Genomic DNA, 56,881 nt, shown 5'->3' with positions numbered 1-56,881 from the left:
GCCGAGGACCGGGAACTGCGGCGGCGCTTGGAGTTGCGGGCCGCCGCTGCTCGTTCCGACCTCAGTGCGGTCGGGGAGCGGATTGTTGCGCTGGTGGATCCGCGGCCGTTCGCCCGGTACGGGTGCGTCGAGTACGCGGATGCCGCGGGGTATGCGCGGCAGGTGGCCGAGGCGGCGGACGCGCTGCGCGCCCTGACCGCCGACGGGCAGGCGGCGCAGGCGGTCGGTCTGGCCGAGGAGGCCCTCCGGGAACTCGGGGAGGCGTACCGGGAGATCGACGACTCCGACGGTGTGGTCGGGGAGGCCGCCGCCGCGGTGGCCGAGGCCCACTTGGAGGCATGCGGGGTCGCACGCCCCGATCCGGATCGGCTGGCCGAGTGGCTGGCCGGCCACGTGCTCGGCGACGACAGCGATGTGCCGGACCTGGACCCGCTCGACTACGCCGACGTGCTGGGACCGAGCGGGCTGGTCCGCATGCGGCAGCTGGCGGTCGAGGCGCGGCGGCGTAGGCCGTCCGGCTGGGCGGCCCGGTACCTGATGGAACGCCTGGTCAAGGCGGAGGGCGACGTCGACGCGCTGGTCGCCCTGTACGCGCAGGACCTCGACGCGTCCGGTGCCACACATCTGCGTATCGCCGAGGAACTGGAATCGGCGGGCCGCGCGGAGGAGGCGCTCGCCTGGGCGGAGCGCGGACTACGGGACCGCGCCGCCGAGACGCACATCGACGGCCGTCTGGTCGACTATGTGGTCGTCCGGTACGCGAAGGCAGGGCGGGCGGCCGACGCTGTCGCGGTGCGCCGGGACCGGTTCCGTGTCGAGCGGTCCCTGGCCGCCTACCGGCAGCTGCGCTCTGCCGCCCGGGCGGCAGACTGCTGGGAGGCTGACCGCAGGGCGGCGCTGGCCATCTTGAGGGAGGACGCCCGTCGTGAGCGCGGCGGCTGGTACGGCGGGCACGTGCTGATCGACGTGCTGCTCGACGACGGCGACCTGGACGCCGCCTGGCGGGAGGCGGCCGACCGGGCTGACGACCGGCAGTGGGAGCAACTCGCCGACCTGTCGCGTGAGGCCCGCCCGGCCGAGGCACTCGGTGTGTACCTGCGGCTGGTCGAGAGGTCGAAGGAACCGACCGGGGACCGCGCCTACGAGCGCCTGGCACGGCTGCTGCTGGGCGCCCGTGACTGCCATCGTGCGCTGGGGACCGAGGACGCGTTCACCGTGTATCTCGCCGGCCTGCGGACGGAGCTGAAACGCAGGCGGAAACTGATGAGCATCCTCGACCGATCCGGGTTGTGAAGGTGGGCGGTCCCGGTCCCGGTCCCGGTCCCGCTCACTGCCTGCTGGACGGCGTCTCTCCAGCGGTCCCAGCCGGGACACCAGTGCCGGCCGGGGCCGCGTAGGACCGCCCGCCCCTACGGGATCACGGGGTGGCGGGCGTGTTCGCGGTGCGCCCACCGCTCAGGGGCGCCGCCGTCGCCGACCGCGACCATCTCCTTCGAGCCGCCAAGGCGCACGCCGACCAGGTGCGGGCTTTGGCCACCTCCACACGGACGTTGGGGCGGAGGAACCGCTCCAGCGTCGGCACAGGTCGCGTCCGACATCCCGTGTGACGTCAGGCGGCGTGTGCCGACTGTCCGCGCGTCGCCCCGTGCCGGGTGTCGGCCGTCGACCGGTACCGCGGGTGAGCGCGTCGGCCGACGGGACCGCCGAGCCCAGGGAGACGCGGGAGAGCCTCAGTCCGGGGCGGTCTGTCTGTGCGCTTCTGCACAGTCCTCCCACCACTCCCCCTCATCACCGGGCGCTAGCCTCCACGTCCATGACAGACTTCGCACCCGAATTCCCTGGACCCCAGTCGGCTCGAAGACGGTGGCTCGTCGCGGTGTCGGCGGGGCTGGGCGTGCTGTGGCTGGTTGACGTGGTGATCGTCTGGTGCAGTCCAGGCGGTATGGCCGCCTGGCTGCCCGTGCTGAGCGGCCTGGCCGCCTTATCCCTGGTGCTCGGGCCGGAGCGGTGGCTCAGCACGGAGGCGCGCGCGGGGCTGGCCGCGGCAGGGTCGATGGTGCTGACCGCGAGCGTGCTCCTCATGGGTCGGCCGCTGCCCGACTGGGGTCTGCTTGAGACGGCGTGCCTGCTCGCCCTGCTGGCCCGCACCTGCTCCCGCGTCAGACGGCCCGGCGTTGCTGTCGCGCTGGCGGCCGCCCTCGGGGTCTGCGTGATCGACGAGCCGCTGCGCACCGAGGGATCCGGGATCACCCTGAGCTATCCCTTCCTGCTGACGTTCGCCGTGGGTGCCGCGATCGGCGTGGGGTGCTTCCTGCGCGCGGCGGAGGCACGCCGGGAGCGAGCGGCGGCCGCCGTACGACTGGCCGAGCGGCTGCGACTCGCCCAGGAGTTGCACGACTTCGTCTCCCACCACATCACCGGCATCATCGCGCAGGCGCACGCCGGCAGTGTGATCCACCGCAGCGCGCCGGAGAAGATCGGCCCCATCATGGACAACATCGCGGAGGCCGGTCAGCGGACCATGGACTCCATGCGCCGGCTGTTGCGCGTGCTGCGTGACGAAGTCCCGGCTGAGTACCGCGGTGAGCCGTGCCTGGCACTCGCCAAGCTGGTCTCGTCGTTCAACGGCCAGGGCGACGGGTCGGTCGCCCGACTGGAGATCACCGCGGCGGCACGTCGCTTGCCTTCGTCCGCCGAGGTGTGGACCGTGGTCCACCGGGTGGTGCAGGAGGGTCTGACCAACGTACGGCGGCACGCGCCGGGCACCCAGGCGACGGTGCGCCTCGACCTCACCCGCGATGGCCTGCTCAGGGTCGACGTGCACAACACCGCTCTCCGGCGGCAGGGAGTCACCCCGGTGGGTGGCCCGGGCGGTCACGGTCTGGCCGGCCTGCGCGAGCGGATGGAAGCGGTGGGCGGCACGCTGACGGCAGGCCCGACCGATGAGGGGGGCTGGCGGCTCGTCGCTCATGCCCCGACGCGTGCGGCAGGCACTCCGGGCGGTGAGCGGCCCGCCGGCGCACGACTGATCTTCCGCTCGGATCCGGGCCCGGCGGTGCGCGATCCGGGCCCCGGCCCGGGCGTGCCCGGCCTCGGGTGACGAGGCGGTTCCGCGCAGCGCGCCGACCGGGCACGACGGAGGGAGCCGACCGGTCCTGACCGTCGGGGGACCGATCCCGCCCATCGCGGAGGCGACATGAGCACGGCCGTACTGGCGGCGGACCCAACGGTCTCGCGGCCGCTGACCGCCTCGCCCAGGAGGGGCTGGACGCCACTGTCCCGGAGGCCGCCGACACGATCCGCGGCGGTACCCGCACCAGCGAACCGTCCCCTGGTCTGCCGCACGATCACTGCTCGGCCCGCCCGGACATCGACTGCGCCCGCCTCCGTACTCCGAGGAAGGCTGCGTCCTGCACCGGTCGGTACGTTGGCGGTGACGTCGCCGACGGGGCGAACACCGCTCGTCCGGCGGGGGAGGCGGTGGCGGTGGGCGGCTTCCCCGAGCGGAGGAAGGCGGCACAGGCCGGGTGGGACTCACGCGGCGGCCAGCGCCTGCTTCCAGCCGACCTTGGCTCCGATACGGAGGATGGAGTTGCTGTACACCCGTGCCCCCAGCCAGGCGCAGGCCGCCGTCGCCAGCACCGCCACGCCCACCGCCAGCAACTGCTGCCCATGAGTCGCCTGGCCGGTGAAGGTCATCAGGGGCATCAGGACGCCGGAGAAGGGCGGGATGTACCGCAGGACCTGTACCCACGAGGAGTCAAGCGTGCTGCCGGCGGTCGCGGCCACCACCATGGGCCCCATGGCGAGCAGCATGACGGGGGTGAGCACGGACTGCAGTTCCTCCGGCCGCGAGACCAGCGATCCGGCCGCCGCGAAGATGAAGGCGAACAGGGCGAACGTCAGCAGGAACCAACCGACGCCCGAGATGAGCGCCGCAGCCGGGGGCAGTGTGAAGCTTCGCTCCGGGGCGACATAGTGCATGCCGCCGACGGTGGCGGCCAGGACGGCCACCTGCGTCAGCGCCGCCGTCCCTATGCCCGCTACCTTGCCGACCATCAGGCGTATGGGCGTCAGCGTCGACAGCAGCACTTCGACGACGCGGGTCGACTTCTCCTCCACCACCCCCTGGGCGATGGACGCGCCCTGGCCGACGACCTGCGCGAACAGCACGATCACCATCCCGATGGCGGCGCCCAGGCCCTTGGTGTCATGGCCTTCGGTACCGCCTACTGTCGTCACGTGCGGGCCGGTCCGGGCGATGCTCTGCTGGAGGCGTGCGGTGTCCACATGCTGGTCGCGCAGCGCGGCCGTGGTCGCCCAGGCGCGTCCCATGGCGACGGCGGCGCTCTCGGCCTGTTGCGGGGTGTCGCCGCGCACCAGCACCGTGACCTTGTGATCCCTGACCATGACGGCGGCGGCGACCCTCTTGGTACGGGTCTCCTCGCGGGCGGTCGACGCGTCGGCGCAGTGCCGTGTGCGCACGCCCTGTGGTGCGGGACCGAAGGAGGACACCGGGGCTCCGCACAGGGCGACGGTGGGGGTGGTGGGCGCGCTGGACGAGGAGAAGCCCGCGACCATGGCGACCAGGATGACCGACGAGATCACCAGGCCGATGGCGTAGCCCTTGGTGAGCATGCGCGCCCTGATCTCACGCCGGTACACGAGGAGAACGTCCTCGAACCAGGCGTTGCGCCCATGGACATCGGCCATCACACAGCCACCCTCTCGTCGGTCGTGGTCGTCAGGTCGCGGAACATCTGCGTCAACGTCGGGCGCCGCCAGACCATCTGACGCACCGCTCCGTGCTCCATCGCCTCGCGCAGCAGGGCGTTCTCGTCGCAGCCGGGGCCGAGTTCGAGGACCACGCCGTCGTCAGCCGGCTCGAACCAGGTGACGGCGGGGATCCTGGCGGGCCAGTCCGCCCGGGCGCCTTCGACACTCAGGTACAGCAGGGGGCGCAGGGCACGGCGCAGCTCGTCGAGCGTGCCGCAGGCCACCGTCTTCCCGGCGTTCACCACCCCCACTCGATCACACAGGCGTTCGACCAGGTCGAGTTGGTGGCTGGAGAACAGAACGGCAGTGCCGTCGGACGCCTTCTCGCGCAGTACGTCGCTCATGTCCTCGACCGCCACCGGGTCGAGACCGGAGAACGGCTCGTCCAGGATCAGCATGTCGGGGTCGTGCACGAGCGCTGCGGCAAGTTGCACCCGCTGCTGGTTGCCCAGGCTGAGGGACTCCACCGGCCGGTCGCGGTGCTCGGCGATGCGCAACCGCTCCGTCCACCGCCGCATCGCCACGCGCGCCTCGGAGGCGGACATCCCGTGCAGGCGACCCAGGTACACGAGTTGCTTCGCGACGGTCATCTTCGGGTAGAGACCCCGTTCCTCGGGCATGTACCCGAAGCTGGCCGTGTCCCGTCCTGAGACCGGCTTACCGTCCCAGCGCACCGTTCCGCTGTCCGCGGAGAGGACCCCGACAGCGATGCGCATGGTCGTGGTCTTCCCTGCGCCGTTGCCGCCGACGAAACCGAATATCTCGCCGGCCGAAACGCTGAAGGACATGGAGTCCACGGCGACACGCTCGCCGTACCGTTTCGACACAGCGTCAATGTCCAGCCTCTTCACAAGAGTTCTGCTCCTCATCGCCTTCGGTGATGCTGTTGGGCCGTCGCGGTCGCCACTCCTGGCTTCCGCAGTAAGCACCGCGGCCCCCCGGGTGATCCGGGGGGCCTGCGCGGTGGTGTCGACACACTGTGACCGGGTGAACTTGTCGCCTGTCGTGTCTCCCCGGATGGATTCCGGCCGCTGTGCCGGCAGAACGCTCGACCGCACGCCGGCCCCGTCGGCGGGGCTCACGACGACAGGTTCGGGGAGAGACCGACGGGGCGCGGTTGGCGCCCCGTCGGCTTCTCTACTCGGAACGATGCCGTAACGCTGAATCAGCCGGCGTCAGCAGTCCCACCAGAGAGACGCCGCGGCGCCACCGGTGATGGCCGTGAAGCTGATGGTCATCGTAGGAGTCGAGGCGGGAGCCTCGCCGACCGAGGAGGCACCGCCGAATTCCTCGGAGGTGGTGTACGCGGTGTAACCGGCAATCAGCTGCTCGTTCATGATGATTGGTCCTTTCGGAAAGGTGTCATCCTGCCTTTGCAGGCGACGTGAACCACACTCTCAACCGGCCGGCCGGATCACGACCGGCTGGTCCGCCGCGATTTCCCGCAGCAGATGACCGGATTGGTCAGCAGTGGTTTTCCATCGTGGTCGGCGACATGGCCTGGGAAAGGAAGGGGCTGAGGAAGATGGTGCCCGGAACAGCGCCCGAAGCCGCAGCGCCGAACTCCTCGGAGGTGGTGTACGCGGTGTAACCGGCAATCAGCTGCTCGTTCATGATGATTGGTCCTTTCGAAAAGGTGTCATCCTGCCTTTGCAGGTGACGGTCACACACAAGGCGCCGGCCGGCTTCGGATCGTTCCTGCCCTGTGCGCTTGCATATGAGTTGACCATAGGCGGCACTTCGCAGTCGAGGGGATGTTCGGTTCAGCTTTGGGCTGCGGCTTTCTGACCATTGTTTATGTCGGAGGAAGGAAACTTTTCCACGATTCTTGGCTCTTGGTTTCGGCGGCCGTTCGCATGGCTGCCTGCCCTTCCGAACGGAACACCGATATCCGGATCTGCCGTGTTCGCCGATGCGGAAGAGTTCGGTTTCGGCTGCGGTGGCGAACGGCCGGCAGGACATCGGCGTGAGCATTTCCCGTGCGACTTCAAAAGGGGGGTGTGGCACACGTGCTCGGCCGGAATCAGCGTGGCGGCACCGGTGTGGCCGGCGAACGAAAAATCGTTTCTGCACCCTGCCTGGCAGGGCACCGGCTCGGCCAACACCCAGCGGGCGCCGGACAGGTCACGATGGGGAGAAGGTCGTGACCTGTCCGGTGCGGGAGGGCAGCGTGCTCACATCTCCGCTTGCTGCCCCAGGAACTGGACCTGGTCGATGAGGCCGTCGCGCACCCGGTAGAGGGCGAGCACCGTCGTGGTCGGCAGGCTCGGTGCCTCGACGCGTTCGTGGTCCACAACCCACTCGCCCTGGCGCAACCGGCCGAGGGACGTCGCCTTCACCGGCGTCTGCGCGAATTGCCGGGCGTAGATCTCCCGCAGCGCCTCCTTGCCGGAGGCGGCCGTCACACCGTCGACCAGCAGCTGGGCCGAGTCCGCGTAACAGGCGAGGAACTCCTCCAGCGCCTGTCTGTTGTAGGCGTCGAGCTGTCGCTCGACGGGATCCTTCGAAGATGTCGTCTCGGGTGATGTGCCGGATGACATGTATGACTCCTTCATACCGGTGTTCTGCGAGTCCTGGGCGGTTCTCGCCATGCTTGAAGGCAGGTTGTCCGGTTCTGGGGCATGAGCTTCGCCGCCGCTGCGGAGGAAGCCTGGAAGCTGGTCCGTCGCGTGACGCTAGGCGGTCTTGAGGGCGCCGCCGTCGATGACGTGGTCGGCGCCATGGATGTTGGCGGCACGTTCGGACAGCAGGAAGGCGACCAGGTCGGCCACCTCTTCGGGTTCGGTGAGGCGCCCCGACGAGGTGCCGCACAGCGCGGGCAGCTTCGCGAGAAGATCCTCATGGCTGAGGCCGGAGGCGGCGGCCAGCTTGCCGCCGATACCGTTCGGGTCGGTCCACAGCGAGCTGGCGACGACACCGGGGGAGACGGTGTTGACGCGGACACCGCGCGGGGCCAACTCCTCGCTGAGCCGCTTGCTGAGCTGGGTCAGCGCCGCCTTGGCCTCGGCATAGCCGACGGGGGAACCGGCGGGCACGCGGGCGCTGACCGACGAGATGTTCACGATCGCGCCCTTGCGCTCCAGGATGCTCGGCAGCGCCGCCCTGGTTGTCCAGACCGCGCTGAACAGGTTGAGCTCGAAGACCGCTTGCCACTGCTCGTCGCCGGAGTCGAGGAAGCCACCCAGGGACAGCTTGTCGGGATCGCATCCACCGACGTTGTTGACCAGGAAGTCGATCCCGCCGACCGCGGCGATCGCCTGCTCGACCACCGCCGCCGCCCCGTCACGCGTGCTCAGATCGACAGCCACGGTGGCGGCGGCGGCCTTCTCCAACTCAGGGGTGATGGTGCGGGAAGCGCCCACCACCCTGACACCTTCCGCGGCCAGGGCCTGGGTGATGGCCAGGCCGATGCCGCGGCCCGCACCGGTGACAACAGCGGTCTTCCCGCTGATTCCGAGGTCCATTGATTCCGTTCCCTTGAATATGAGTCAAAATTCATGGCGAAAAGAGCCCGTCGGGGCATCACGGGCCACAGGCCTGCCAGAGCGGTCTTGCCGGAAAGCTGGAGCGAATCGGCGGAACTCAGACCGCATGTCCGAGCCGCGGAAGAGGGGCGCCGGCCTTCGGCGTAGCCGCATGACGGGCGCCGCGGAGTGGACCGCGGCGCCCGGATGGGTCGCAGCCCGCCGACGCGCACCGGGCAGCGTTCGGCGGGAACGTTGCGCGAGCGGAGTGGTCAGGAGGGGCTCAGCACGTCCACGACGGGCGAGGACAGGTTGCGGGCCGGCTGGCTGGGGTCGATGCCGGCGTCGATGAACGCCTGGTACACGCGGTCGGCGACCGGGACCGACTCCTCCTCGGGCAGGGTGGCGTGCCTGACCAGCGCCTCGCCGAGCACCGTGGCACGGTGCTGACCGAAGCTCATGCCGCGATAGTTCGCGCGCTGGTCGTCCGGCTCGAAGGCACAGCTCACCGAACGGGTGATGGGGTGAGCGAACGCCGAGGTTCCCTCTCCCGTCAGACCCGTCGCCTCGAGCATCGCGGCGCAGGCCCTGGCCACGCGCCAGGACGGGCGCGGCAGGTACACCACGACCGCGTCGTTGCGGGGGTATCCGGACTTCGACGAGGAGATCTTCGCCTGCCACGGGACGCCGGCGTCCTCCAGGAAGTCGACGAGTTGCCGCCACACCGGGGCCGCCACGTCGGCTGAGTCGAGTCGGCCGTACAACCTCAGCACGTGGCCGGCGGAACGGTAGGGGACCTTGCCGGAGGTGGCGAGGAAGAACCCGACGGACACGCCGGGCCGTGCGCAGGGCAGCGTGACCGTGGCCATCTCACCGGAACGTTCGGCGATGGAGCTGGTGGGCACGCGCACCCGGAGTCCGTCCAGCACGACGATCGCCGTCTCCTCGTCGCCGGTGAGATACCGGGCCGGAGCCGTGGTGGTGCGGTTCGAGGTGGCGTCGAGCAGCACGGATTCGAAGGCGGGGTCCCGCAGGCTGCGTTGGATGCTGTCCGTGCGCTTGTCCCGTCCCGCGTGCACGATCTCGTACAGCGTGTCGCCGATCTGCTGGGCAAGGGAGGTGGGGTTGTCGGCCTCGATGACCTCGCCGGCCACTTCGGCCTTGAGCCCGTCCGCGGACACGGTGACGCTTTCGGCGACGGCGACGATCTGTGCTGCCACCCGCAGTTTCTGATCGAACATGGGTCAGGCCTCCAGTCCCAGGGACGAGGTGAAGTCGGCGGGGGAGAGCAGTACGGTGCGGCCGATTCCGGCCGCCGCTTTGCTGACCGGTGACAGACGGCTGGTGCCCATGCCCCCCGCCAGCATGCGGTCGATCATGTGCCACCCGGCGTAGGAGGCGGCCCGCACGAGGAGTTGTTCGTCGCTGGTGATCGCCGTCGGCGCCGCTTCCAGGTAAGTGCGCAGGAACCTGCGGACCTTGGGCCTGCGCCGCTCGAGTTCGGCGCTGCCGGTGGCGACGATCTCCTCGTGCGTGGCGATGTGACCCAGCTGTGAGGCGCCGGCCAGCGTGGACGGGGTGACGTGGATCGCTTGGAAGAGCCACTCCCCGGCGAACGCTCCGATGTCGCGCGCCGGGTCCCCGATCCGGCTCTCCTCGAAGTCGGTCAGGTAGAGCCTGCCGCCGGACAGGAGGAACTGGTCCAGCCTGAGGTCACCGTGGATGGGGCAGCGTGCCTTGAGGTCAGGTACCTCGGTCGCCCTCAGATCACGCAGGGCGCGCGCGATCTGCTCGTCGCCGTGCAGCAGCCGCCAGATCTCCAGCTGGCCGTGAGTGACGTTGAGGTACTGCGCCAGACTCAGAGCCTCGAAGTTCTCCACCGGGGGGAAGGGGTGCTCGCCGGCGTCGATACCGTCCGCTTCCAGACTGTGCAGCGCCGCCAACACGGTGGCGGCACGGTCGCAGACGTCATCGTCGAACGCATCGTCACTGGCGAGTTGTGCGCCGGATCGTGCCTCGGGGACAGCCTCGAAGACCAGCAGCCCGTTGTCCTGATCGGCGCCGAGCAGCCTGGGGAAGTCGAGACGGCCGTCGGCGGCGGCGTATATGGCCTGGGTTCTGGATATCCCGTCGGCAGCGTCCTTGTAGCGGAGCCGCTTGACGAACACCGCCGTGCCTTCGGTGGTGGTGCCGACCCAGTTGTCGTTGCGTCCCGCGTTGGACGTGATCGTCGTCCGGTCGAAGGGGCCCAGACCCAGACGGGCCAGGAACGCGTCGACTTCGGGTGCCTCGGCAAGGTCTTTCGGCTGGTATGTGACTGCCCTGTTCGGGGCACGATTAGGTGTCGCCATACGCCGGGATGGTAGGGATGGTCCCGGGCGACGGCAATGTCAAACCATGCGCGTTACTTGGCTCCCGGATTCCGTGATCCCAGGCGGAGTTGGGCGGCACACAGATACCCGGCAACAAATGGTTGCCCACCGGGTCCTCCTGCGTCCTAGTCTCCCGGCATGTCGGATGCCATTCGTCGAGTGACGCTCCACAACGGATTGCGCGTTGTCATTCAACGCGTTCCAGGAATTTACGGTGCGGGCGTGGCCGTGCACTATCGGGTCGGTTTCCGGACGGAGTCCCGAGGCCGGTCGGGATTTGCCCACTTGTTTGAGCACATGATGTTCCAGGGATCCCGGAACGTCGCCCCCGGCGAGCACTTCGCCACCGTACTGGCCGGCGGCGGAACCACCAACGGGAACACTTTCCCCGACTCGACCGACTACCACCAGGTCTTCCCGGTCGCCCTGCTCGACCGCGTCCTGGAACTCGAGGCCGACCGGATGACGTCCTTGGCCGTCACCCAGGACAACCTCGATGTCCAGCGGGATGTGGTCAAGGAGGAGATCCGCACCCAGGTCACCGGCAAGCCCTATGGAGGGTTTCCGTGGACGGTGCTGCCCTCGGCACTGTTCGACAAGTGGGAGAACGCCCACAACGGGTACGGCGAACTGGCCGACCTGGACGCGGCAACGATCGACGACTGCGTGGCGTTCTTCGACACCTATTACGCTCCCGGCAACGCCGTACTGGCCGTGTGCGGCGACATCGACCCGCACGAGACACTGGAGTTGGTGCGCCGGCACTTCGAACCGGTGCCTGCGCGCGCCGTGCCCGACCCACCGGACCTCGCGGAGCCGATCGCCGCCCGGACGCGGTACGGCACCCACCACGACGCCCTGGCACCGCGGCCGGCACTGGCCATCGGCTGCCGGCTGCCGGACGCGACAACCGATCTGCGGGGTTACGCCGCCCATCTCGTGCTGTCGCACCTGCTGACCAGCGGGAGCCAGGCCAGGCTGCGCACGCGCTTGACGCCGCTCGGCGTCCAGGTGGCCACTTCGCCCGGGCTGTTCGGCCCGCTGATGGTCAAGGACCCCGACACGTTCGTGATCGTCGTCCACCATCCGCCCGGGACGGCGCAGGAGATCACCGAACTCATCACCGAGGAGGCCGCAGAGGTGGCGGCCGGCAAGGCGACCGGTGCGGAGATCGAGCGGGCGGTCGCGACCGCGGTGACAGGGCTCTACCAGTCCATGGACTCGCTGGCCCACCGGGTGGGCTCCCTGGCCCGCGGGGAGCTGCTGTGGGACCGGCCGACGATGGCCGACGACTTCGCCCGCGCCACCACCGGCATCGACGCGGACGCTGTCGCCGCCGCCGCCGCCACCGTGGCCGGGCCGGGTGGCCGAGCGGTGATGTCGCTCCTGACGAAGGGACCCCAGGCATGAGGACGACCACGGGCGTACGGATGCCGCACCTCGCCACCCACCAGGGCGCGGGCGGGCTGACCATCACCGCATCCGTCCTGCCGACGGTGCCGATGGTGCAGGCACATCTCGCGGTTCCGCTCAGGCTGCGCGACCGGTCGGACCTGGCCGCGTGCGACGTGCTGACCGCCTGCTGGCCCGACCTGCCGGCCTGCGCCCGCTTCGAGCAGCGCGGCGGCATCGTGCACGTCCGCCGCAACCGGCAGTGGATGTACTTCTCCCTGGTCTGCGCGGCCGATCAGCTGCCGCTGCTCGCCCACACCCTGGCCGCTGCCGTGCACGCGGAGTACCCCGAGGACCTGGTGCGGCCGGCGGCGGCCAAGGCGGCGCAGCAGGCCGGGCTGGCAGTCGCGCAGCCCGCGGTGGAGGCCACACGCCGGTTGTGGGAAGCCGTATACGGACATCTTCCGCCGTTGGCCGACCCCGTTCCCGACCCGGGGGAGGTGCTGACCGTGTCCGCACGGCAGGTCACCGCCGCACACGCCCAGTCGGTCGATCCCGGCCCGTCGCACCTGGTCGTCGTCGGCGACCTCGACGTCGACCGCCTCTTCGCCCGGCTCGACGCGGCGCTGGGGTCCTGGCACGGGCCCGCGGACCCCGCACCACAGCTGCCGAGCCTGCGGCCGCTGTCGGATCGGAGCGTGCACAGACACGCGCGCCCCGGGTGGCAGCAGACGCTCATCCGCCTGGCCGCGCCGTCCTCCTCCCGCCAGGACATCGACGCCCTTCCCGCCGCACTGGCCGCCGCCCTGATCCTCGGCGGCAACTTCTCCTCCAAGGTCATGACCGTGCTGCGCGAGCAACTGGGCCTGGCCTACCGCGCCACCGCACAGATCACCGGCATCTGGGACAGCGACATGCTGGTGATCGAGGCCGACGTCGCCCCCGCCACCGTCGACCAGGCCATGTCCCAACTGGGGAAGCTGCTGGAGGAGTTCGCCACCACCGGACCCACCGAGCGGGAACTGGCGGCGGCGGTCGGCTACTCGCACGGGGCGTACAACCTGGCGCTGGGGTCGCAGAGCAGCCGTGCCTCATGCCTGCTGTCCTACCTGACCAACGGCCAGCCGCTGTCGCGCATCTCCGAAATCCCCGCGCGGACAGCAGAGCTGACCTGCCGTGATGTGCGGCAGGCAGCCGCTCTCTTCCACCCGCGGAACATGAGCGGTGTCATCTGCGAGGGCACGGCGCCATCGACCGACGACGAGGCCGGCAGCGTGCCGTCCATCACTCCAAGGTAAGAAATGCTCACGACAAGCGTCATCTATCCGGCACAACCCACCGATCTCGGCAGTGTGATCCCGTACGCCCGGCTGGCGGAGAACTCCTCCGGCAGACGCCTTTGGTGCGGTCAGTCGCTGCTCCTCGACTCCCACCAGCTTTTCGCCGCGCTCGCCGGCACGGGAATGGACCTCGGTTTCGGTACAGCGGTCTCGGTCATGCCGCTACGGCATCCGATGGCCGCGGCGCAGAGCGCCTTCTCGACGGCCATCCTGTCCGGGCACTCCTTCGTGGCCGGGACAGGGCCGGGCCCCGTGGACTTCCAGCGGGAGATCCTCGGCGCCGCCTACGACAAACCGGTCACCGCCACCCGACGCTACGTCGCCGGCATGCGAGCGATGCTGGACAGCACCGTCGTCACCGAGGCCACCATGCGGCCCACCCGGGCGCGGTCGCCGCTGTTGCCCGCGCCTCCGGTCGAGGTCGGCCTGGGGGTACTGCGTGAGCCGATGGCCCGGCTGGCCGGAGAATGCGCCGACTGGGCCATCACCTGGCTGACACCGCACACCTACATCCGCGACCGCCTCGCACCGGCGATCGCGGAGTCGGCGGCGCGGGCGGGGCGGACGGTGCCACGCCTGGCCGCCGTCGTGCACTGCGCGGTGGCCCGCCCCGGGCGTGACCTCGTCAACACGGCGCTCCAGCCGTCCCGCGCTCACCTGCAAGCGCCGCACTACTGCGACATGCTCAACCAGGCGGGCGTGCCGGTCGACCCGGCCGACCCGCGTGCCGGCGCGGAGCTCCTGCTGTCGCGCGGCGTGGTGGCCACCGGTACCCCCGAGGACATCGCGGACACCCTCGGTGCCTACCACGCCGCCGGGGTCGACGAGGTCATCGTCAACGTCGCAGGGGTGCACCTCGTCGACGGGCCGGGTGCCGCCCTGCGGGACCTGTCCGCGATCCTCACCGCAGTCGAGAAAAGAGGTGACCGATGACCGGCGCCCTGCCCCCCGCCGCCGCTGAGCCGCCCGCCTTCGGCGCCCGACGCCTTCTGTACGTGGTGACCGGCGGTTTGCAGGCCATGTTCATGCCCCAGTGGCTGTCCTGGCTGCGGACCTCCTATCCCGAAACGCAGATCCGCTACGCCGTCACCCCCTCCGCCCGCCGTTTCCTGGGCACCACCGCCGTGGCGGCCGCGGGAGGCGCCGGGCTGCCCCTCGTCGACACCTGGACCGAGGAGCCCGACCACGCCGAACACGTCGAACTGTCCATCTGGCCGGACGCCGTCCTGGTCCACCCGGCCACCATGCACTTCGTCGCCCGCCTGTCCCTCGGCCTGGCCGACACCCCGGTGTTGCTCGCCCTGCAGTGCACGACGGCGCCCATCGTGGTGTGCCCCTCCCTGCCGCCCAACGGTCACACCAACCCGGCATACCAGCGGCACATCGCCGAACTCGCCGGCCGCGACAACGTCACCGTCCTGCCCCCGGTACCCGGGGTGAGCATGACGACGGGCGAGGCGAACATCGGCACGTCGGTTCTGCTGCCGCAGGCCATCGCGGCGCTGGAGGACCTGCGCTCCTGGAGAGAGGCCACCTGATGACCACCGCGAGTGCGCCCGAGGTCCTGTCCTCGTTCGGTACCGGGCTGCAACACACCCGTGTTCTGGCTCTGCCCGACGGGGGCATCGGGTGGGAGCACACCCCGGGTCCCGACAACCCCGATCCCCGTCGATCGGTGCAGCCGGGCTTCGTCGGCAGAGCCCGTGAGGCGTCCGACACGTACACGTCCTTCGCCGTCCCGTGCGACGGTGCCGACGGGCGCTGGCTCTGGCGGACCACCGGTCGCCGCAGCGCCGCCCAACTGCTGCTGTCCGCGGACGACCTGGACGGCCGACTGGAACCGGTCTTCCGGCGCCTCGGCGAACGCCTGAAGGCGTTGCACGCCGTCAGTTCCCACGACGACCGGCCCGGCGACTACCCCCGGCCGGCGGGGGCGGCCAGGCTGATGGCGTGGCTCGACGGAGGTGGCGGGCCCCGGGCCGCCACCGGCTGGCGTCAGCTGCTGCGCATGAGGCTGGGTGCGCGACGCTGGGAGGAACTGCGCGAACTCACCCACGGAGTGCTGCACCCGGCGCCGGGCGCCCCGGTCACCGTGGTGCACGGCTGGCTCGGGCTCGGAATGATCGTCATCGCCGACAGCGTCGAAAGCACACCCGGCGCGGTGGTCCTGTCCGGTCCCCACGCCACATGGTCGAGCCCCGAGACGGACCTGGCCTGCACGGTCGGCGAGCTTCTCGAACTGACCCTGACCGCCGAACGGCTGGGCGACCCCCAGCCGATGTTCGGCAGGCTCAGGGACGCGCTGCTGGCGGGATACGGGCCCGGGTGGGACCAGGAGAGTGTCGCGACCGGCGCGGTCGTACGGATCGTCACCCACGCCCACGACTTCGGGGCCTACGTCGGCTGGAGCCCCGACATACACCACTACGTCCCGATGATCGCCGACCTGATCGACAGCCGCGGCGCCGCTGCCCTACCGCCGCGGTAACCCCCGGCCTCGCCTCCGTCGTACGTCGCGACGGAGGCGAGAGGCGGCGGCCGGTCGGTGTGCTGAGTCTGCCGACGCGCCATGTCGGGCGTGTTCCCGACCGGCCGGCCTCGCCGGGCACCGGTGGTGCCGTCACCGCGGTGACGGCCGTGCGCCCCGTCGTCTTCGGCCTGTGGTCGCCGTGGTGGCGACGGCACTCGACGCGGCGTACCCCCGGTCGGTTCCTTGCGGCTCTCCCCGTGGCACGAGGACCTGCCGGCCGACGAGCAGGGGTTCCGCGAGTCGGTGGAAGGACAGCGTCGGTGAAAGGCGGCGGCGCCGGTCAGTGTTCCCCCTGCACGGCCCCGTTCGCCCAGGCCCAGCCGGCCACCTCCACGCGGTTGCGCAGGCCCAACTTGGCCTGGACGTGAGCCAGGTGTGTCTTGACGGTGGACAGGGACAGGCGCAGCTGGTCGCTGATCTCCTGGTTGGTGCGGCCCACCGCGACCAGCCGGACGACGTCCATCTCCCTGGCGCTGAGCAGTGAATCCTCCGGAGCGCCGACGGGGCTGCCCGCCTGCGCCGACCTGTCCAGGCGCTTGAGCAGCCGTGATGTCACCGCGGGCGAGACGAGCGCGTCCCCGCGGGCCGCGGCCCGCACCGCCTCCACGAGCAACGCGGGAGTGGCGTCCTTCAGCAGAAACCCGCACGCCCCGTTGCGCAGCGCGGCATCGAGGTAGTCATCGCTGTCGAAGCTGGTGATCACCACGACGCGGATCGGGTCCGGCACGCCTGGGCCGGCCAGCAGCCGGGTCACCTCCAGCCCGTCCAGCTTCGGCATGCGTATGTCCACCAGACACACGTCCGGCCGCAGTGCACGCGCCAGCTCGACGCACACCGCCCCGTCGGCGGCCTCGCCGACCACCTCGACGTTCGGTGTGGCGTCGAGGATGAGCCGGAAACCACACCGGACCAGACCCTGGTCGTCGGCAATCAGCACGCGCGTTTTCGAGGCAGTCACGTGCCAATCTTGTCACCTCAGCCGAACGGCCGATGGCAGGTGAGCGGATATCGATCATGTGGCTGATGCCCCGTCGCCCGGTCATGGGAGAAGATCGATACATATCGTCACCGCAAAGTTCGGACGAGCGTGGGAGCGCACCCTTGAATGGATACGATCGGGCGCCGGAGCCTTCACTCCCGGTCCGAGCCGCGACGCGAACGCCGGTTATCAATCAGTTATGGGAACTCGCTCCGACGAACGGTTATCCATCGGGCCTACCTGAAATGGCGTGGGTGAATTGATGGTGATCAACAGGGGAACTTATCTCCGATTAATGTGAGTCGGATCACAGTGATTCGGGCGAAGGGTCTCAGGGTTGTGAACGAGGGCCTAATGGAGAGCCGATGAGGATTATTTAATCTGCTGATCGTTGACCAATGCACAAAATTCGTGATTCTATTCTGCCGCCCCCTCGTGGTGGTCTGTTTTTCGTACGTCATCGCTTCGGTCCACGGGTTACGTTCGGCCGTAGAGGGCTGGTTGTTCTGCCCTGGGTGAGAATCAGGCTCGCGCCGGCTCTCGGTGGTTCGGACGTTGGAACCAGAGGTAAGGAAAAGAGGCATCGTGGCACGTCCTCCGGCTATCTCTCCCCAAGCAAAAGCAGAACTCGTACTCGCGGTCCTGTCCAGTCGGGTCTCCGTCGCGGAAGCGGCCCGGAAAGCCGGTGTCTCGGGCCAGGCGGTAAGCAACTGGCGCCGCCAGTTCGTCGAAGCAGGCATCAAGGGACTTGAGGGCGGTGACCGGCAGAGCACCGAGCGGGAGCGTCAGCTCCGCGCTGAAGTGGTTGAGCTGAAAAAAGCTCTGGGTGAGGTTTACATTCAGTTGCGTGCCCAGCGTGCGCTGGTCGACGGCAAGAACGGCATTGCGAATTCCCGGCGTGGCTACGCGTCGTCGGCGAATATATCGCGCTATCGCTCCGTGGTGTCTTCCTGAGCGGCTGGGTCTGCTGGGTCTGCTGGGCCTGAATGCGCGGCATGCCCGCCGGGACGCATCGCCTTTTACCGCGGGACGCCTTCGCCACCGAACAAAGGGGCTGTCCCGGGACAGGAAGACGGCCGAGTGTCTGACCTCACCGCGAGCTGGGCGACGCTCGTGCGAGCAGCGTCGACCTGCCGGATGAGCGCCGCTGCTTGGTGTCTCATGGCCCGTTCGACCTGGGCTTGGACCCGCCGCGCGGGCGCTCACCGTGATCGAGTGGCGCGCGCGGCGGGTCGCGGGTGAGGTTGGGGCGTCGGCAGGGGTGGTTGTGGCGGCCTGGGCCAGGCGGGCGTGTAGCGCGTCGCCTGCTCGGCTGCGCTGTCGTCGGGCAGGGGGGTGGCGTTTTCCGTCGGTGCGGAGGATGTCGGCCCGCCCGGGGCCCGCCGCGTCGGACTTGGCCTCGACCGCGTGGACGGGTTTCGGCGTCCGTCGCCGCACATGCCCCACCAAGCGCCATGGCGGACCGGAGATGCCGCGACCGGCGGGTTGCCCGGAGGTCACTCGCAGACGATCTCGTCGCGAGGGTCGTAGTGCGTGCGGAACGGCTCCCGTTTCACCTCTTTGCCGTCGGCGTAGAAGACCCGCTCGACGGTGACGTCGAACCCTTCCAGCGGAGTCTGCGGCACGCACTTGTCGTCGGTGCGCACCTTCTTCTCCGGCTGCTCGACCTTCGTGCGTGGCCCGGTGACCGACTCGATCTCGTCGTACTTGCGGGTGCCGAGGAACGTGATGGTCACCGAGGTGTCCGTGGACTCGGCCTGGATGGAGATGGCGTTGCCGGAGTCGTTGCGGAACCGCAGGTCCAGGCTGCCCCAGGCGACCGTCGCCTCGCGGCCCTCCGGGTAGCGCTCGATGTAGAAGGAGTGCGCGCCGTACTCCACGGGCTTGACGCCGGCGAAGAACATCGCGTTGAACATGGTGGTGGCCACGGCGGAGACACCGCCGCCGGGCGCCTTCGTGTACTGGTCGTCGAGGATCATGATGCCCTCGACGAAGCCGTTCTCCTCCGTGCGCTCACCGACGGTCCGGTTGAAGCTCCACATGTCGCCCGGCATGACGACGGAGCCGTTGATCAGTTCCGCGGCGCGGCCGATGTTCTTCGTGCGGTACGGCGCCGGCTCGAAGTTGACCGTGAACGAGGACATCTTCTCCGTCAGGCCCAGCCGTTCGGCGTTCTCGGCGGTCACCTGTGGCCGTGTCATGCGCGCGGCGATCTCGCCGGTGCGGTCGGTGCCCGACCTGGTCAGCAGGGGCATGACGGCCTCGCCCAGCGCCTTGTCGGTGACCTGGACGCCGGCCCTGGCGTCGTCGGCCGCCACGACCCGGTCGCCGTCCAGGCGCAGCGAGGCGTTGCGGGGCTCGGCGGGCAGGTCGGCCAGGGGGCGGGCCACCGCGGGGTCGGCGCGCAGGCCCTTGGCGTCCAGCTTCGGGGTCAGCCTGCCGGAGTCGTCCGGCCGCATCGTCAGGTGCTCGCCCAGGACATCCGGGTCGATCGTGAACCGCCGGTCGGCCACGGTCAGCCTGATCGGCCAGGACATGGCCGGCTCGGCGAACTCGCGTACCGCCCGCCGTACCTCGCGCTCCGTGACCTTCGGCTTGGTCTCGCGGGCGGGCAGGGCCGTGACGGAGCCGGCCTCGCCGCGCAGGAAGGCGGCGCGCAGCGGCTCGACGGCGGCGTCCGTGTCCAGCGCGTGGCCGTCGCGCGGGGCGACCTGCCGGACCCGGCCGTCCTCGAAGGCGACGGCGCCGTCGCGCACCTTCCGGTCGAGCGACTTCGCCAGCCTGCCGAGGCCGGAGTGGGCCTTGTCCTCGTCGACGCGGACGACCGGTTCGACGGCGCCGCCCGAGCGGAACAGCCCGCCGATCACGGTGAACGGATCGGCGTCGTCGGTGCGCGCCGCGCGGTCCACCGTTCCCTCGTAGTCGAAGGTGATGCCGACCTGCCGCGGGTCGACCGTGCCCTTGCGGTCCCCGACCGTCACGGTCAGCTCCCGGGCGGCGGCCGGTCCGAGCCGGTCCTCCAGCTTGCGGACGGCCTCCGCGCGGCTCAGGCCGCCGATGTCCACGCCGCGCACCGTGGTGCCCGCCTCTATGTCGCCGCCCGCGAGCAGCAGCCCGGCGAGATACAGGCCACCCACGCCGAGGGTCAGCGCCCCGCCGGCCAGGGCGAGGGGCGGCAGGGACGTTATGCGGGGAGCCGAGGCTCCTCGCGGGACGGAGGGGATGCGCAGGCGCATGGGTCTCCCGGGCGGATCGGCGGGCGGTGCGTTCCGATGACACGACGCTGTGCGTGAGGCAAGCACATCCAGCTAGCCATAACCGGGCGAAATCGCCTATGTCGCAGACCACGTATGTCTCAGGTCACGCCAGTGCCGCAGCCGTCGCCCACACGGTCGCCCCCGACGAACGACGCGAGGGACGTGCCGGGCACGTCCCCCGTCACGCCCCGTCACGCCCCCGTCACGCCCCGGACGGCACCTCCGTCCCCTCGTCCGGCGTCACGTCCGGCGTCACGTCCTGCGCCTCGGACGCCGCCAGTGCCTTGTTGCGGCGGACGGAGGCGATGAAGGACGCGGCGATCAGGACGATTCCGATCAGGCCGGTGATGATCTCGCTGATCTGGTGCTGGATGGTGATCAGCAGGATCGCGGCGAGCGCGCCGATCGCGTAGTGGGCGCCGTGCTCCAGGTACACGTACTCGTCGAGGGTGCCCTGGCGGACCAGGTACACCGTCAGGGACCGGACGTACATGGCGCCGATGCCGAGGCCGAGCGCCATCCAGAAGATGTGGTTGGTGATGGCGAAGGCGCCGATCACCCCGTCGAAGGAGAAGGACGCGTCCAGCACCTCCAGGTACAGGAAGAGGAAGAACGCCGCCTTGCCGGCGAGGGCGACCACCGGGACCGGCCGGCCTTCCGCCCTGGCCTTCTCCTTCTCCTCGTGCTCGTGTTCCTCCTCCTTTTCGAGCTTGTCCTCGAAGTAGCCGGAGAGGCCGCCGACCACGAGGTAGGTGATCAGACCCGCGACGCCGGAGAGCAGCACGGTGGCGGTCTTGTCCGCGTGGCCCGTGCTGACGTGGGCGTGGCCGGCGAAGGTCATCGCGGTCGCCAGCAGGATGATCAGCGCGACGCAGACCGACAGCATGTCGATCCTGCCGAGCTTGGCCAGCGGGCGCTCCAGCCAGCCGAGCCACTTGATGTCCCGGTCCTCGAGGATGAAGTCCAGGAAGATCATCAGCAGGAACATGCCGCCGAAGGCCGCGATCGCCGGGTGCGCGTCGGTGACCAGGTTCTCGTAGCGCTCGGGTTCGTCCAGGGCGAGCTGGACCGCCTCCACCGGACCGACCTTGGCGCTGATCGCGACGATCACCACGGGGAAGATCAGCCGCATGGCGAACACCGCGATCAGGATGCCGACGGTGAGGAAGATCTTCTGCCAGAAGGCGTTCATCTTCTTCAGGATCCCGGCGTTGACGACCGCGTTGTCGAAGGACAGCGAGATCTCCAGGATCGACAGGATCAGGACCAGCCCGAAGGCCTCCCAGCCCCACTGCCACGCGGCGAAGGCGAGGCCGAGCGCCGTGACGGCGAACGACCAGCCGAAGGTCCGCAGCACCATCGTCAGCCCTCCGCCTTCACGGCGAGGACCGGACAGCCCACGCCCAGCAGGATCTGCTGGGCCGCCGAGCCCATGATCAGCTTGCCGACCGCGCTGCGCCGCCGCAGGCCGATCACCACCAGGGACGCCTCCCACTGCTCGGCGAGGTCGATGATCTCCTCGGCGGCGTCCCGGGCGCCGAGGACCTGGCGGACGTCGAAGTCGACGCCCAGGGCCGCGAGGTCCTCGCGTACGTGGGCCAGGTCGGGCTCCTGGGCGAAGCGGGGGTCCGCCAGGGAGTCGCCCCGGGTGGTGTTCACCACCAGGAGCTTCTCGCGGCGTCGGTGGGCCTCGTCGATCGCCGCGCGCAGGGCCGCCTCCCCCTCGGGGGAGGGGACGTAGCCGACCAGGATGGTCATCTCGATCTCCAGGAGTCTCAGGCGTCTCGGACGTAAGGGGTCAGGGATCTCAGGTGCCGCGGTGGCCCGGCTGTCTCAGGCGGCGCTTCGCGCGCGCAGCGGACGTACGACGAACCGGCCGATCAGCGGCCACATCAGGACCAGCGCGATCACCGCGTAGACCGTGTACGACACCGGGCCGCCCAGCAGGCCCGACAGCTCGCCGCCGGACAGCTGGAGTGAGCGCCGGCCCTGGAGCTCCGCGCGCGGGCCCAGGATCACGCCGACGATCAGCGGCAGGACCGGCAGCCCGAAGCGGCGCATGGCGAAGCCGAGGAGGCCCAGTGTGAGCAGGATGAACAGGTCGAGGGGCTGGGCGTTGACGGCGTAGGCGCCCATCGAGGCGAAGAAGAGGATGCCCGCGTAGAGGTACGGCCGCGGGATCTGGAGCAGCTTCGCCCACGCCGGGGCCAGGGGAAGGTTCAGGAGCAACAGCAGCAGGTTGCCGATGAACAGGCTGGCGATCAGGATCCAGACCAGGCTCGCCTCGCGCTCGAACAGGAGCGGGCCGGGCTGGATGCCGTACGACTGGAAGGCCGCCAGCATCACCGCCGCCGTGGCGTTCGTCGGCAGGCCGATCGCCAGCATCGGGACCAGTGTGCCCGCCGCCGACGCGTTGTTCGCGGCCTCCGGGCCGGCCACGCCCTCGATCGCGCCCTTGCCGAACTCCTCGGGGTGCTTGGTGAGCCGCTTCTCCGTGGCGTACGACAGGAACGTCGGGATCTCCGCGCCGCCGGCCGGCAGCGCGCCGAACGGGAAGCCGTACGCCGTGCCCCGCAGCCAGGGCTTCCAGGACCGCTTCCAGTCCTTCTTGCCCATCCACGGGCGGCCCACCGGGATCACCTCGGCCGGCTTGCGGCGCAGGTGCGCGGCCACCCACAGTGCCTCGCCGACGGCGAAGATGCCGACCGCCACCACGACGACGTCGATTCCGTCGGCCAGCTGCGGGACGCCCAGGGTCAGCCGCTGCTGGCCGGACACCGCGTCGATGCCGACCAGGCCGATCGTCAGGCCCAGGAGAAGGGAGATGAAGCCACGGATGCGGGACGAGCCCAGGACCGACGTCACCGCGATGAACGCCAGCAGCATCAGCGCGAAGTAGTCGGGAGCGCCCAGGCTGACCGCGAAGTCCACCACGAACGGGGTGACCAGGACCAGCAGCAGCGTGCCGATCGTGCCCGCCACGAAGGAGCCGATGGCCGCCGTGGCCAGGGCCTGGGCCGCCCGGCCCGCCTTCGCCATCTTGTTGCCCTCGATGGCCGTGACCACGGAGGAGGACTCGCCGGGGGTGTTGAGGAGGATCGATGTCGTCGAGCCGCCGTACATGCCGCCGTAGAAGATGCCGGCGAACATGATGAACGCCTGCACTGGCTCCATGCCGTAGGTGACGGGCAGCAGCAGGGCCACCGTCATCGCCGGGCCGATGCCCGGCAGGACGCCCACCGCGGTGCCGATCACGACGCCGATGAGGGCGAGCAGCAGGTTCATCGGGTCCATGACGTCCGCGAAGCCCCGCATGAGGTTGTTCAGGTTGTCCATGCGGGCCTCACAGGATTCCTTGCAGGACGCCGGCGGGGAGGTTCACGCCGAGGCCGATCGCGAACGCGTAGAACGTCGTCAGGGACAGCGTCACGGCGATGAGCAGATTGCGTATGTAGTGACGGTTGCCGAGGGCGAACGCCGTGCCCCAGAAAAGCAGGGCGCCGCTGATCACCCAGCCGAGGCGCTCGATGAGCAGCGCGTTCGCCAGGAACACCGCGATCAGCAGCACCACGGTGCGCCAGTCGCTGCCGCTCGACAGGTCGACGTCCTCGCCGGCCTCCGGTTCACCGCGGCCGCCCCGGGCCACGTCGACCGCGTACAGCACCGCGAGCAGGACGAGCAGGCCGCCCAGGATCAGGGGCACCGCGCGCGGGCCGACCGGGTCGGTGCCGCTGGTGACGTGCGCGATGCCGAGGGCGTCGACGATCACGGCGGTGCCCAGCAGGGCGAGGAACACGCAGACGCCGTACTGCGCGCGGTCCCCGCCCTCCCGGGACGGACGGGAGTCCTCCACGGTTCCTTCGTCCTTCACCTGGGAGCTCATGCCAGCCCGAGCTCGGCCAGCAGGTCGGCGACCGCCTTGTCCTGCTCGGTCAGATAGGTGCCGAACTCGTCACCCGTGGCGAAGGCGTCGACCCAGCCGTTCTTCTCCAGCTGCGCCTTCCACTCGTCGGAGTCGTGCATCTTGGTCAGCGAGTCGATCCAGGTCTGCTTCTGCTCCGCGGTGATGCCGGGAGGGGCGACGATGCCGCGCCAGTTGGTGAAGACCAGGTCGATGCCGGAGTCCTTGAGCGTGGGGGCGTCCTTCAGCGCGTCGATCGGCTTCTCGCTCGTCACCGCGAGGACCCGCACCTGGCCGGCCTCGATCTGGTCGAGGAACTCACCGAACCCGCTGGCCCCGAACGCGATCTTGTTGCCGAGGATGGCCGGCAGCAGTTCGCCGCCGCCGTCGTAGGAGACGAAGTTGACGTCCTTCGGCTTGATGCCGACGGCCTTCGCCAGCTGCATCGGCAGCAGGTGGTCGGGGCCGCCCGGCGACGAACCGCCGCCCACGGCAAGCTTCTTGGGGTTCTTCTTCCAGGCGGTGACGAGGTCGTCCATCGTCTTGTACGGGGAGTCCTTCGGCACGACGATCGCGCCGGCCTCCTCGATCAGCTTGGCGATCGGCGTGGTGTCGGTCAGCGTCGCCTTGGACTTGGAGGTGTACGAGGCCCCGACGACACCCAGGCCCATCTGCATGGCCAGCTTGCCGTTGCCCTTCTCGTTCACCAGGCGCTGCAGACCCACCGTGCCGCTGGCGCCGGGCAGGTTGAAGACCTGGATCCCGGAGGCGACCTTGGTGTCCTGCATGACCTGGGAGACGGTGCGGGCGGTGAGGTCGTAACCGCTGCCCGGGGTGTTGGGGACCATCAGGCGCAGGCCGGTCACGGGCTTCCCGTTCCCGCCGCCGCCCTCCTCCTTGTCGGCGGTGGCGCCACAGGCGCTGACCGCGATCAGCGACACCGTGGCAAGAGCTCCGACAAGTGCGGCTCGTCGAGTTCTCATGGCTCATCTCTTTCGCTCGGCCCGTTCCGGCGCCATGATTGTGCGGTTCCTGAGACACCCCGTCTCGGTTGTGTGACCATTGAAGGTTGAGTTCATAGTGGTCATAACGTCACGGTCGCAACGGCGTCAGACGCTCGCAGGTGAGCTGCTCGTATGGCAGCTCGCCATTGTCGTGATCGTGCTGGCCGCCGTCGCCGCGGTCTCGCTGGCCCAGTCGAAGGCGACCTTCGACCGGGTCGAGGGGCGCCGGGTGACCGCGCTCGCCGAGGAGATGGCCGGCAACCCCCTTGTGCGCACCCAGCTCGTGCGGCCCGCTCCCGCCGAGATGCTCGCGCCGCTGCTCCAGTCCACGCTCACCAGGTCCGGCGTCACCTCCGCCACGGTCTCCGACGCCGACGGCGAGATCGTCGCCTCGACCAATCCGACGTTGGTCGGCACGCGGCTGCCGTCCGACGGTCCGCAGGTCACCGAGGGCCGCGGCTGGTCCGGTGAGCTGCCGGTGAACGGCGTCACCGAGCTGGTGGCGCAGGCGCCGGTACTCCAGGCGGAGGACGAGGACGCCCGCCGCCTCAAGGCCGGGGACCACCTCGGCACCGTGATGATCGGCCGGGCCTCGCCGTCGGTCTGGCAACGGCTGGTCGGCGCCTCGTCCTACCTGCTCGTCTACCTCGGCGTCGCCAGCGTCCTCGGGGTCGCCGGTTCCTGGCTGCTGGCCCGGCGGATCAAACGGCAGACCTTCGGCATGGAGCCGCGCGAGATCGCCGGGCTCGCGGAACACCGCGAGGCGATGCTGTTCGGGATCGCCGAGGGCGTGGTCGCCCTCGACCCGCAGCAGCGGCTCACGCTGGTGAACGCGGTCGGCCGCAGCCTGCTGGACCTGCCCGAGAACTGCGTCGGGATGAGCCTGGCCGACCTGGGGATCGAGGGGCGGCTGTACGACGTCCTGGCCGGGACCGCGGCCGAGGGGGAGCCCGGCGACCTCGCGCGACGGGACGAGGTCGTCGTACGCCGGGGCCGGGTCCTGGTGATGAACCGGATGGACGTCACCAAGGACGGCCGCCGCCTCGGCTCGGTGACGACGCTGCGCGACCGCACCGAACTCGCCCAGCTGGAACGGGAGTTGGGGTCATTCCGCAGCACCACCGAGCTGCTGCGCGCCCAGGCCCACGAGTTCTCCAACCAGCTCCACACCATCTCCGGGCTGATCCAGATCGGCGAGCACGACGAGGTCGTACGGTACGTCCGCGCCCTGCGCAAGCACCGCGAGTCGCTGGACCTGCACCTCACCAGCCGGGTCCGCGACCGGGCCGTCGCCGCGCTGCTCATGGCCAAGTCGGCGCTCGCCGCGGAACGCAAGGTGCGGCTGAAGATCTCCGAGCGCACGGCGCTGGAGCGGCTGGAGCCGACGGACTCCGCGGACGTGGCGACCGTCCTCGGCAACCTCGTGGACAACGCGGTCGACGCGGCCGCGAGCGGCACCAGAGCCGCATCACCATCAGCGTCACCGTCACCGTCACCGTCGGCCGGGGACGACGACCACGACGCGTGGGTGGAGGTAGAACTGCGCCAGGACGCCTCCAGCGTGGAGATCGTCGTACGGGACTCGGGGCCGGGCGTGGCTCCCGAGCTGGCGCAGGAGGTGTTCTCGCACGGGTTCACCACCAAGGCCGCGCAGGGCGGCGACCGGGGGATCGGTCTGGCCCTGACCCGGCTGGTGTGCAAACGCCGGGGCGGTGAGGTGTCGGTGGCCAACACGCCGGCGGGCGCCATGTTCACCGCCCGGATGTCCGTCGGCCGTCCGGCCGACCGAGTGACGGAGGGAGTCCGATGATCGATGTGCTGATCGTGGAGGACGACTTCATGGTGGCCCGGATCCACCGCGGATTCGTCAACGACGTCGACGGGTTCCGGGTGATCGGCACGGCGAACTGCGGGGAGCAGGCGCTCACCGCCGTCGCCGAGCTGCAACCCGACCTGGTGCTGCTCGACCTTTACCTGCCCGACATGTTCGGCCTGGAGATCATCCCCCGGCTGCGCACCGCCGGGCACGACTGCGACGTCATGGTGATCAGCGCGGCACGCGAGTCCGAGGCGGTCCGGGGCGCCGTACGCCAGGGTGTCGTCGACTATCTGCTGAAGCCGTTCGACGCCGGGGATCTGAGGACGCGCCTGGAGCAGTACGCGGCACGGCGGAGCAACCTGTACGCGGCCGTCGTCAGTGGGCAGTCCGACGTGGACCGCGCGCTGGCGCGGGGCGCGACGCCGGCCACCACGGCGGCGGTCCTGCCCAAGGGCATGAGCGTGGAGACGGCCGAACTGATCGAGCGCGAGCTGCGCGCGGCCGAGGGCAGCCTGTCCGCCGCGGAGTGTGCGGCGCGGCTGGGGGTGTCGCGGGTCAGTGCGCGGCGGTACCTGGAGCACTTCAGTGGGACGGGGCGGGCGGAGGTGTCGCTGCGGTATGGGCAGGCGGGGCGGCCGGAGCGGCGGTACAGCTGGCTGGGGGAGTGAGGCCGGTCGCGACGGGGTCGTGCTGCGCAGCCGGCCGGCCGGTGCCTGGTCGGCCGGCCGACGCCTGCCGTGTCACCGGTCGGCGGGACCGGCCAGCTGCACGATGTCGTCGGACGCCATGTCGTGCAGCCTGATGGCCAGGTCCTCCAGGGCGCGGCTGGCGGCGAGTTCGTCGCCGATCTCCGGGATCGGCCGGTCGATCGGATTGCGGTGGGCCACGCCCCGGCCGGTGACGGTGGAGGTGTCCTGAGCGCTCAGCACGGCCTCGGCGCGGGTGTCGTCGCCGTCCTCGGTGATATGGATCCGGACGGTCCAGTGCTTGTCTTCCATCGAGATCACTTCCGTACTACTGGGACAACGGGCTTCCCCTACAGACGAGCGTGCGCCTGTTCCCGGGCCGGGTCCAGCGCGGATGTACCGGGCCCGGTGGGCCGGTGCGGTCGCGGCGACGGTCGCACGCGACCCGGCGCACGGTGCCGAATCCCGAGCTTGCGCGGAGGCATGACAAGTGCCTCCGTGGGCACGATGTGCCGAAAGGTTGCGGAGAGAAGGCTGGTCGCAACGGACCCGGCCAGCCACGAGGAGGGCGCCATGAACCCCCAGGCAAACGTCCGCGTTCGTGTCACCCGTCGGCCCGCCGCTCCCCGCGACACGCGGGGCGAGATCGACCGACGCACGCCCTCGGGACGGCTGCTGCCGTACTGACAGCGACCAACGAGTCCGGCTGGCTGGTTCGTGGTCCAGGCGGACTGCGGTCGCCATAGGGTCGGCAGCTGTGACGATCACCTCGGATGCGGCGCCGCTCTGGCGGGACCATCAGTTCGCCCTGCTCGCCTCGGCGCGGATCTTCTCGGTTCTGGGCAACGGCTTCGCGCGGGTGGCGCTCGGGTTCGCCGTGCTGGCCCTGCCCGATGCGAGTCCGGGGCGGCTGTCGCTGGTGCTGGCCTGCCAGGCGTTGCCTCAGCTGGTGTTCATCCTGGTCGGCGGGGTGATTGCGGACCGGATGTCCCGGGTTCGGCTGATGGTTCTTTCCGACTGGGTCGGGATGGCGGCGTACGGGGGCCTGGCGGTCATGGTCCTGACGGGCCGCGCTCCGCTCGTGGCGATGTGTGCCCTGGCTGCCGTCGCCGGCACCGCGACCGCCCTGTTCTCCCCCGCCATGGACGGTGTGCTGCCGCTCCTGGTCGCCAAGGACCGGCTCCAGCGGGGCAACGCGCTGCTACGGATCGGCACCAACATCTCCCTGCTCCTGGGCCTGGCGCTGTCGGGCGTGACAGTGGCGATGGTCGGAGCGGGCTGGGCGCTGGCGCTGAACGCGGTCTCCTTCGCGGTCAGCGCGGTCCTGGTACTCCGGCTGCGTGTGCCGGGGCGGCCGCCGAAGGCGTCGTCCGGCTGGGCGGATCTGCGAGAGGGCTGGCAGGAGTTCTCCTCCCGGCAGTGGCTGTGGCCTGTGGTCGCGCAGTACGCGATGGTGGTCGCCGCGTTGAATGCCAACGTCGGTGTCCTGGGTCCGCTGGTGGCCGAGGAGCACCTGGGCGGCGCGCGTGCGTGGTCGGCCATCGTGACGGCCCAGGCACTGGGCACCCTCGCGGGCGCGGGGCTGGCCGCAAGGATCCGGGTGAAACGCCCGGTGCTGGTGGCCGTTCTCGCCACCTTCCCCGCCGCCGTACCGATCGCCCTGCTGGCCTCGCAGGCGCCGGTGTGGCTGATCGCCACGGCCATGTTCTGCTCCGGAATCGCCTCGGACATCTTCGCCGTGCTGTGGGTGACCACCATCCAGCGCGAGATCCCCGAGGAAGCTCTCTCCAGAGTCAGCTCCTACGACTCGTTCGGCTCGCTGGCCTTCGCGCCTCTTGGCCTCCTTGTCGCCGGTCCCGCGGCCGATGCCGTCGGTACCGGCCCCGCCCTGGCCGGCTGCGCGCTCCTGATCGTGCTGGCCACCGCCGCGACCCTCCTGTCTTCCTCCGTACGCGATCTCCGGGCGCCGGAAAGCACGGAAGCCCGGACCGTGCACGGGTCACCGGAGGCTGCGGAGTCAGCGGGGTAGCAGGACAGGCTGCTACGCGTGAGGCGCCTGGCCATCATGGTCGTGATCAGTGCCCGGTTCCGGTGCGTTGCCGCGGGCGTCACCCGCTGAGCCGGCCGGGTCCAGTTCCAGCGGGGCGATCCTGCCCTCCAGCATGGTGCCCAGGCCCTGTACGGCGCAGACGTCGGGGCGTTCGGCGATGTGCACGGGCATCCGGGTGGCCTGCTTCAGCATCTGGTCGAACCCGGGGAGCAGCGCGCTGCCGCCGACCATCATGATCCCGCGGTCGGCGAGGTCGGCGACCAGGTCGGGCGGGCACTCGCGCAGCACCTTGCCGATGGCGTCGAGCACCGCGGTGAGCGGGGTCTGGATGGCCTCCCGTACGGCGGCGGTGTCGACCTGGACGCTGCGGGCCAGGCCGGTGCAGACGTCCCGGCCGTGGATCTCGGTGGAGGCCGGGCCGTGCGGCGTGAGCCCGTTGCCGGAGAGGGCGAGCTGGAGGGGCCGTACGTTCTGGGCGGGCAGCATCAGCTCGTGCTCGTGCCGCAGGTGCTGCACGATCGCGTGGTCGACGGCCTCGCCGCCCACCCGGATGCGTTCGGCGGTGACGATGGCGCCGAGGGAGAGCACGGCGACCTCGGTCGCGGCCGCCCCGCACACCATGATCATGCTGGCCTCGGGCTGCTCCACGGGCAGCCCGCAGCCCACGGCGGCGGCGATCAGCGTGTCCACCAGCTCCACGCGTCGCGCGCCGAGCCCGACCAGGGTCTCCATGGCGGCGCGTCGGGCGAGCGGGTCGGGGTTGTGCGGCGTGCAGACCGCGGCGCGCAGGAAGGGCTTGCGGCGCAGGGAGCGGCGCATCTTGTCCCCGAGGAGGTGCCGCAGCATCCGCTGCGCCATCTCGATGTCGACGACGGTGCCGCCGGAGACGGGCCGTACGACGCGGATGTAGTCCGGGGTGCGACCGGTCATCCTCTCCGCGAACTCGCCGACCGCGATGAGGGCGCCGGTACGGGTGTTGACGGCCGCGGCGGAGGGCTGGTCGACGACGAGCCCGGCGCCCTTCACATAGACGCGGGTCCTGGCCGCCCCCAGGTCGACGGCGAAATGACAGCGGCGCAGCTGCTCCAGAGTGGCGGTCATGGCGGGTCCTCCCGAGAGCGCAGACCGTGGGGGCCGCCGGGTGGGTGGCGGGCCTGACGCGTGGGGTCGTTTGGGGGGGTGTGCTTGCGGGGCCGCCCGGTGAGGGGCCTCTCTGGCATCGTGCGGGCGGCGGGGTGGGGGGCGCCTTTTGGAGGGGGCCGGGTGGGGTGCGGCCGAATGGGGGTTTGTTCGGCGTGTCTACGGCGCGTCGCCTGTGCGGGCCCGGTGGCTCACCGGGACCGGGCGGCGAAGAGGAGCGGACCGAGGCTGGGGACGAGGAGGACGTCGCCGTCCGTCTCGCGCAGCCGCCGCCGGATCTGTTCGTCCGGGCAGAGGCCGACGAACGGCATGCCGACGGCACGAGCGGCGAGCTGTTCGGCGACCGTGGAACCGATCAACACACAGTCGGAGGGGCGCGCACCGAGCCGGTCGAGAGCCCTATGGAGGACGTGCGGGTCCGGCATGAGGCGGGTGAGGTCCGCGCCGCGGCCGTGCACGCCGCCGGGCAGGTGGGAGGTCAGACCGCGCCGCTCCAGGTGTGCCACGGCCGCCGGCCTCGCCCGGTCGGTCACCACGGCCGGGCCGGCCCCGCCCGCGTGCAGGGCCTTGACCAACTGGCCGGACAGGGGAATGGGCCGTGCGGTGCCGGCCGCCCGCACGTCGTGCCGGTCGACCCGGCCGCGTACCTCCTCGGCCAGCTCGTGCCCGGCGAACGCCCGGAGCAGATCGACCGAGTTGGCGTGCCCTTCCAGCGGTGGGAGCGGACCTTCCGGCGACAGCAGCGGACGTCCGGAAAGGGCGTCTTCCGGATCCCGCTCCTCCAGGATCAGGCGGGCGACGTCCCGGAGGACCTGCCGTTCGGCGTCCGCCGTGTACAAGCGGGCCAGCACTCCGTCGAAGCCGAGAAGCACGCGGTCGGCGTGGACGATCAGGTCCGACGCGGAGGGTGCGACCGGGCGGGTCCAGTGCGCGAGCCTGCCGACGGCGGCGGTCCGGAAGACGGTCGGGAGAGACCAGCGGACGAGGTAGCCGGGCACGCGCCGACCGCTCAGGACTTCCCTGAGTTCGTTGCCGTACGACCCTCGCGCGGCGAGCAGGGCGCCGGTGAGCAGTCCGGGCAGGTCCAGGTCCGGACTGCCCGCGGCCGTCGCGGGGTCGCTGACGCGCCACCTCACCTCGACGCCGGGAACGTCCTCGGGCGCGAGGCGACGCTCCGTCAGGTCGACCTCGAAGTACCGCCATGTCGCACGGACGTGCTCGGGCGCGGAGCGGACGACCGTGTAGTCCGCGGGGACCAGCTCGCCGCCCGGCAGGCAGACGACGATCTCGGATTCGCTCCGGGGAAGGGGGAGCCGTCCGTCGGACGGCATGGGGAAGGGGCCGGCCACCGCTGTGCCGACCGACGGCGCGGGCGGGTCGGCGAAGGCCGGGCCGCGCAGCATGTCCGTCATGTCGACCAGCACGATCGCGGCGGGCGGGTCGGGCACGTCGGCGGAGTGGATCGTGCTGTACCAACCGGTGGAGTCTCTCAACGGCATGAACGGGTCCATGCCGGTGGAGCGCTCCGTGACGTCCACAGAGTGCCAGAACTCCGAGAGGGCGATGATCGCCTGGTGCCCGGACACGTCCAGCGCGACCGTGACCGCCTCGCCGCCGGGCCGGTCGCTGTGCTCCTCGGCCTCGTGCGGCCCGAAACGCGCCTGCCAGAACTCGACCCGGAGACGGCGGCCCGCCAGGCGCCCCAGGAGGTCCGGCAGCCCGGTCACCGTCACCCTGAAGAGGGGAGCCCCGTCCACGTACGGTCGCAGCAGGAGCGTGAAACCTCGGTCCGTGTGCCTGAGCTGGTACTCCTCCGGGACGAGACCGCTCGCCTCGACCAGGATCGCGACCAGGCGGCGAAGCCGGGCACGTGCCTCGTCGGCCGGTCGACCGTCCACGAACTCGAAGCCGACGCAGTCACGCGCGTCCCCGACCGCGAACAGGCCGGGCGCCTCCTCCTCCAGCGGTTCGGCGGGGGCGTTGGTGAAGCCGTATGCCGTATCGGTGTCGGTGGGCCTGTCGGGGGACTGTCCGGACGCGTCCTCCGGTGCCTCGTCGAACGCCTCCAACTCGTCCCGCAGTTCATGTCCCAGCGCCAGCAGCTCGGGACTGTCCCCGCCGGACAGCTCGTAGTCCTCGTACACCTCCAGCGCTTCCTCGTCGCGGCCCTGGCGGCGCAGGGCGGTGATGCACAGGCGGCGGAAGTCCTCTCGGGCGGGGTGGTCGCGGACGAGGCCGGCCAGGTCCTGGGCGGCGCGTTCGAACTCGCCCAGCTCCAGGTCGAGTTCGGCGCGGGTGCGCAGGAGGCCGAGGCGGAGCTGCTGGAGGCGGGTGCGGGCCATGCGGGCGGCGGGGCCGGGGACGCCGGCCAGGGGGGCGTCGCCGCTCCAGAGGTCCAGCGCCGCGGTCACCCGTGCGTGCGCGTCGGCGAAGGACCCGGCGAGGCGGGCTTCGTCGGCCTGCCGCACCAGTTCGTCGCAGTGCACGACGTCCACGTAGTCCACGCTGGTGTGCAGGGCGTAGCCGCTGCCGGAGTGCGAGGCCAGCGCGCCGGAGCCCAGCGAGATCCGCAGCCGGGACGCCATCCTGCTCAGCTCGGCCGCGGTGTCCGCCGGCCTGTCGTGCGCCTCCCACAGCCCGGCCGTGAGTTCGTCGTGGGTCACGGTGCGGCCGTGCTTGAACAGCAGCATGGCGAGCATGGCGGCGCAGTCCGGGGGCACATGGCGGGGGCGGTCCGGGAACTCGGCCCGAAGGGGGCCCAGGACGAAGTAGCGGCGCTGGTCGTGCCCCTCGTGGAGCGAGGGGGACCGGCTCAGCGTGCGGAGCCGGTCGAGGCCGTCCGTCGCGCGGTCCCGGGACAGCAGTTCGGTGAGCGCGTCCGCGAACGGCGACCGCAGGGCGGGCGGGACATGGACCAGCCTGTGCGGCTGCACCGGACGCGTCGGCCGGCTCGGACCCGCCGCCAACTGGAACAGCAGCCCGACGAGTGCCTTGCGGTCCTCGGCCTGCCCGTCCGCGGGCGCGGGCCGTCCCGTCGGGGCGAGCGTGAGCTTGACGGTTCCGTCGGGCAGCAGGACGACCCGCGGCATGATCAGGCCGCCGTGGGTGACCCCGGCGTCGTGGAGGGCGAGGACGGCCGCCGCGAGCTGGGCCGCGAGGGGCACCAGCAGCGGCGGGGGCAGCGCGTAACCACTGCCCGCCACCAGGGAGTTGAGATCGATGCCGTCCAGATGCTCCGTGACGAGGTACGCCGCGTCTCCGTCGAACCCGAAGTCGTGCACGGTCGTCACATGAGGGTTCTCGACGCCCCGCAGCAGCCGTGCGTCCCGCAGGAACGCCGATCGCCAGTCGGGGCTCGTGATCGGTTTGATCAGCCGCACGGTCACGATCCGGTCGGCGGCCGTGTCCGTGTCCGTGTCCGTGGCCGGGTCCGTCGCGGTGTCCTGGGCCCGCCACTGCTCCGAGTGCGGCTTGAGCCTGTCCAGCAGCCGGTAGCGGCCACCCACGAGCCCCGGCACCGGCTCCGGCTCCGGCGCGGGCGTCCGGTGGTCCGCGCCCAACTGGCCCACGCTCTGCGCGTCGACCGTCGCGAACGGCTCACCGTCCACCGCGGTCCGGGTGCCCGACGCGGCCGGCGTCGACGCCCGGAACTCGCCCGGTGCCGCCCCGGCCCGTTCGTCGATCAACCCGCCCACCCGGGCCAGCAGTTCGGTGGTACGCCCCCGTGCCGTCCGCGGCAGACCCAGGAGCAGCAGCTCCCGCACGCCGGGCCGGAACGCGTACGAACCGGGCGGGCCGGGCGTGCCCGCGAGCATGCCGCTGAGGATCACCTCGGCGAGGTGCTGCGGCCGTGGGTGAGGTTCGAGGGCGGCGTGGACCAGCCGCATGACCGGCAGGTCCGGACGGCCCACCGCGAGATGGCCGGCCAGCCGGACGGCCTCGGGGGACGCCGTGGCACGGAAGCGCAGGACCAGGTCCGCGGGGGACAGGTCGTCGGGGCGGTCCGCACCTGCGCCGGGGACGGCCGACGGCGGTCCGGTCAACCGGGCCGCGGCACCGGGGAACTCCTTCCCTCCCGGAGCCGCGATCAGCGCGGCCCAGTTCGCCAGCCAGTCCGGTCCCGGCTCCAGCACGGGCAGGGCGACGGCGTCCGCGGGCTCGTCCAGGACATCGTCGTACGGCACGAACCTGAGCGAGGCCGCGGGTGCCGCCGGATGCGGTGCCGACAGCCGGCCGGCGACGGCGGACAGGGCCGTGTCCCGCCACAGGTGTTCCGGGAGGGGCTGGACGACGGCCAGGGGCACCCGGTGCGCCCAGCGGCGCAGGGTGCCGTACCAGCGCGGGCCGGCGGGGCCCCGCCGCCACTGCGGTCCCATGCAGTCGCTGACCAGCAGGATGACCGTACGGCCGTCGGCGGGCGTGGCGGTGCCGGGGCGCACGGTGCCGTCGGGTTCCGCGCGGTGCAGGGTGACCGTGCGGAAGACTCCCGACTGGGCGAGCGCCGTGTGCAGTTCGCGGATCAGGGGCCGCCAGACCGGCATCGTCGGTCCCGCGTCGTACACCAGGTGCAGCCGCAGCCACCGCTCCCGCGCCGGGCGCAGCACCGGCAGCCACCCTTCCGGACCGGCGCCCAGGCGGGCGATGCGGTCGGCGGTGGCCCGCTCGTCCAGTTCGAGACGGTCGGGCGCGTCGGTGCGGCGCTTGAGCGGGCGCAGGGAGCGCTGGAGGGCCAGGGGGCGGCGCAGCATCGGGGGCGCGGGCGCCAGGAGCGGGGTGTGGCGTGCGGCCGGTGTGACCGGCGCGGCCGAGGGCCTTTCCGGGGCGGGCAGGTGGAGGGGGGCGCGCGGGGTTTCGGCGGGCGGGGGCGCGGTGCCGGTGTGCGGGCGCTCGCGCGGGGGCGGTGCAGGCGTGGTCGGGGTGGCGTCGGGGGGCCGCCGTACCTCTTCGGCCGGGGCCTGCGGTGCCGGGGCGGGCGGGGACGGTGCCGGGGGCTCCATGTGGCGGGCCAGCCAGAGCAGTTCGGCGAGTTCCAGCGGGGTCGGGCGCACACCGCCGGCCGCCCCGGCCACCACCTCGGCCAGGCGGACCAGCGGTGGGCGACGGCCCGCGCGCTCAGAAGGCATCGGTCGGTGGCGCGTCGCTCAGGTACGGCATCAGCTGTTCGGCCAGCTCGTCCAGCGACTCCCTGGCCAGGTCCGAGGAGCGGGCCAGGTAGATCGCGTTGAGGAGCTGGTCGGTGGCCAGGTCCCCGCCGCTCACCCGGGTCAGGAACCGGCTGATCAGGGTCTGCGCGTAGGCGTCGGGTTCCTCGTCGAAGTGGGCGCGCACGATCGCGGCGAGATGGCCGTCGTCGGGCTGCCGCAGCCGCAGGGTGACACAGCGACGCAGAAAGGCGGGCGGGAACTCGCGCTCGCCGTTGCTGGTGAGGACGACGAAGGGGAAGGCCCGGCAGCGGACCCGGCCACGCTCCACCGCCACCCGCTGGTCGGTACCGTCGATCATCACCTGGGCCGTGGGGATGTCGCGGGCGCTGCGGATCAGTTCGGGGATCTCGTACTGGCCCTCCTCCAACACGTTCAGCAGGTCGTTGGGCAGGTCGAGGTCGCTCTTGTCGATCTCGTCGATGAGCAGGGCGCGGGGGCGGGCGTAGGGGAGCAGGGCGGTGCCCAGGGGGCCGAGGCGCAGATGGTCCTCGATGCCGGTCTCCGCCACCGGGGCGTGCCGGGCCGCGTACAGCCGGGAGAGCGGGTCGTACTGGTACAGGCCGTCGTGGAGCGTGCTGCGGCTCGTGATGTTCCAGCGCAGCACCGGGCCGAGCCCCAGCTCGCGGGCGACCGCGTAGACCAGGGAGGACTTCCCGGTGCCGGGCGGGCCGGTGACCAGCAGCGGGCGGCGCAGATAGAGGGCCGCGTTGACCAGTTGGACCGTCTGCGCCGTGGCCTGGTACGTCTCGGCGCGATGGGTGCGGTCCGGGGAGACGGCGCAGGCGTCGGCGGTTCCGTCCGGCACCGCGAGCACCGGTCCGCCGTCGAAGGCCCGCCAGGGCGGGGGCGGCGGCAGCCGGTCGATTCCGTCGTGCGGCTCGTGGGTGCCGGTGTAGACGGGCCACAGGGGCATGGGGCCTCTCTCCGTGAGGTGTGCGGCTCAGGCGACGGGCGAGTGCAGGCGGGCGGTGGACTCGGGGAAGCAGCGCGGGTCGTCCCACAGGAGCTGGACGTCCTTCGCCCAGTGCCCTTCCGGGTCGTCGTCCGCGGCCGCGGTCTCGCGCAACTCCATGATGTGCCGCGGGAGTTCGCCGGGCGGCACCCGGGCGACGGACGCGGCGAGCTCGTCGAGGAACGTCGATCCGGTACAGGGCCCGTCGTGCCCGAGGTCGGCGCAGCCGGTGCGCGACCACAGCAGGACCGGTACCGGGGTGGTCAGGCCGACCTCGAAGTGCGGCCGTCCCGTGGCCGGCGGGAACGCGAAGCCGGCCAGGTCGGCGTGGTCGTCGCGCAGTCGCTTGCGCAGGCTCGGCGGCCGTTCCGGGGCCGTGCACTCGACGCGGTGCAGCCGCGCGCCGGAACGGGCGTCCAACTGCTGCCACTTCTTGGCCAGCTGGTGGCGCAGCCGGCCACTGCGGTGCCGGGAGCGGTCCACGACGACGAGCGGATAGGCACAGCCCAGCGGTGTGGAGTCGTCCTCGCCGCACTCCCAGTGCGCCACCGGCTCGTTCAGCCACTCGCGCGGCAGCACGAACGTGATCAACTCGTCCGCGTCCGGCGCGAGTTGCGTGAACGCCTCGTCGATGCGCTGCTGGACGTACGCCCGTACGGCGGTGCGTGGCAGCCTGCGCGAGCCCACGCGCCGTCGCCGCCCGTCGCGGTAGGCGGACACCGTGACGGTGACCTGATCGGGGCCGGCGCCGCTGTGGTCGATCTCCACCAGGATCGGCGACCAGGCGGGAGCCGCGGCGGACCGGACCGGCGGTGCCTCCAGCAGCTCCCGCAGCCGGTCGGTGAACCGGGTCAGCGCCTCGGCACCCGGCACCTCCCACTGCACGTACCCGGCGGCCGCGCCCAGCGAGGCGAAGCCGCCCTCCGGCAGCGGCGGGCCGAACGGGCCGACGGCGTCGACGTACAGGCGGTTCGCGTCGCACTCCAGCCCCCGCGCCACCGCCCGGCGCACCAGGGTGTACAGCCGTCGTACGGCGTCGGGGTGGTGGTCGGGGGTGGGCACCCGCTCGCCCAGTTCGGGCCAGTAGCGGGCGATGACCTGGGTGGGCAGCATCCGCCCGACCCGGATGTCCCGCCCGCTCGCGACGGTCGACACCATGCCGACCACCCGGCCGTCCGCCAGGGTCACCGCCGCGCCGCTGAACCCGGCTGCCAGGGGCTGCCCGTGAGCCGTCACGGCCTCCAGCTGGCGCCACTCGTCCGAGACCAGCGCGCCGGGCACGGCCTCGTACCGGGCGAGCATGCCCTCGTCGTACCCCTTGGGGAAGCCGTACGCCACCAAGGTGGGGGAGGGGTCGCCCAGCTCGGCGCCGGGCGGCGCGAACTCGGCGGGGGTCAGCGGCACGTCACGGTCCAGTTCCAGGACGGCCAGGTCACCGGGGTCGGCGGCGCCGCCCGACCAGCCGCCGTGGACGGCCACGGTGGCCGACAGCGGGCTGAGCCCCCTGCTGTTGGGGAACGTCACCGTCACCGCCGACGTGCCGCTGCGGCGCACGACATGGGCGCAGGTGACGACGCGGCGGGAGGAGACCAGGAAGCCCGCGCCCACCTCGTTGCCGCAGGTGATCCGGGCGTGCCAGGCAGCGCTGCTCATGACCGGTCGGCGGCCTCCGAGGAGGTCGGTGCCTGCCCCGGTGACCAGCTGAGCCTCACCACCAGATGGCTCTCCGCCGCACCCTTGGCGATCACCGCCCCGGCCTCGGCGCTGAGCTTCACCCCGAACTCGAGCTCCACCGCGTCCGGCCGCAGCGAGCCGTCCCGGAAGACCCGCAGCGCGGACTCGGCCGCGGCCCGGACGCCCTCCAGCGCGCCCTCGAACGTGCGCGCCGCCCGATCGGGTCCGTCGCCGCGCGAGACCATGCGGGCGCCCGGTTCGTCCTCGACGCCCTCCACGACCACCAGGGCGCCGCTCTCGGTCTTGAACTCCGTCAGCCCGTCCATGCCGCCGATCGCTCCCCCGTGCTGTGTGACCTGTACGAACTCCATTGTTACGGACGGTGCTCGATGGTGTCACCGGGGATGACAGGACACGACGGTCCCGTGGGTCCGCAGGCCCTAGGAGCGACGTTCGCCTGGCTCAGGGCGTGGGCGCCCTTGCTCCGCCGCCCGGATCACGCCCAGCTCCGCCAGGTCCTGCGGCCGGATCCGAAGCTGGTCGGCGGTCGTCTCCACCTCCTCCGGCGGCCGCTTCAGGATCGCCGCCGCCGACTCCGGCGCGATGACGGAGAAGTAACTGTCCGGCGTGGCCCAGGTGTTGCCGGGTGCCGCCAGGGCCAGCGCCCCGCCCGAGCCGCCCTCGCCGATCAGCAGCGTCGTGATCGGGACCCGGGCGGAGGCGACCGCGCCGAACAGGTCGGCGATCGCCGTGCCCACGCCCTGCCGTTCCGCCTCCGCGTCGTTCGCCGCGCCCGGCGTGTCCACCAGGGTCAGCACCGGGATGCCGAGCCGGTCCGCGAGGCGGATCAGACGGGTGGCGGTGCGGTAGCCGGCGGGGCGGGTGGCGGTGCCGGTCTGGGCGGCGTACGCGATGGTGCGGCCCTCGTGGTCGCCGAAGCCGCACAGCATGCCGTCGGGGTCGGTGCCGCCGCAGCGGTCGCCGCTGAGCGTGACACGGTCGGTGAAGTAGGCCGACAAGTACGCCTCCGCGCGCGGGCGTTCGGACGACCGGGCACGCCGGACCGCGTCCCAGCCGGTGGCGGGCAGATCACGGAGGCCGAGAGCCGCCGGAAGCGGCGCCGCCGCCGGGGCCGCGGTGCGGGACGCCTCCGGCGCTGCTCGGCCGGTCGTGTCCTGCGCTGTCGGTGCTTTGGGTGCTGTCGGCCCGGTTTCCGGGGTGGTCGTACCGGGCGTCTTGGGAGGCACTTGGCTGAGGGCGGCCTGTTCCGATCGGGCTGTGGGGCCGGGGGCCGTCTGTTCCGATCGGGCCGTGGGGCCGGGGGCCGCCCCTTCCGGCCGGGCCGTCCGGCCGGGGGCCGCCCCCTCCACCCCTCCGTCCGGCGGCCGCGACGCCTCGCGTGCCGTCGGCTCCGCCAGCAGCCGGAGCCATCGCCCCAGCACGCCCCGCAACTCCTCCGGTCGCACGATCGCGTCCACCGCCCCCGCCGCCACCTGCGCCTCCGCCGTGTACGCCGCCGGGTCGGCGTCCGCCGGGCGGACCCGGGAGCCCGCGAAGCCGACCTGGGCGCCGGGCAGGGCGAGGGTCACGTCGGCGCCCGCGCCGAGGGTGGCCCAGCCGCCGCCGGTCGTGGGGTCCCGCAGGACCGCGATCTGCGGCAGGCCGGCCTCCCGGGTGAGCGCCGACTGGCGGGCCACCCGCTGGAGTTGGGTCAGCGCGAGCATGCCCTCCTGCATGCGGCTGCCGCCCGTCGCCACCAGGGGGACGACCGGGAGGCGGTGGGCGCGTGCGTGCACGTACGCCGCCTCCAGCCGGTCACCGGTGCGTTCGCCGAGCGAGCCGCCCAGGAAGCCGAACTCGAAGGCGATCAGGACCGCGCGGGTGCCTTCGACGGTGGCGGTGCCGCAGATCACCGACTCCGCCTCGCCCGTGCGCTCGGCGGCGCGGGCGCGCGAGGCGTCGTAGCCGGGCCAGCCGAGCGGGCCGTCCGGTGCGGAGTCCCGCGCGGGGTAGGGGAGTTCGGTGAAGTCGTCGGCGATCAGGGCGACGGCTTCCCGGGCGGTCGCGCGCCGCTCAGTCACGGCTCAGCGCCCGCTTCATGATCTTCCCCATGTCGTTGCGGGGGAGCGCGGTGAGGTGGTGGACGGTGCGCGGTCGCTTGTGCGGGGCGAGGCGGCGGGCCACATGGTCGGCCAACTCCTCGTCGGAAGGCGGCGATTGGGGGTCCTCCGCGACGATCCACGCCACGATCCGCTCGCCCAGGTCCGCGTCCGGCTCCCCGGTGACGGCGGCCTCCCGCACCCCGGGGTGTTCGAGGAGCGCGTTCTCGATCTCGCCCGCCCCGATCTTGTAACCCCCGCTCTTGATCAGGTCGGTGGCCTTGCGGCCGACGATGCGGACGTACCCGTCGGGATCGCGCACCGCCATGTCGCCGGTGCGGAACCAGCCGTCCGCGGTGAAGGCGGCGGCCGTCGCGTCGGGGCGGTTGAGGTACTCGGTGAACAGGTTCGGGCCGCGCACCTGGATCTCGCCCACGGTCTCGCCGTCGTACGACGGGATCGGCGTCCCGTCCTCCTCCACGAGCCGCAGCTCCACGCCCGGCAGCGGCACCCCGACGGTTCCGGCCCGCGGCTCGCCGTCCGCCCGCACGCTCGTGTTCATCAGCGTCTCGGTCATGCCGTACCGCTCGACTACCCGCTGCCCGGTCGCCGCCGTGATCCGCTCGTGGTCGTGCACGGGCAGCGCGGCCGACCCGGAGACCAGGAGGCGGGCCCTGCCCAGCGCCTTCGCCAGCTCCGGCTCCCGCGGGAGTGCCTGGACGATGCGGTGGTACATCGTCGGCACGCCGAACAGCATGGTCGCCCCGCCGTTCAGCTCGCGCGTGACGCCCTGGGTGCCGAACCGGCCCAGGTGGCGTACGGATCCGCCGCGGCGCAGCGGGCCGAGGATGCCGAGGACCAGGCCGTGCACATGGAACAGGGGCAGGCCGTGGACGAGGACGTCGTCGGCGGTCCACTGCCAGGCGTCGGCGAGCGCGTCCAGGGTGGCGGCGACCGCCCGGCGCGGGATGACGGCACCCTTGGGCGGGCCGGTGGTGCCGGAGGTGTAGACGATCAGGGCGGGGTCCTCCGCGCCCGCCTGCCCGGCCGGACGGGGGCCGGAAGCCCGTACGTCGACGTCCACGCGCTCCAAGTCCCGTAGCGAGGAAGGGAGTTCGTCGCCCGGCGCGGCGAGTACGAGCGCCGGCGCGCTGTCCGTCAGGATGTGCCCCAGCTCCTTCTCCCCCGATCTGGGGTTGAGCGGTACGGCGGCGGTCCCGGCCTCCAGCGCCGCCACCACGGCCACCGCCGTCTCCAGCGCCGACGTCGCCCACACGGCGACCCGGCTCGTGCCCGCGATCCGGTCCGCGAGGGCACCGGCCGCGGCGGCGAGCTCCGCGTACGTCAGGGCCCGGTCGCCGAACCTCAGGGCGACACGGTCGGCCGCAGGAGCGGCCGTCAGGGCCGGGAAGAGAGAGGACACGCGTCGTACTCCTTAGCTGTCGCCGTCAGTCGTTGTGGCCCGGTGTCGCCCGTCGCGGGCGGGCCCACCCGAAGCCCGGCACGACCATCACCAGCCACACCACCGCGGGCACCACCGCCACCACGATTCCTCCGTACACCATCGGCCGCCGGAAGAAACGCTCACGGTCCACGTGAACGAGGACCGGTAGGGCACCTCGGCCGGCCGGCCGGTCGGTCAGGCCGCCGCCTCCACCACGTCCGCCACCACGCAGCTGACGTTGTCCGGGCCGCCGGCCTCGTTCGCCGCGTCGATCAGGGCGTGGACGGCGGTGTCGGCGGCCGGGGCGGAGGCGAGGAGGTGGCGGATGCGGGCGTCGGGGACGACACGGGAGAGGCCGTCGGAGCACAGCAGGTAGCGGTCGCCGGGGGCGGCGTCCTGGAGGCGGAGGTCGGGAGTCGCGGGAGCGGCGGACGACAACGCCTTGAGGAGCAGCATGCGTTGGGGGTGGGACGTCGCCTCCTCCGGTGTCAGGCGGCCCTCGTCGATCAGTGACTGGACCACCGTGTGGTCGTCGGTGATGCGGAAGAGGGCACCGTCGCGGAGCAGATAGGCACGGGAGTCGCCGATGTGGATCAGGGCCAGCCGCGAGCCCGTCCACAGCAGCGCCGTCAGGGTCGTACCGGCGTCCTCCTCGGTACCGTGCGCCGCGTCCCGGACCGCCTCCGTGGCGCCCTGGACCGCCTCCTCCAGCAGGTTCAGCACATGGCCCGCCGGGAGCTCGTCCGTGTCCAGGAAGCGCAGCGCCGCCACCGCCGCGCTGCTCGCGGGTCCGCCCGCCGGACCGTAGCCGTCGGCCACGGCGAGCAGGCGTGTCCCCGCGTAGGCGGTGTCCTGGTTGGCGGGGCGGACCCGGCCTCGGTCCGAGTGGGCGCAGTAGCGAAGCTCCAGCATGGTGGTGTCCTTCCTCGGTGCTGAGATGAGCTGGTCGACGAGGAACGCGGCGAGATCGCGCCGTTCGGCCGTCTCCACCTCGACCCGCGCCCAGTAGGCACGGATCTCGCGGGCGGCGTCGGCCGGTCGCAGTGCGCACACCTGACGGATCCGGGCCAGCGGCATCCCGAGCCGCCGCAGCCACGCCACCAGGCGGGCCCGCTCCAGCTGTTCGACGGCGTAGTACCGGTACCCGGTGTCCGGGTCGACCCGGTCGGGTCTCAGCAGCTCCAGCTCGTCGTACAGCCGCAGCGCCTTCGGCGACAGCCGGGAGGCCTTCGCGAAGGCCCCGATCGTCAGCATGTCCCCGCGCATCCCGATCCCTCCGGTTCCTCGCACCGATGCTGTGGCTTCACCGAAGGGGAAGGTCAAGCGGCCTGTCCCGGTTCCCGGGCGCTTGCTAACCTGCGCCTCGCACAACCGTCCTACCTGGAGGAACCCGGCGTGCCCCGCATAGCACTCGTCACCTGCCGCCCCGGCCCCGAGGTCAGCGTCGACCGCGACCTCCCGGTTCTGCTGGAGGCGTTGCGGGAGGCCGGGGCCGAGGCGGACTCCGTGCCCTGGGACGACGACGCCGTCGACTGGGGCGGTTACGACCTCGCCGTGCTCCGCTCCACCTGGGACTACAGCTGGCGTGCGGCGGAGTTCCTGGCGTGGGCGCAGCGGTGCTCCGAGGCCACCCGGCTCGCGAACCCGGCCGAGGTGGTGCGGTGGAACGCCGACAAGCGCTACCTCGGCGACCTCGCCGGGGCCGGGGTGCCCGTCGTGCCCACCCGGTACCTCGCGCCCGGTGACACCGCCGCACTCCCGGACGACACCGAGTACGTCGTCAAGCCCACCTCCGGCGCGGGCGCGCGGTTCGCCGCCCGGTACACACCCGACGAGCACGAGACGGCCGTACGGCAGCTCGCGCGGATGCACGCGGAGGGATTCACCGCGATGGTGCAGCCCTATGTGCGCGGCATCGACGTCACCGGGGAGCGGGCGCTGCAGTTCTACGGCGGGCGGCTGCTGCACGCCAGCCGCAAGGGCGCCGTCCTCACCCCCGGAACGCCCTACGACGAGCACAAGGTCGCCCATCCCGGCCTGGAGCCCTGGACCCCGACCCCGGCCGAACTCGCCGTCGCCGAGCGCGCCCTGGCCGCCGTACCGCAGGCTCCCGAGCTGTTGTACGCGCGCGTGGACCTCGTCGACGGGGAGGACGGGCAGCCGCGGGTGATGGAGCTGGAGCTCGTCGAGCCGAACCTCTTCCTGGCGCTGCACACCGGGTCGGTGCCGGGGGTGGTGGGGGCGATCTTGGCGGCCGCGGGTTCATGAGGGGCGGTCGCTCGGGCCGGGTCCGGGTGCGTGTCCGCCCGGCAGCGGAGGGGGATCGGGGGCCGCTCCCGAGCGCAGGCGTTCGAAGACGAGGTCGAAGGTGAAGCCCGCGCTGAAGCCGAGGGGCAGGGTGAAGAACAGGAGCCTGCGCACGTCCAGTTCGTCGAGCAGGGAGGGCACCGTGAGCAGCTGGGACGCCACGTACAGCAGCACGGAGACGACCCCGGCCCCCAGCCCCCGTACCGCCGACCTCGGCCACTGATCGGCGGTCTCGAAGGAGCTGCGGATCACGGCACCGGCCATGGCCGCCAGCAGCGGTGTCACCACCAGCACCGCGAGCCGGCGGCCGGTCGCCGGGCCGGGCTCCCCGGCGAGCACGAAGCCCAGCAGGGAGCACACCAGCAACAGCAGGGCCACGGCCGTGGCCAGACCGGCGGAGAGCAGGGACCGGCGTGCGGTGCGCTCGTTCTCGCGCTGCCACTGCGCCCGGCGCTGCCGCTGCTCGTCCAGGCACCGCACGAGCCGGCGGGCGGAATCGGCCCGCCAGTCCTGCCCCAGCAGCACGATGTCGTCGTCGGTCGTGTCGTTGCGGACCTTGTCCAGGTTGGCCCACACCTGGCTCGCCCCGCCCCCGAACGCGGCGACCGGGAGCAGCGGGATGCGCTGCGCCATCGCGATCACCCCGGCCACCCGGGTCGACTGGCCGCCGCCGACGAGCAGCGCCGCGTCACAGGACAGCAGGGTGCGGTAGAAGGAGACCTCCCACTCCGGGCTGGTGTCCCGCATCACGCGCACCTTGGCCGAACTGCCCTCCGGCAGCCCGAAGTCGTGGTCGCGGTGCCGGGGCACATGCAGGAACACCGTGCCGGCGCCGTCGGTCTCCTGCGCGTACCCTCGGACGACGTCGTACTCGACGTACTTGGGCTTCGCCGAGAACACCGCGAGGTCGTAGCCGGCCAGGGCCAGTTGGCGGCCCAGCTCGCGGCAGGCGGCCGGGGCCTCCTCGGGCCGCTTCAGCGCGGGCGTGTACGCGCGGCCGGACTCGACGCTGCCCATGATCGCGACGACCGGGCGTGTGCTGTCGGACGACTCCATGTCCCGGCTTGCCCCCTGTCTGTCGACCTGTCTGTCGACTTGTCTGCCGGCCTGTCTGTCGGCCTGTCTCCCCGCCGCCCTCTTCGACCGGTGGTCCGCTGTCTTCGGGAGGATGTCCGCCGGACGAGCCGAGCACACGTGGAGTTGACGTGAACTCCCGTCATAAAGACGACATAAGTGTCAGTCACTTCATCGACAAAGAGGCTGATTTGACCGCCGTACCAGTTGCCTGCCAACCTCTTGCCTCCCACACGGCAGGCGCGGTAGGGACGGTCAGTGGTCAATGGCGATCACCTTTATCAGTCATGGCAGGTCGGAGGCCGAAGTCGAGCAGGCGGGCGCCGACTTGGTGCGGACCCGGCTCGTCGAACGACTGAAGGGTCCCGAGCAGCGGGTCCGGGTGGACGACCTGCTGCCGGCCGCGGCCGACTGGCGGTGGACCCTCAACGTCTGGATGGCCGAGTGTGACGTCGCCGTCGTGCTGGTGACGCGGGGCGGGATGGACAAGCCCTGGCTGAAGCGCGAGGTCAACATCCTGCTGTGGCGTCTGGCGCTGGGCGCCCCCCTCACCGTCCTGCCCGTGCTGCTGGGGGGACTTCAGCCGCGGGACCTGAGGAAGACCGAGATATCCCAGCTCGTCACCCGGCAGATGATCATCCAAGGGGTCGAGGAGTCCGAGGAGGACCTGGTCGACCGGATCGTCGCGGCGCTGGGCGACCTGCCCCGGTGCGCGGACACCTCGGCGATGCAGTCCATGGCGGCCAAGGTCGAACACTGCCTGGACGAGGTCAAACAGGCATTCCCGTTGCAGGAGATGGCCCGCGAACTCGGCGGTCGGCAGCAGCCGTTCCCCGAGATCCGGGAGGGACGCCGGTTCATCGCGTACCAGTTCCTCGACGAGAGGCCCACCGAGGTGGTGCCGAAGGCCATCAAGAAGGTCGCCTTCTACCTCGACCCGGACCGGCTCGAGAAGCTGATCAACCTCGCCGTGCCCACCTGGATCGACCCGGTGGCCGTACGACGGCTGCTCCCGGAGGACGGGCAGGTCGTCGTCACCCTCGGCACCGAGCGGTCGGACACGGCCCGGCAGCACATCGACCGCGCCTCCTGCTTCTCGGACGACTACTGGGTCCAGGTGGTCGCGCTGGTGGCGGGCGAGGCCCAGCTGGCGGAGAACCTGATCGCCTGCGAGCGGGCCGTCGGCGAGCTGTTCGGGGGCGATGTGGACACCGAGCCGCCCGATGACGACGTGCTGTTCCTCGTCATCGACCCGCACGGCACCGAGCCGGGCGTCGCCGGCGAGCTGGTCCGCGAGTTGACCGCACGGTTCTCCAGGCTGAACGTCGTCGTCCTCACGGGTGACGCGGGCCCCGAAGACCTGGGCGAGCAGCACTGCCGCACGCTACACATCGCGGTGCCGCCCGGGACCGAGGACGGCGTGGCCCAGACGGTGAAGGCGCTGAAACGCATCTTCGCCCGCCGCAAAGACCTGGGAAAGGACCTGGGACAGTGATCCGCTCGGCCTCCCCCGCACACCCCGCGCGCAACGCGCCGGACCGGCCGGACGGCCGGGCGTACGTCGTACGCGGCGACCTCGAACTGGCCGTAAAGGTCGCGCTGGCCACCGGACGGCCGCTGCTGCTGCGCGGCGACCCGGGCTCCGGCAAGTCGTCCTTCGCCGCGCACGTGGCACGCGAACGCCGCTGGGCGTACCACGAGCACGTGGTGACCTCACGCACCCAGGCGCCGGACCTGCTGTGGTCCTTCGACCATGTGCTGCGGCTGGCCGACGCCCAGGCCCAGCGGCTCAAGCCCATCGACACCTATGTGGAACCCGGTGTGCTGTGGAAGGCGTTCGCGCCGCGTTCCGCGCGCGCCCACACCCTGCGCGCCCGGGCCCACCACGCCTGGACGGAACCCCTCAGGGGCGCCGAGGCCCTGGACGCCGTCGAGTTGCGCACCCAGTCGGTCGTGCTGATCGACGAGATCGACAAGGCCGACCCGGAACTGCCCAACGGGCTGCTGGTGCCGCTGGGCTCGCGCCGCTTCACCCTCTCCCAGACCGGGAAGAAGATCGAGCCCGAGGACCAGACCCAGGCGCTCGTGGTGATCACCACCAACGAGCAGCGCGAGCTCCCCGAGGCGTTCCTGAGACGCTGTCTCGTCGTCAAGCTCGAACACCCCCAACCGGACGAGCTGGTCAAGGTGGCCCGCGCCCATGTCGGTGCCGACCGGTTCACGGCGGACGACGAGGTCCTCGCCCGCCAGCTCGCGGACGCCGTACAGGAGCCGAGGAAGAAAGCGGACCGCAGGGCGCACCGCAAGCCCAGCACCGCCGAGTTCCTGGACGCGTTCCACGCCTGCCGGGAACTCGGCATCAGGGTCGACGAGTCGGAACCGCGCTGGCGGGCCCTGCACCGGATGGCACTGCTGAAACAGGACGACGTGCCATGACCGACCGGGTGGCCGAGATCTGGGTGGCCGACTGGGTGCGGGCGTTGGACGAGGTGGGCGACGACCCCGACGTCCAGCGCACGGTGGCCCGGCTGCTCGGTTTCGGAGCGGCGGACCTCATGCCCGCGCCGCGCCCGAACCAGCCGCCCTGCCCGGCCGCGACCGTCCCGTCCACCGACGCCCCGCCCCTCGCTCCGCCCGCCCGCCTCCCCGGCGACACCGGCATCCCCCTCGAACCCCCGCCACCCCGCACCGACCAGGCGGCACCCGGCGGAGCGGCCTCGCTGCCCGACCTGCCGGTGCTGGAACCCGTCGGGCACGACGCCCCGGACGTCAACGACTGGGCCCTGGTGCGCTCCCTCGACGAGGTGACCGAGCGGCACCTGCGCGCCCGGCCGCCGCTGGAGCCCCTGCTCACCACACGGTCCTCGGCCGCGATCCTCAGCGCCGCGCTGACCACGCCGGTCCGCGACGACGGCGAACCGGACATCGAGGCCCTGGTCGACTTCTTCGCCCGCGGCATCCCGCCGACCCGGCTGCCCCGCGCGCCCCGCCCCACCCTCCGCTTCGGCGTGCAGGTCCTCGTCGACCTGGGCGACTCGATGCAGCCGTACCGACGCGACCAGCAGGAACTCGTCCGCCAGATCACGGGTCTGGTCGGCGCCGAGCTCACCCAGATCCGCTACTTCGCCGACGCCCCCGTCCGGGGCGCGGGTCCGGGCGGCCGGCGCACCTGGCGGCCGTACCGGACGCCCAGCCAGGGAACCCGCGTGCTCGTCGTGTCCGACCTCGGCGTGGGCGGCCCCCTCCTGCACCCCCGGCGTGCCTCGGTCGCCGAGTGGTACGACGTGCTCGACGAGATCGTGCGGGCCGGGTGCACCGCGCTGGCCCTCGTGCCGTATCCGGTCGACCGCGTGCCCACGGAGCTGACCCGGCTGCTGTCCGCCCTCACCTGGGACCGCACCACGACGGTGAGCACGGTCGCCGCCCTGGTGGGACGGCGACCGTGATCCCCGAGCAGCACGGCACGGACCCGGCCGAGGACCTGGCGACCGCCCTCAGCGTGGCGGTGCGCGTCGAGCCCGAGCTGATCCGGGCGGTGCGGCTGGCGCTGTTCCCGCGGCTCGGCGTGGAAACCGAGTCCGACCTGTGGTTCAGCGAATTCGTCCGGTCCCAGGGGCCCACGGGCGTCGTCTTCGACAACGCCGAACGCCACCGGCTGCAACGCCGGTTGGAGCGCTGGCTGCGGCAGCAGCCCGAGGACGCCCCGGTGCACTCCCTGTGGCGGATCATCGAGCGGGTGCACGCCGACCTGTCACCGGCCCTGCTGCTGGAGGAGCACGTCACCTGGCTCGCCGTGGCCGGCCGCCCCGGCGAGATCGACGACGCTCTGGCCCCGGCGTTCAAGGCGATCACCCAGCAGAACCGCGACGGCCTCAGACAGTGGCTGGCCTCCGCCTGGGACCGGCTGCCGCAGGCCGTCCGGGACTCGCCCACGGGCTGGCAGCTCGCCCAGACCGCCCGCCCCCGCTTCCCGGCCCGGCGCCACCCGTTCGGCGCCGAACGGGCCCCGCTGCCCGCCCGGCGACTCGGCGACCTCGCCCGCGTCCTCGACGACATCCGCATCACCGTACGCCGGGACGGCGACGAGCTGGAGATCGACGGCCGGCCGGTCGACCCCGGGACGCACGCCGAGGTGCCGCCGGGCACCTACGCCCTCCCGGTGCCCGACACGGCACCGCGCGTACTGACCCTGCTGGCCGGCGGCACCCGCGAGCGGGACGAGGACCTGTCCGTTCCGCCGACCTGGCAGATCCGCGTGTACGTCGGCCCGGGACCGGTCCTGCTGCGCAGCGCCCGCGGCCATCTGTTCCTCCTGCCCGAGCGGGCCGCGCCGACGCGCGGCGCGGAACCGGCCGGACGCTTCCTGGGTGTCTCGACGGCCCACTACGCGCACGAGACCCTGCCCCCGCTGAGCGACTCACCCGACCTGTTCCGCGAGGTGGGGACGGCGCTCGGCGACAGCTACGTGCGGGAGTACCTGACCGACCCGTCCCTGGCCGCCGTCACCGAACGGCTGCGCCGGCTGTCGGCGCGGCGGCACCGCGGGCCGCTCGTGGTGTACGTCCGCGGATACGCCCTGCCCGGCAGGGGCGGCCCGCGACTCGCCTTCCACGACAGCGATCCCGAACGGCCGGAGACCGCCCTGTCGACCGAGGCCCTCTTCCACCTCGCCACCGCCTCGGGGGCCGACCAGGTGCTCGTCCTGCTCGACCACGTACGGCCGCCCGGCAGCACCCGCGACTGGGGTTTCGGGCCGCCGCCCATGGAGCTGAGAACGGCGAGCTGGGCGGGCCAGGTCGCCGCCCTGGTGCCCCACGGCACCGGCTGGGACAGGCTGTTCGGTTCCTGGCTGGTACGGCTGCTCAGCCGCGGCCCGGACGAAGTGGCCCAGGCCTGGGGGTGGTCGCCGCGCGACCGGTTCATCACCGGCGGTGAACTCATGCGGGCCGTCGCCGCGGACTGGCCGGGTCAGTACCCGTCGACGCCGCGGAACTTCGCCACCGGCGTGCCGCGCGCGCTGCTGCCCAACCCCCGCTACGCCCTGCGGGACTTCCCGGACGACCTGGCCCCGGCCGACTTCGGGGAGGCGTACGCGCACGAGGCCGCCGCGTTCCTCAGCGAGGTGATCAGCGACGTCACCACCGCCGCCGAGGACCGCGAACGCGCCGTGACGAACATGCTGCTGCTCGGTCCCGAGCGGGGTGTCGAGGCCGCCGTCGCCCTGGACGAACTCGCGGAGCGGTTCGCCGCGGCGGGGCACCGGGCCGACGCCGCCGTCGCCCACCAGCACGCGATCGCCCTGCTCCGGCCGCTCGCCGAGGAGCTGCCCGACAGCGCCCTGCCCGCCCTGGGCGCGTCGCTGTACGGGCTCGCGAGCCGGCTCGCCGAGGCGTACCGCTGGACGGAGGCACGGCCGGCCGCCGAGGAGTGCGTGGCCCTGAACCGGCACGTGGCCCGAAGCCGGCCCGAACAACGGCCCCGGCTGGCCGAGAGCCTCCACCTGTGGTCGCTCGTCCTGCACGGCGGCGGCGAGCACCGGGCCGCGCTGGACGCCGCGGCCGAGGCCACCGACCTGTTCCGCCGGCTGGCCGCCGAGGACCCGCTCGCCCACCGCCCGGCGCTGGCGGTGAGCCTGACCGGCCTCGCCAACCGGTACGGCAGGGTCGGCCTGCCGCACGACGCCCTGCAGGCAGCCGTCTCCGCCACGGCCATCCGGCGCGAGCAGGCCGCGTCCGACCCCGGCGCGCGGGCGGACCTGGCCCGCAGCCTGCATGTGCGCTGGTACTGGGAGCGCGCCGCGCAGTACGCCGAGGCGGCGCTCGCCACCATCACCGAGTGCGTGGCCATCCGCCGCGAACTGGCCTCGCTGCGCCCCGAGACGCACCGCCCGCAGTTCGCTGAGAGCCTCAACTGCCTGGCCATCAGCTTCGCGGACCTGGGCCGTACCGATCGGGCGATGATGACCGCCCGCGAGGCGGTCTCCGTCTACCGCGAACTCGTCGCCGGCGGTGCCGTCGACCTGCGCCAACCCCACGCCCGTACGCTGCGCAACCTCGCGCTGTGGCAGGGCACCCTCGGCCGCCCCGCCGAGGCGGAGTCGGCGGCGGCCGAGGCGGTCGGCCACTACCGGGAGCTGGAGGCCGAGCAGTCGGGCCTGCACCGCGCCGACCTGGCGGACGCCCTGGAGATGTGGTCCTGGGCCCTGGACCTGCTCGGCGAGGGCAGACCGAGAGCGATCGACGCGGCCCGGCAGGCGGCCGCCCTCTACCGCAGACTCTTCGCCACCGAACCGGACAAGTACCGACGTGCCCTGGCCCGCAGCGTCAACACCCTCTCCATCCGCCTGGACGCCCTCGGCCGCGCCCGAGAGGCGGCCCGCCTGCGCGCGGAGGTCCACGAGATCCTCTCCGGCAGGGACGGCACCCGTTAGCCACCGAAGCCATGGACTGGGGCGTACGTGAGCCGGTCCGACGGCTGTCACCGACCGCCGACCGCCACCCGCTGCAACAACCCCCACGTGAACTCGGCGACCACGTCCCGCCGTACGCCCTCCTCGTCCGGTGCCGTGAAGGCCAGTCCCCAGCGGGTCGGGGCCGTTCCCTCCAGTGGTCGGGCGGGGGCGAAGGCGTGGGCCGCCTCGTCGACCGTGCAGGACCAGGGGGTGAGGTCGGCGACGGTGCGCAGGTCGGGCGCGGGGGCGCCGGAGGCGCGGACGAGCCACTCGTTCCACACCGCGCCGTTCGGGGCCAGCAGCGCCTCGAAGCGCAGGTCGGGCCAGAGCGGGACCGGCCACAGCCATGCCTCGCACTCCAGGTCGCCGACCTTGCGGGAGACGACCGACTCAGGTCTGCCGAGAACCGAGCGATACCGGGTGGCGGCGGCGCGGGAGCGGGGCGAGCGCACCATCGCCTGCCACCGCTTGTTCGCCTCGCGCATCTCGGCGAGGGAGGCGCCCAGTGCACGGCGGGCGTCCTCCACCAGCTCCGGATTGTGGTCGGCCATGCGGCGCAGCAGCACGAGCTGGAAGTGGAGCGGCGTGAAGGGTCCGCTAGCGGGGGGATTTCCGGAGGGCATGGGACCCATGCTCGCGCACCTGCTCGCCCGGGCGGCGGCCGTCCGGGAGGAAGAGGACGGAATTGACGTAACGGGGACCGCGAAGCGCGCCGAACGGCAGCACCCGGCGGAGCAGACCCTGGGAGACGACGTACGCGGCCTCCGCCTGGTGGGCCTCCAGCGGGAAGGACGCCAGTGGCACCCAGGCGTTGCCGGGGAGCACCCAGCCGTCGTAGCGGAGCATGGACAGATACGTCACCACCGGGCCGATCGGCTGGATACGGGACTCCAGCTCCACGAACAGCGCCGGCCGGTCGCGGGCCAGCAGCGCCGTCGCCCCGCGCAGCACCGCCAGCTCGTTGCCGTCGACGTCGATCTTCATGAAGCCGACGTCCCGCAGCCCCAGGTCGTCGAGGGCGACGCAGGGCACGTGCAGGGCGCGGGCGTGGATGTTCCGGCGGACCAGGGACGACACCCCGCGATCGCCCGCGTCGCCCGGCGGCAGCCACAGGCGGGCCGTGCCGGGACGGTCGGAGGCGGCGGCCTGGATCACGCGCACGTTCGGCGGGGTCCCCGAGGCGAGCAGCCGCGCCAGATGGGGGACCGGCTCGACGGTCACCACCTGCCGCGCCCGTCTGCTCAGCCGGTGCGTCCAGGGGCCGTACCAGCCGCCGACGTCCACCGCCGTGCCGCAGCCGGGCGGGCACAGGTCGGCGAGCCGGGCCAGCTCCGGCTCGAAGCGCGGGTAGACGGCCCGGGCGGTCGCGGCGACCAGTCGGACCGGCAGGTACGGGGCCAGGCGGGCCGCGAGGGTGGTGGTCATGGGGCCATCCGTTTGAGGAGTTCCTCGTGCTCGTCGTCGGAGACCTGCTCCCCGGAGGCCGGCAGCAGTTGCGGGATGCCGTCGACGATCGGGTAGCGGCGGCGCAGGCGCGGATTGTACAGCGCCCCGGCGGTCTTCTCCGCATCGGCGGGGGCATCCGCCGCGTCCGGTGCGTCCGGCCCGTCCGGTGCCACGAGGTGCAGCGGGCCTTTGTCGAGGGGACAGGCCAGGATCCGCAGCAGCGGGTCGTCGGGGTTCATGGTGGGGTCAACTCCTTGGCTCCTATCGGGGGTTGAGGAGACGCGGGGGCCGGCGGGTCGTGCCGCGGCATCGCCAGCAGTACGGCGACGGCGAGCCCCGTGCCCACGACGCGCAACGCGAGGCGCAGCGGGTCCTCGGGCAGCGTCTCGCCGAACGACAGCGTGCCGAGCACGGCCGTGTACAGGCAGGTCACCGTCGTGCACACCGGCACGATCAGCGAGGCCCGGCAGCGCTGCAGTGCCGCCTGCGACATGACCAGCCCGAACGCGCCGGTGAACAGCAGGAGATACGGGTACGGGGAGCGGAGCAGGCCGAGCAGGGCGCCGCCGATCCCGCTCGCCGTCAGATAGCCCGACACCCCCTTGATGGCCAGCGAGCTGACCCCGTACAGCAGCCCCACCGCCACGCCGTACTCGACGCCGGTCGTCGGCAGCCGGTGCCGGTGCCGGGACCTGCGTTCGGCGGCGTTGTACAGCCACACGCCCATCGCCAGCGACGGCACGCACACCAGCAGGATCAGCGGGTACGGGGCGGCCCGGCTGACGGTGTCCCCTCCGTCGGGTCCTTCGCGCAACGACAGCACGACCATCAGCAGCGCGGCGAGGATCGCGCCGAGCGCGTACCGCTCCCGTCCGCTGGTCTCCTCGCCCAGCAGCCGGGCGGAGAGCAGAACGAGCAGGACGAGCCCGGAGACGAAGATGCCCTGCGCGGCGGCGATCGGCAGGGTGCGGTAGACGACGAGCTGTGCCGCGAAACCGGCGGCGAGGGCGAGCGAACCGCCGATCCACAGCGGGCTGCCGAGCACCAGCCGCAGCAGCCGGGCGGGGCGCCGGACGGTCACCTCCGGGAGTGCGGTGAGCGCCCGTTTCTCCAGGACGAAACCGAGGCTGTACAGGGTGTTCGCCAGCAGGGCCGAGGCCACTCCCCACCACATGGTCCACGCCCTCCTAGGTCCGTCGCGCGTGCAGCAGCAGGATCGACGCGAGCGGCGGCCTGGCGCAGGCCAGCCGGTCCAGGGCGCGCAGCGGGCGCGGCACGCCGTGGAAGGGCGCGCCCGCGAGGCGTACGACCTCGAAGCCGGAGGCGGCCACGAACTCCCGTAGCGCACGGGCGGTGTAGAGCCGCAGATGCCCCACCACCTCTCGCCCCGGCCGGCCGTGGATCGCCCGCAGGCTGACCTCCGAGAACACCGGCTGCACCCCGGCCAGCAGCAGCCCGCGGTTGTACCAGGCGGCCAGGTTCGGGGTGGACAGCATGAGGTGGCCGCCGGGGCGCAGTACACGGCGTATCTCGTCCAGGGCGGCATCGGGGTCGACGAGGTGCTCGATCACCTCGCTGAACAGCACGGCGTCGGCGGAGCCGGCCCTGAACGGCAGCCCGCCGTCGGTGAGTTCGCCGCGGACGGCGTACGGGATCCGGGTGCGGGCCCGGCGCAGGGCGTCCTGGGACCAGTCGATGCCGATGATGCGGTGGCCGGGGAGGTAGGGGGCGGCGGTGGCGGCCGCGGTGCCGTCGCCGCACCCTATGTCGAGGATCGTCCGTGGTGGCGTGGCGGGCCCGAGCGCGTCGGCGAGCATGCGGGCCTGGCGGCGGCTGCGGGGGGTGCCGGAGGCGACGGGGACGGCCGGGTTCTCGTAGAAGTCGCGCAGTCCGGGGGGTTTCACGGGGGAGGTCGTGGTCACGGGGTCACCTCCGTGGTGTGCAGGTAGTGCTCGAAGAGGTCCCGCAGGTGGGTGCCGTCGCCGTGGCTGAGCAGGGCGCGCGACCAGCGCAGGGCGAGGTGGAGGCGGCCCGCGGTGGAGGCGGTGGTGACGGTCAGGCCGCGGGGCATCCGGGCGGGCGCCGAGAACCAGACCGCGTGCGCGCGGCCGGCCTCCGCGCCGAAGTCCAGGGGGTAGGGGATGCGGCCGATGTTGCTGAGCAGGGTGGTCGAGGTCCAGGGCGCGGCGGCTCTGCGCAGGCCGCGGGTGAGGGCGGCGCGGACGGCGACGGGGGCCCAGGGGGCGGTGAGGAGGGAGGCGCCGTGGCCCAGCTGGGGGCGGGGGAGGGCCTTGAGGGCGCGGGTGCGGGTGGCGGTGCGGTGCAGGAGGGCGGGCATGCGGCCGGGGTCGTGCACCGCCAACTCATCGACGGTGAAGGGGACTTCGACCAGCCGGGTGCCGTTGCCGATGGGCATGGTGGCGTCGCGGGGGCGGTCGTCGACGGGCATGGTGATGCGCAGAGGGCGGGGGCGGGCGCCGTGTTCTCTGTTCCAGTGGGCGATGGTCAGGGCGGTGGTGACCATGAGCTGGTCGTTGACCGTGTAGGGGGAGCCCTTGGGGCGGTGGGGGAGCGGGAGTTCGGTGACGAGCATGCCGTTGCCGGGGGAGGGCTCGGGGGTGCCTTGCGCCACCCGCGCGGGGCGGGACCAGTTGGAGGGCGTGTCCTCGGGGGGCGGGGGTGCCGCGGGGGCGGTGCGGACGGGGGGTGCGACGGGGGAGTTGTCCTGGCCGCCGTAGAGCTCCGAGGCGGTGGCGAGGACACGGAGGCAGGCGGGGCCGTCGAGGGCGGTGTGGTTGATGGTCAGGAACAGGACGGTTCCGTGTGACGTCCGCGGCTCGACCGGCCCCGCCTTTTCCACCACCTCCACCCTGATCGGTGGCGACAGGGACAACGGCGGCGCCTCCGCCAGCGCCCGCGTCCGCGCCTCCCGCAACGCGTCCCGCCCCGGCGCCGGAAAGCTCACCACCTCCACATCCGGCTCCGCCGTCAGCTCCCACTCGTACCGGCGCCGATACCACCGCCCCGGCACCTCCCGCATGAGGATCCGCGGATGCCGGCGCAGCGCCTCCGCGAAGGCCGTACGCAGCCGCCCCGCGTCCAGCCGCCCCGGCAGATGCACCTCGATGTGGACCGTCTCCGGCTCCTCCTCCTGGAGGCAGTGCCGGGCGACCTCGTCCACCACGGGGAACGGGACGCGTGCCGGCGGCCGCGGCGGACCCTCGGCGCGTGCGGGCTGGTGCAGTGCGGTCATGTGGCTTCGCCCCTCCCCGTGTCCCCGGGCTCCGGCGCCTCGCCGGGACGGGTCGCCCGGAACCTCGGCTTGCTGAACCTGATGCGTGCGGTCGGCGGATCCGGGTCCGGCCCGCCGGGACCGCGTGCGGAGACGGTCGGCCCCGAGGCCCCGCCTGCCTCGGTCCCCCACGGACCGCGCCCGCGCTCCCGGTGCGGCGACGGCCGGGTCGGCGCGTCCGGCGCACCGCCCGCGGCGCCGACTCCTCGCCCGCTCCAGCACTGCTTC

The 56,881-nt window shown here is 72.1% G+C and carries 47 protein-coding genes and 2 pseudogenes (1 of these 49 cut by a window edge); 17 read left to right on the top strand and 32 right to left on the bottom strand.

The genetic code is table 11. The features are described 5' to 3' along the window. The 3 genes and pseudogenes from ABZ078_RS29930 to ABZ078_RS29920 all read left to right on the top strand — a co-directional run. A protein-coding gene (locus ABZ078_RS29930) for a DUF6880 family protein (protein ID WP_356580342.1) crosses the window boundary here: on the top strand, window positions 1-1,293 show its 3' portion. Its footprint begins 390 nt before the window's first position; 1,293 of the gene's 1,683 nt are visible here — the last part of the coding sequence; the start codon falls outside the window, past its left edge; it ends in the stop codon at window positions 1,291-1,293. 520 nt (window positions 1,294-1,813) lie between these two features. After that, complete coding sequence (locus tag ABZ078_RS29925) at window positions 1,814-3,100, top strand: histidine kinase (protein WP_356580340.1); 1,287 nt, start codon at window positions 1,814-1,816, stop codon at window positions 3,098-3,100. A 113-nt stretch (window positions 3,101-3,213) separates the two neighbouring features. Continuing rightward, window positions 3,214-3,360: pseudogene (locus tag ABZ078_RS29920) on the top strand (NAD(P)-binding protein); the annotation flags it as partial. A 174-nt stretch (window positions 3,361-3,534) separates the two neighbouring features. Here ABZ078_RS29920 and ABZ078_RS29915 read toward each other — a convergent pair. The 8 genes from ABZ078_RS29915 to lxmK form a co-directional block, all read right to left on the bottom strand. Further along, window positions 3,535-4,713 carry an ABC transporter permease gene (locus ABZ078_RS29915; protein WP_356580338.1) on the bottom strand — a complete coding sequence of 393 codons (1,179 nt, stop codon included), beginning with the start codon at window positions 4,711-4,713 and terminating at the stop codon, window positions 3,535-3,537. After that, window positions 4,713-5,603 carry an ATP-binding cassette domain-containing protein gene (locus ABZ078_RS29910; RefSeq protein WP_356580336.1) on the bottom strand — a complete coding sequence of 297 codons (891 nt, stop codon included), beginning with the start codon at window positions 5,601-5,603 and terminating at the stop codon, window positions 4,713-4,715. The genes ABZ078_RS29915 and ABZ078_RS29910 overlap by 1 nt, the downstream gene beginning before the upstream one ends. A gap of 348 nt (window positions 5,604-5,951) precedes the next feature. After that, window positions 5,952-6,113: an LxmA leader domain family RiPP gene (locus ABZ078_RS29905; RefSeq protein ID WP_356580334.1), complete on the bottom strand. Its 162-nt coding sequence runs from the start codon at window positions 6,111-6,113 to the stop codon at window positions 5,952-5,954. A gap of 127 nt (window positions 6,114-6,240) precedes the next feature. Then, complete coding sequence (locus tag ABZ078_RS29900; RefSeq protein WP_356580332.1) at window positions 6,241-6,390, bottom strand: LxmA leader domain family RiPP; 150 nt, start codon at window positions 6,388-6,390, stop codon at window positions 6,241-6,243. A gap of 560 nt (window positions 6,391-6,950) precedes the next feature. Then, the gene (locus tag ABZ078_RS29895) at window positions 6,951-7,316 is read right to left on the bottom strand and encodes a nuclear transport factor 2 family protein (protein ID WP_356580331.1); all 366 of its coding nucleotides are present in this window, start codon (window positions 7,314-7,316) and stop codon (window positions 6,951-6,953) included. 135 nt (window positions 7,317-7,451) lie between these two features. Further along, window positions 7,452-8,240 carry an SDR family oxidoreductase gene (locus ABZ078_RS29890; protein ID WP_356580329.1) on the bottom strand — a complete coding sequence of 263 codons (789 nt, stop codon included), beginning with the start codon at window positions 8,238-8,240 and terminating at the stop codon, window positions 7,452-7,454. Window positions 8,241-8,512: 272 nt separating this feature from the next. Beyond that, window positions 8,513-9,481 carry a T3SS effector HopA1 family protein gene (locus ABZ078_RS29885; RefSeq protein WP_356580328.1) on the bottom strand — a complete coding sequence of 323 codons (969 nt, stop codon included), beginning with the start codon at window positions 9,479-9,481 and terminating at the stop codon, window positions 8,513-8,515. Between the two features lie 3 nt (window positions 9,482-9,484). Beyond that, window positions 9,485-10,591 carry a class V lanthionine synthetase subunit LxmK gene (gene lxmK, locus ABZ078_RS29880; protein WP_356580326.1) on the bottom strand — a complete coding sequence of 369 codons (1,107 nt, stop codon included), beginning with the start codon at window positions 10,589-10,591 and terminating at the stop codon, window positions 9,485-9,487. 159 nt (window positions 10,592-10,750) lie between these two features. Between lxmK and ABZ078_RS29875 the strand changes: the two genes are divergently transcribed. Genes ABZ078_RS29875 through ABZ078_RS29855 form a run of 5 tightly spaced genes read left to right on the top strand, consistent with a single transcriptional unit; the run spans window position 10,751 to window position 15,832 of the window. Next, entirely contained in the window at window positions 10,751-12,022 is a 1,272-nt protein-coding gene (locus ABZ078_RS29875; RefSeq protein WP_356580324.1) for a pitrilysin family protein, read from the top strand. After that, window positions 12,019-13,302, top strand: a complete 1,284-nt coding sequence (locus tag ABZ078_RS29870) for an insulinase family protein (RefSeq protein WP_356580322.1) — start codon at window positions 12,019-12,021, stop codon at window positions 13,300-13,302. Before ABZ078_RS29875 ends, ABZ078_RS29870 begins: the two co-directional genes overlap by 4 nt. Before the next feature lie 3 nt (window positions 13,303-13,305). Then, on the top strand, window positions 13,306-14,277 hold the full coding sequence (locus ABZ078_RS29865; protein ID WP_356580320.1) for an LLM class flavin-dependent oxidoreductase: 972 nt from the start codon (window positions 13,306-13,308) through the stop codon (window positions 14,275-14,277). After that, the gene (locus ABZ078_RS29860; RefSeq protein ID WP_356580318.1) at window positions 14,274-14,882 is read left to right on the top strand and encodes a flavoprotein; all 609 of its coding nucleotides are present in this window, start codon (window positions 14,274-14,276) and stop codon (window positions 14,880-14,882) included. Before ABZ078_RS29865 ends, ABZ078_RS29860 begins: the two co-directional genes overlap by 4 nt. After that, window positions 14,882-15,832: a hypothetical protein gene (locus tag ABZ078_RS29855; RefSeq protein WP_356580316.1), complete on the top strand. Its 951-nt coding sequence runs from the start codon at window positions 14,882-14,884 to the stop codon at window positions 15,830-15,832. Before ABZ078_RS29860 ends, ABZ078_RS29855 begins: the two co-directional genes overlap by 1 nt. A 322-nt stretch (window positions 15,833-16,154) precedes the next feature. On the opposite strand, the gene ABZ078_RS29850 is transcribed toward ABZ078_RS29855, so the two are convergent. Then, a complete protein-coding gene (locus ABZ078_RS29850; protein ID WP_356580314.1) occupies window positions 16,155-16,832 on the bottom strand; it encodes a response regulator transcription factor in 678 nt (225 codons plus the stop codon). A gap of 606 nt (window positions 16,833-17,438) precedes the next feature. Here ABZ078_RS29850 and ABZ078_RS29845 point away from each other — a divergent pair. Continuing rightward, window positions 17,439-17,807 (top strand): helix-turn-helix domain-containing protein, encoded by a 369-nt coding sequence (locus tag ABZ078_RS29845; RefSeq protein WP_356580312.1) that lies wholly within the window; start codon window positions 17,439-17,441, stop codon window positions 17,805-17,807. Between the two features lie 542 nt (window positions 17,808-18,349). Here ABZ078_RS29845 and ABZ078_RS29840 read toward each other — a convergent pair. The 6 genes from ABZ078_RS29840 to ABZ078_RS29815 form a co-directional block, all read right to left on the bottom strand. Beyond that, the gene (locus ABZ078_RS29840) at window positions 18,350-20,089 is read right to left on the bottom strand and encodes a VanW family protein (RefSeq protein WP_356580310.1); all 1,740 of its coding nucleotides are present in this window, start codon (window positions 20,087-20,089) and stop codon (window positions 18,350-18,352) included. Between the two features lie 223 nt (window positions 20,090-20,312). Continuing rightward, window positions 20,313-21,470, bottom strand: coding sequence for a DUF475 domain-containing protein (locus tag ABZ078_RS29835; RefSeq protein ID WP_356580308.1), 1,158 nt, complete (start codon window positions 21,468-21,470; stop codon window positions 20,313-20,315). A 2-nt stretch (window positions 21,471-21,472) separates the two neighbouring features. Then, on the bottom strand, window positions 21,473-21,868 hold the full coding sequence (locus ABZ078_RS29830; protein ID WP_356580306.1) for a universal stress protein: 396 nt from the start codon (window positions 21,866-21,868) through the stop codon (window positions 21,473-21,475). A 75-nt stretch (window positions 21,869-21,943) separates the two neighbouring features. Then, entirely contained in the window at window positions 21,944-23,446 is a 1,503-nt protein-coding gene (locus tag ABZ078_RS29825) for a tripartite tricarboxylate transporter permease (RefSeq protein ID WP_356580305.1), read from the bottom strand. A gap of 7 nt (window positions 23,447-23,453) precedes the next feature. Then, window positions 23,454-23,993, bottom strand: a complete 540-nt coding sequence (locus ABZ078_RS29820; protein ID WP_356580303.1) for a tripartite tricarboxylate transporter TctB family protein — start codon at window positions 23,991-23,993, stop codon at window positions 23,454-23,456. Then, window positions 23,990-24,994 carry a tripartite tricarboxylate transporter substrate-binding protein gene (locus tag ABZ078_RS29815; protein WP_356580302.1) on the bottom strand — a complete coding sequence of 335 codons (1,005 nt, stop codon included), beginning with the start codon at window positions 24,992-24,994 and terminating at the stop codon, window positions 23,990-23,992. The genes ABZ078_RS29820 and ABZ078_RS29815 overlap by 4 nt, the downstream gene beginning before the upstream one ends. A 97-nt stretch (window positions 24,995-25,091) precedes the next feature. On the opposite strand from ABZ078_RS29815, the gene ABZ078_RS29810 reads away from it, so the two are divergent. Further along, window positions 25,092-26,825, top strand: coding sequence for an ATP-binding protein (locus ABZ078_RS29810; RefSeq protein ID WP_356580300.1), 1,734 nt, complete (start codon window positions 25,092-25,094; stop codon window positions 26,823-26,825). Beyond that, entirely contained in the window at window positions 26,822-27,502 is a 681-nt protein-coding gene (locus ABZ078_RS29805) for a response regulator (protein ID WP_356580298.1), read from the top strand. The genes ABZ078_RS29810 and ABZ078_RS29805 overlap by 4 nt, the downstream gene beginning before the upstream one ends. Before the next feature lie 72 nt (window positions 27,503-27,574). Here the strand turns inward: ABZ078_RS29805 and ABZ078_RS29800 are convergent, their stop codons facing one another. Then, on the bottom strand, window positions 27,575-27,832 hold the full coding sequence (locus ABZ078_RS29800; protein ID WP_356580296.1) for a DUF1876 domain-containing protein: 258 nt from the start codon (window positions 27,830-27,832) through the stop codon (window positions 27,575-27,577). A gap of 445 nt (window positions 27,833-28,277) precedes the next feature. On the opposite strand from ABZ078_RS29800, the gene ABZ078_RS29795 reads away from it, so the two are divergent. After that, on the top strand, window positions 28,278-29,549 hold the full coding sequence (locus tag ABZ078_RS29795) for an MFS transporter (RefSeq protein WP_356580294.1): 1,272 nt from the start codon (window positions 28,278-28,280) through the stop codon (window positions 29,547-29,549). A 12-nt stretch (window positions 29,550-29,561) separates the two neighbouring features. Here ABZ078_RS29795 and ABZ078_RS29790 read toward each other — a convergent pair whose 3' ends face one another. From ABZ078_RS29790 to ABZ078_RS29750, 9 genes and pseudogenes are all read right to left on the bottom strand, one after another. Continuing rightward, window positions 29,562-30,671, bottom strand: a complete 1,110-nt coding sequence (locus tag ABZ078_RS29790; RefSeq protein ID WP_356580292.1) for a rod shape-determining protein — start codon at window positions 30,669-30,671, stop codon at window positions 29,562-29,564. A gap of 230 nt (window positions 30,672-30,901) precedes the next feature. After that, window positions 30,902-35,833: an SAV_2336 N-terminal domain-related protein gene (locus ABZ078_RS29785; protein ID WP_356580290.1), complete on the bottom strand. Its 4,932-nt coding sequence runs from the start codon at window positions 35,831-35,833 to the stop codon at window positions 30,902-30,904. After that, window positions 35,823-36,827, bottom strand: coding sequence for a MoxR family ATPase (locus ABZ078_RS29780; RefSeq protein WP_356580288.1), 1,005 nt, complete (start codon window positions 36,825-36,827; stop codon window positions 35,823-35,825). Before ABZ078_RS29780 ends, ABZ078_RS29785 begins: the two co-directional genes overlap by 11 nt. A gap of 27 nt (window positions 36,828-36,854) precedes the next feature. Further along, window positions 36,855-38,519 (bottom strand): trypsin-like peptidase domain-containing protein, encoded by a 1,665-nt coding sequence (locus ABZ078_RS29775; protein ID WP_356580286.1) that lies wholly within the window; start codon window positions 38,517-38,519, stop codon window positions 36,855-36,857. Further along, entirely contained in the window at window positions 38,516-38,866 is a 351-nt protein-coding gene (locus ABZ078_RS29770; protein WP_356580363.1) for a CU044_2847 family protein, read from the bottom strand. The genes ABZ078_RS29775 and ABZ078_RS29770 overlap by 4 nt, the downstream gene beginning before the upstream one ends. Window positions 38,867-38,980: 114 nt before the next feature. Beyond that, the gene (locus ABZ078_RS29765; protein WP_356580285.1) at window positions 38,981-40,621 is read right to left on the bottom strand and encodes a carboxyl transferase domain-containing protein; all 1,641 of its coding nucleotides are present in this window, start codon (window positions 40,619-40,621) and stop codon (window positions 38,981-38,983) included. Next, complete coding sequence (locus ABZ078_RS29760; protein ID WP_356580283.1) at window positions 40,614-42,062, bottom strand: acyl-CoA synthetase; 1,449 nt, start codon at window positions 42,060-42,062, stop codon at window positions 40,614-40,616. Before ABZ078_RS29760 ends, ABZ078_RS29765 begins: the two co-directional genes overlap by 8 nt. Window positions 42,063-42,087: 25 nt before the next feature. After that, window positions 42,088-42,234: pseudogene (locus tag ABZ078_RS29755) on the bottom strand (hypothetical protein); the annotation flags it as partial. Between the two features lie 44 nt (window positions 42,235-42,278). After that, on the bottom strand, window positions 42,279-43,337 hold the full coding sequence (locus ABZ078_RS29750) for a MerR family transcriptional regulator (protein WP_356580282.1): 1,059 nt from the start codon (window positions 43,335-43,337) through the stop codon (window positions 42,279-42,281). A 141-nt stretch (window positions 43,338-43,478) separates the two neighbouring features. On the opposite strand from ABZ078_RS29750, the gene ABZ078_RS29745 reads away from it, so the two are divergent. Continuing rightward, a complete protein-coding gene (locus ABZ078_RS29745) occupies window positions 43,479-44,351 on the top strand; it encodes a hypothetical protein (RefSeq protein ID WP_356580280.1) in 873 nt (290 codons plus the stop codon). Here the strand turns inward: ABZ078_RS29745 and ABZ078_RS29740 are convergent. After that, a complete protein-coding gene (locus ABZ078_RS29740; protein ID WP_356580278.1) occupies window positions 44,346-45,446 on the bottom strand; it encodes a hypothetical protein in 1,101 nt (366 codons plus the stop codon). The genes ABZ078_RS29745 and ABZ078_RS29740 overlap by 6 nt on opposite strands. 283 nt (window positions 45,447-45,729) lie before the next feature. Between ABZ078_RS29740 and ABZ078_RS29735 the strand changes: the two genes are divergently transcribed. Genes ABZ078_RS29735 through ABZ078_RS29720 form a run of 4 tightly spaced genes read left to right on the top strand, consistent with a single transcriptional unit; the run spans window position 45,730 to window position 51,894 of the window. Next, window positions 45,730-46,959 (top strand): hypothetical protein, encoded by a 1,230-nt coding sequence (locus ABZ078_RS29735; RefSeq protein WP_356580276.1) that lies wholly within the window; start codon window positions 45,730-45,732, stop codon window positions 46,957-46,959. Then, complete coding sequence (locus ABZ078_RS29730; RefSeq protein ID WP_356580274.1) at window positions 46,956-47,900, top strand: MoxR family ATPase; 945 nt, start codon at window positions 46,956-46,958, stop codon at window positions 47,898-47,900. Before ABZ078_RS29735 ends, ABZ078_RS29730 begins: the two co-directional genes overlap by 4 nt. Beyond that, window positions 47,897-48,910: a hypothetical protein gene (locus tag ABZ078_RS29725; protein WP_356580272.1), complete on the top strand. Its 1,014-nt coding sequence runs from the start codon at window positions 47,897-47,899 to the stop codon at window positions 48,908-48,910. Before ABZ078_RS29730 ends, ABZ078_RS29725 begins: the two co-directional genes overlap by 4 nt. Next, the gene (locus tag ABZ078_RS29720) at window positions 48,907-51,894 is read left to right on the top strand and encodes a hypothetical protein (RefSeq protein ID WP_356580270.1); all 2,988 of its coding nucleotides are present in this window, start codon (window positions 48,907-48,909) and stop codon (window positions 51,892-51,894) included. The genes ABZ078_RS29725 and ABZ078_RS29720 overlap by 4 nt, the downstream gene beginning before the upstream one ends. A gap of 47 nt (window positions 51,895-51,941) precedes the next feature. Here ABZ078_RS29720 and ABZ078_RS29715 read toward each other — a convergent pair whose 3' ends face one another. Genes ABZ078_RS29715 through ABZ078_RS29690 form a run of 6 tightly spaced genes read right to left on the bottom strand, consistent with a single transcriptional unit; the run spans window position 51,942 to window position 56,614 of the window. Next, window positions 51,942-52,547, bottom strand: a complete 606-nt coding sequence (locus tag ABZ078_RS29715; protein ID WP_356580268.1) for a hypothetical protein — start codon at window positions 52,545-52,547, stop codon at window positions 51,942-51,944. Beyond that, entirely contained in the window at window positions 52,513-53,340 is an 828-nt protein-coding gene (locus tag ABZ078_RS29710) for an FkbM family methyltransferase (protein ID WP_356580266.1), read from the bottom strand. The genes ABZ078_RS29715 and ABZ078_RS29710 overlap by 35 nt, the downstream gene beginning before the upstream one ends. Next, window positions 53,337-53,600 carry a Trm112 family protein gene (locus ABZ078_RS29705; protein WP_356580264.1) on the bottom strand — a complete coding sequence of 88 codons (264 nt, stop codon included), beginning with the start codon at window positions 53,598-53,600 and terminating at the stop codon, window positions 53,337-53,339. The genes ABZ078_RS29710 and ABZ078_RS29705 overlap by 4 nt, the downstream gene beginning before the upstream one ends. Continuing rightward, window positions 53,597-54,523, bottom strand: a complete 927-nt coding sequence (locus ABZ078_RS29700) for a hypothetical protein (protein WP_356580361.1) — start codon at window positions 54,521-54,523, stop codon at window positions 53,597-53,599. The genes ABZ078_RS29705 and ABZ078_RS29700 overlap by 4 nt, the downstream gene beginning before the upstream one ends. Before the next feature lie 25 nt (window positions 54,524-54,548). Beyond that, window positions 54,549-55,283: a methyltransferase domain-containing protein gene (locus ABZ078_RS29695; RefSeq protein ID WP_356580262.1), complete on the bottom strand. Its 735-nt coding sequence runs from the start codon at window positions 55,281-55,283 to the stop codon at window positions 54,549-54,551. Beyond that, entirely contained in the window at window positions 55,280-56,614 is a 1,335-nt protein-coding gene (locus tag ABZ078_RS29690; RefSeq protein WP_356580260.1) for a condensation protein, read from the bottom strand. Before ABZ078_RS29690 ends, ABZ078_RS29695 begins: the two co-directional genes overlap by 4 nt. Window positions 56,615-56,881 lie beyond the last annotated feature (267 nt).

The organism is Streptomyces sp. NPDC006385 (assembly GCF_040612485.1).
Taxonomy (GTDB): domain Bacteria; phylum Actinomycetota; class Actinomycetes; order Streptomycetales; family Streptomycetaceae; genus Streptomyces.
This window is presented reverse-complemented; position numbering and strand designations above follow the sequence as displayed.

Excerpts from the sequence above, each read along its gene's own strand:
- ABZ078_RS29905 (WP_356580334.1), bottom strand. The coding sequence starts at position 6,113 with ATGAACGAGCAGCTGATTGCCGGTTACACCGCGTACACCACCTCCGAG.
- ABZ078_RS29915 (WP_356580338.1), bottom strand. The coding sequence starts at position 4,713 with ATGGCCGATGTCCATGGGCGCAACGCCTGGTTCGAGGACGTTCTCCTC.
- ABZ078_RS29900 (WP_356580332.1), bottom strand. The coding sequence starts at position 6,390 with ATGAACGAGCAGCTGATTGCCGGTTACACCGCGTACACCACCTCCGAG.
- ABZ078_RS29895 (WP_356580331.1), bottom strand. The coding sequence starts at position 7,316 with ATGTCATCCGGCACATCACCCGAGACGACATCTTCGAAGGATCCCGTC.
- ABZ078_RS29735 (WP_356580276.1), top strand. The coding sequence starts at position 45,730 with ATGGCGATCACCTTTATCAGTCATGGCAGGTCGGAGGCCGAAGTCGAG.
- ABZ078_RS29725 (WP_356580272.1), top strand. The coding sequence starts at position 47,897 with ATGACCGACCGGGTGGCCGAGATCTGGGTGGCCGACTGGGTGCGGGCG.
- ABZ078_RS29790 (WP_356580292.1), bottom strand. The coding sequence starts at position 30,671 with ATGACCGCCACTCTGGAGCAGCTGCGCCGCTGTCATTTCGCCGTCGAC.
- lxmK (WP_356580326.1), bottom strand. The coding sequence starts at position 10,591 with ATGGCGACACCTAATCGTGCCCCGAACAGGGCAGTCACATACCAGCCG.
- ABZ078_RS29890 (WP_356580329.1), bottom strand. The coding sequence starts at position 8,240 with ATGGACCTCGGAATCAGCGGGAAGACCGCTGTTGTCACCGGTGCGGGC.
- ABZ078_RS29715 (WP_356580268.1), bottom strand. The coding sequence starts at position 52,547 with ATGGGTCCCATGCCCTCCGGAAATCCCCCCGCTAGCGGACCCTTCACG.
- ABZ078_RS29770 (WP_356580363.1), bottom strand. The coding sequence starts at position 38,866 with ATGGACGGGCTGACGGAGTTCAAGACCGAGAGCGGCGCCCTGGTGGTC.
- ABZ078_RS29925 (WP_356580340.1), top strand. The coding sequence starts at position 1,814 with ATGACAGACTTCGCACCCGAATTCCCTGGACCCCAGTCGGCTCGAAGA.
- ABZ078_RS29775 (WP_356580286.1), bottom strand. The coding sequence starts at position 38,519 with ATGAGCAGCGCTGCCTGGCACGCCCGGATCACCTGCGGCAACGAGGTG.
- ABZ078_RS29830 (WP_356580306.1), bottom strand. The coding sequence starts at position 21,868 with ATGACCATCCTGGTCGGCTACGTCCCCTCCCCCGAGGGGGAGGCGGCC.
- ABZ078_RS29705 (WP_356580264.1), bottom strand. The coding sequence starts at position 53,600 with ATGAACCCCGACGACCCGCTGCTGCGGATCCTGGCCTGTCCCCTCGAC.
- ABZ078_RS29825 (WP_356580305.1), bottom strand. The coding sequence starts at position 23,446 with ATGGACAACCTGAACAACCTCATGCGGGGCTTCGCGGACGTCATGGAC.
- ABZ078_RS29855 (WP_356580316.1), top strand. The coding sequence starts at position 14,882 with ATGACCACCGCGAGTGCGCCCGAGGTCCTGTCCTCGTTCGGTACCGGG.
- ABZ078_RS29710 (WP_356580266.1), bottom strand. The coding sequence starts at position 53,340 with ATGACCACCACCCTCGCGGCCCGCCTGGCCCCGTACCTGCCGGTCCGA.
- ABZ078_RS29785 (WP_356580290.1), bottom strand. The coding sequence starts at position 35,833 with ATGCCTTCTGAGCGCGCGGGCCGTCGCCCACCGCTGGTCCGCCTGGCC.
- ABZ078_RS29885 (WP_356580328.1), bottom strand. The coding sequence starts at position 9,481 with ATGTTCGATCAGAAACTGCGGGTGGCAGCACAGATCGTCGCCGTCGCC.
- ABZ078_RS29835 (WP_356580308.1), bottom strand. The coding sequence starts at position 21,470 with ATGGTGCTGCGGACCTTCGGCTGGTCGTTCGCCGTCACGGCGCTCGGC.
- ABZ078_RS29875 (WP_356580324.1), top strand. The coding sequence starts at position 10,751 with ATGTCGGATGCCATTCGTCGAGTGACGCTCCACAACGGATTGCGCGTT.
- ABZ078_RS29780 (WP_356580288.1), bottom strand. The coding sequence starts at position 36,827 with ATGCCCCTGTGGCCCGTCTACACCGGCACCCACGAGCCGCACGACGGA.
- ABZ078_RS29690 (WP_356580260.1), bottom strand. The coding sequence starts at position 56,614 with ATGACCGCACTGCACCAGCCCGCACGCGCCGAGGGTCCGCCGCGGCCG.
- ABZ078_RS29840 (WP_356580310.1), bottom strand. The coding sequence starts at position 20,089 with ATGCGCCTGCGCATCCCCTCCGTCCCGCGAGGAGCCTCGGCTCCCCGC.
- ABZ078_RS29870 (WP_356580322.1), top strand. The coding sequence starts at position 12,019 with ATGAGGACGACCACGGGCGTACGGATGCCGCACCTCGCCACCCACCAG.
- ABZ078_RS29805 (WP_356580298.1), top strand. The coding sequence starts at position 26,822 with ATGATCGATGTGCTGATCGTGGAGGACGACTTCATGGTGGCCCGGATC.
- ABZ078_RS29800 (WP_356580296.1), bottom strand. The coding sequence starts at position 27,832 with ATGGAAGACAAGCACTGGACCGTCCGGATCCATATCACCGAGGACGGC.
- ABZ078_RS29820 (WP_356580303.1), bottom strand. The coding sequence starts at position 23,993 with ATGAGCTCCCAGGTGAAGGACGAAGGAACCGTGGAGGACTCCCGTCCG.
- ABZ078_RS29815 (WP_356580302.1), bottom strand. The coding sequence starts at position 24,994 with ATGAGAACTCGACGAGCCGCACTTGTCGGAGCTCTTGCCACGGTGTCG.
- ABZ078_RS29740 (WP_356580278.1), bottom strand. The coding sequence starts at position 45,446 with ATGGAGTCGTCCGACAGCACACGCCCGGTCGTCGCGATCATGGGCAGC.
- ABZ078_RS29860 (WP_356580318.1), top strand. The coding sequence starts at position 14,274 with ATGACCGGCGCCCTGCCCCCCGCCGCCGCTGAGCCGCCCGCCTTCGGC.
- ABZ078_RS29750 (WP_356580282.1), bottom strand. The coding sequence starts at position 43,337 with ATGCTGACGATCGGGGCCTTCGCGAAGGCCTCCCGGCTGTCGCCGAAG.
- ABZ078_RS29865 (WP_356580320.1), top strand. The coding sequence starts at position 13,306 with ATGCTCACGACAAGCGTCATCTATCCGGCACAACCCACCGATCTCGGC.